Consider the following 57,671-nt stretch of genomic DNA (forward strand, 5'->3'; position numbering starts at 1 on the left):
GATAGGCCGGAGGTGGAAGCGCGGTAACGTGTGGAGCTGACCGGTACTAATAGGCCGAGGACTTGACCACAAAGCAGACTTTTCTAGTCGTGTTGCTCGCGTCCATTATGTGATTCTGAGACAGCAAACAGTGCTGTTTCTCGGGGTTACGGCGGTTATGGCGGGAAGGAAACACCCGGTTACATTCCGAACCCGGAAGTTAAGCTTCTCTGCGCCGATGGTACTGCACTCGGGAGGGTGTGGGAGAGTAGGTCACCGCCGGACAATCTTTGGAGGGGGTTCGACGCCTTGCGCGTCGGACCCCCTTTTTTTGTGTTGTGCGGGTGCGCGCGTCCCCGGGACGGCCCCGCCCCCTAAGCGCCGGCGGCAGTCCGTGCGCGGCTTCCCACGCCTCGAGGATCCACGATGAGGCGTGCCCCTCTCTTCCGGTTCGAGGCGTGCCCAATTCGAGCTGTCGCGTCGAATAGCGGACGTGCGCCGAGCCGCCGAGACGAACCCCGCGTTGGTTACCCTCTGTATCCGTCCACCGGGTAGGCGGAGAGTCCAGCGGGGCCTGGCACCGCGGGTTTACCCTTGAAAACCGTGCGGTGAAGGGGCCGACAGGGAAGAGGCGCGGGTGGTCAGGGGCGTACGGGGGTCGGATATCCAGATGCAAGCGGGCTGCAAGCCGTACAAAATGGAATTAGGGCTGGGCGTGTCGCGTGGCGAATGCGGAATCGTCGGTTACCGTCCAATGTGTAGGGACGTGCCGATTACGGTGAGTTCCTGAGGAAAGGACAAGCCGATGGGGGCAGTGCGCAAGGTGGTGAGCTACCTTGGCCTGAGCGGGGTCGATCACTACGACGAAGGCTACGAAGACGACGAGCACTACGAGGACGAGTACGTCCCCGCGACCGAACGGGCCGCCAGGCGGTGGCGCGCGAACGTCGACTCGTCGCGCATCGTGATGATCCAGCCGCTCAAGTACAACGACGCGCCGTTGATCGGCCAGCACTTCCGTGACGGTCAGACGGTGATCATGGATGTGTCTGGCATGCCGATGCCCGAGGCGACGAGAATGGTCGACTTCGCCGCCGGGCTGGCCTATGGGTGCGAGGGGCGGATCGAGCGCATCGCCGACCGCGTCTTCCTGCTCGCGCCCGCTCACGTGGAAATCGAGACCACCTGACCGAAGGTGTCCGGGCCACCAGGACGGTCCGGACACGGAGAGTGCCGGCCGGTGTGCTGGGTGCCGGGCGGCTGTGGCTCGCCGAGCGCGGGCCGTTTCCAGCGAGCCCTGAACCGCGATGGAGACGGTTCAGATGATGGGCGGAGGGGTGACAGCGGTCACCCTCGGCGTCACGGTGCGTTATGTGTGGGCGTGGAGCCGCAGCGGGTTGTGGGGCCTGTGAAGCTGCGCGGTGGTCATACCAGTGCCACGGGGGCCGCGCCCGGCCAAGCCTCAAGGGGCCGTGTCTGCTGGGCCGCAGGAGCTGTGTCAGCTAGGTCGCAGAGGGTCGCGCGTTGCTAGGCCGCGCGGGGGCCGCGGCGGATCAGGCGGGTGAGCTCGGTGGCGTCCTCGGCGGCCTGCTTGGCGCGGGTCTCCGCCTCCCGTGCGTACGAGTGCAGCGCCCACACCGCGCCCTCGGCCAGCTCCCTCAATTCGTTGACCTGCGCCGCCGCGTACAGGGCGTCGGCCTCGACGAGTTTGCGGCGCTGCCAGAGCTGCCAGCCGCCCAGCCCGAGCATGGCCACACCGGCGGCCGCCAGGAGGATGCTGCCGGCGAACGGCGTGGCGATGAAACAGGCGACTCCGGCCACGAGCAGCACCATGGCGGCCCACGGGCGGGGGCGGGGCACGATGCCGTCCGCGAGGACGGCGTGCTCGGCGGCGGCGAGCGACGACGGCTCGGGGCCCTCGGGCCGCAGCTGGATGCGGTGGCCGAGCAGTGGCACCGTGATCGTGGCGGGCGGCTCCAGGCTGCTGTCGGCCTCCAGCTCCTCGGCCACGCCGCGCAGGATCGGCGCCGCCACGTGCAGGGCGATGGCCGCGAGCCGCGGGTCGGCGCCGGGGCGCAGGTCGTCGAGCAGGTACGAGTGGAGCGAGGCCATCGGCCCGGCCGGGCCGCCCGATCCGATGAGGGAGCGCAGCACGGCCAGCGGCTCGTCGCCGGCCCAGGTCGTGCCCTGGCTGCCGGAGGTCCTGTCGAGAGCCCCGGTGAGGTCGCGCTCGGTCTGCCGTGCCGAGGTGATCTCCGCGCACCGTCCGCGCAGCCTCGCCAGCCGGGCGGCGGCCACCGCCGGCCTGGCCAGCTCGGGGATCTCGGCCATCTCCGGGAAGTCGACCAGCGAGGGCGGGACGACGACCGACGGCTCGCCAGGAACCAGCGCCTGTACCCACTCCTCGGGGTCGGCGTGCTCCTGCACGGCCAGGGCGTCGAGCTTGCGCAGCACGAAGATCTTGCCGGCCGGGCCGTAGGCGCCCCTGGCGGCGGCCAGCCAGAGCGAGCGCTGGCCGTGCGAGACCGGACGGTCGAGCGACAGTTCGCCGAAAGCGGTGCCGAGCCAGGACGCGTGGATGCGGCTGCCCTGCCCGGACACCGCGAGGGCCAGGCAGAGGAAGAGCGCGGTCTGCTGCTGGTCGCGCCCGGCGGCCCGGCTCAGCGGGTCGAGCGGATCATCGCCCGAAAGGAGGGCGACCAGTGCCTCGACGGCCGGGGGCAGCCAATAGCCGGGTATGTCGCTGAAACTCGGTGCGGCGGGAGGCGCGGCGCCCTTGGCGGCGAGGTGCGCCAGCAGCGCCTCGGCGTAGCGGTGCAACTCCGGAGCTGCTGGGGGGCTCGCAGTCAGGTCCGTGCTCAAGGCAGAGAACTCCCCCATTTCGGCCTCTGTTCATGACCGCGTAAAGCCTAGCCGCTCGGGCGCGCCAACCAGGTGGAGGCGCGCCCACCGCGGATCTGGGGACTTTGGGTCAACTGCCTGTTACATGCGCTCGGGAACGGGGACGCCCAGAAGGTCGAGCCCGGTCTCCAGCACGCGCAGGACGAGCGAGCAGAGGGCCAGGCGGTGCTTCCTCGTCTCCGGGTCGACGCCCTCCTTGGTCACCGGGCACTCGTCGTAGAACGTGCTGAACAGGCTGGCCGTCTGGTAGAGGAAGGCACACAGCCGGTGCGGCTCGGACTCGGCGGTGACCTGGGAGACCAGCTCGCCGAAGCCCAGCACGTAGAGGCCCAAAGCGCGCTCGGCGGGTGCGCCCAGCGCGATCGGGCCCGCCGCCTCGGCCGGGTCCACGCCCGCCTTGCGGAAGATGGAGCGGATCCGGGCGGTCGCGTACTGCATGTAGGGGCCGGTGTTGCCGGTGAAGGCGATCATCCGGTCGAAGTCGAGGACGTACTCGCTGTCGTGGCTGACCGACAAATCGGCATATTTCACTGCGCCCATGCCGACGGCGTGCGCGATCTCCCGGGTGGTGGCCTCGTCGTAGCCCCGGTCGGCGATGGCGCCCCTGGCCCGCTCGACGGCCTCCTGGAGCAGGTCCATCAGCTTGACGGACTCGCCGGAGCGGGTCTTGAACCTGCGCCCGTCCTTGCCCAGCATCATGCCGATCTGGACGTGCTCGGCCGACACCGTCTCGGGCAGCCAGCCCGCCAGCCGCGCCGCCGCGAACACCATCCGGAAGTGCAGCGCCTGCTCGTTGCCCACGACGTAGAGGATGCGGTCGGCCTTCAGGTCGTGGACGCGGTAGCGGATGGCCGCCATGTCGGTGGTGGCGTAGCCGTAGCCGCCGTCGCTCTTCCTGATGATGAGCGGCAGCGGCTTGTCGTCGGAGCCGGTGAAGCCGGGCGGGAACACGCAGAGCGCGCCCTCGCTGAGCGTCGCCGCCCCGGACGCCTCCAGGTCGTCGCAGGTCTGCTGCAGCATGGGGTTGTACATGCTCTCGCCGGCGAGGTCGGCGTCGGTCAGCGTCACGCCGAGCAGCTCGTAGACCTTGTTGAAGTAGCGGATGGTGGCGTCCATGAACACGTGCCACAGCCGCAGCGTCTCGGGGTCGCCCGACTGCAGCGTGGTCACCCGCACCCGGGCCCGCTGCCTGAACGCGTCGTCGCTGTCGAACTTGGCCCGCGCCGCCTGGTAGAACTCCGTGCCCTGGCCGGCCTCCAGCTGCGCGACCGAGGTCTCCTCGCCGATGTCGAGCAGGTGCTCGATGAGCATGCCGAACGGCGTGCCCCAGTCGCCCAGGTGGTTCTGCCTGACCACGGTGTTGCCGAGGTGCTCGTGCAGGCGGGCCAGCGAGTCGCCCACGATCGTGGTGCGCAGGTGGCCGACGTGCATCTCCTTGGCCGCGTTGGGCGCGGAGTAGTCGATCACGACGGTCTGCGACGGCGTGATCGTGCCGACGCCGAGCCGCCGGTCGGCCAGCATCCGCGTGGCCTCGGACTCGACCCACGAGTCGGAGAGCGTGATGTTGAGGAAGCCGGGGCCGCTGACCTCGACCGTGCCGGGGAAGTCGGACAGCTCCGCCCTGATCGCCTCGGCGACCTCCCGCGGCGCCCGTCGCAGTCGCTTGGCCAGGCTCATCGCGACGTTCGCCTGGAAGTCGGCGAACTGGGACGGCCGGATCAGCGGATCTGCGTCGGCGTGCTCGGCGCCGAACGCGCGCGCCAGCGCCTGCTGGACGCGCTCGGCGAGCATTATCTGCGGGTCGGTCATGTTCTAAGGGTACCGGCGAGCTTGACCGCGGCGCTGATCGCCGCGGCCGCCACGACCGAGATGCCGACCGCGGTCAGGTTGTCGGTGAGGTCGTTCGGTCGCAGCGCGAAGAAATCCCGCACGAAGGGGATCGTCAGGCCGACCGCGAAGGCCGCCGCCATCGACCCGAGCAGGGCGAGCCGCCACCAGTTGAGCGGCCTGGCGATCAGCACGAGCACCCACCAGGTGGTGAGGAAGAGCGTGATCACCGCCGACGTCTGGTTCTCGACGAAGGTGGACGAGCCGCCCCGGGCGAGCCAGAACGACAGCAGCACTGCCGCCGCGCACAACACCCCCGCCGGCACGGCGAAGCGCAGCACCCTGGGGACGAAGCCGGGTTTCGAGCGTTCGAGGGTGGGAGCGAGTGCCAGGAAGAGCGCGGGGACGCCGATCGTCAGGGCGTTCGTCAGGGTGGAGTGGCGGGGCGCGAACGGGAACATCATCCCGCACACCCCGACGAGCAGCGACAACACGATCGCGTAGAAGGTCTTGGTGAGGAACAGGTTGGAGACCCGTTCGATGTTGGCCAGTACGCGCCGGCCCTCGCCCACGACGTGCGGCAGCGTGGCGAACGTGTTGTCCAGCAGCACCACCTGCGCGACCGCCTTGGTGGCCGGGCTGCCGGCGCCCATCGCGATGCCCAGGTCGGCGTCCTTGAGCGCGAGCACGTCGTTGACGCCGTCGCCGGTCATGGCCACGGTGTGGCCGCGCGCCTGCAGCGCGGTGACGAACCGGCGCTTCTGCTGAGGGCTGACGCGGCCGAAGACGGTGTGCGCGTCGAGCACCTCGCCGAGCCGGTCCTGGTCGTCCTGGGGGAGGGTGCGCGCGTCGACGGCGTGGTGGGCGTCCGGGATCTCCAGCGCGGTGGCGATGGCGGAGACGGTGACCGGGTTGTCGCCCGAGATGACCTTGACCGTGACGCCCTGCCTGGCGAAGTAGCGGAGCGTCTCGTGCGCGTCGGGCCTGATGCGCTGCCTGAGCGTGACCAGCGCCACCGGCTCCAGGCCGTGCGTCGGCTCCGGGCTGTGCGTCGGCTCCGGGCTGTGCGTCGGCTCCGCCTCCTGGCCGTGGAACGCCGCCCGCTCCGGACCGATGGCGGCGGAGGTGAAGGCGTCCGGGTCCGGGAGCCGTCGCGCGCGGCACAGTACGAGGACGCGCGCCCCGGTGGCGGCCAGCTCGGCGGCCCGGTGGTAGCCGTCGCCGCCGTCGAGCAGGACGTCAGGAGCTCCCAGCAGCCATGTGCCGCGATCCCCGAAGTCCGCGCCGCTCCACTTGCGCGCCGACGAGAACGGCACCGTCTGCACGGCCGTCCACCCCTCGCCGGGAGGCGGGAAGCGGTCCCGTACGGCCTGGGCGGTGGCGTTCGGGTGTCCGTCGGAGTGCGCCAGGGCCGCCAGCGCGCTCTCGGCCAGAGCGTCCCTGGCCGCCGCACCGTCGACCGGCGCCCCCTCGACCGGCACGTCCATGGCCGGCGCGTCCTCGACCGGCGCGCCCTCCACCTGAGGGTTCTCGCGCAGGGGCAGCACCTGGTCGAGCTCCATGCCGTCGGCGGTGAGCGTGCCCGTCTTGTCCAGGCACAGCACGTCCACCCGGGCCAGCCCCTCGATCGCGGGCAGCTCCTGAACGAGGCACCTGCGCCGCCCCAGCCGGATGACGCCCACGGCGAACGCGATCGACGTCATCAGCACCAGCCCCTCGGGGATCATGGTGACGATGCCGGCGACCGCGCCGGTGAGGGCGGTGCCGAAGTCGGCGGTGTGCTGGAGCTGGCTGTAGATCAGCAGCGCGCCGATCGGGATGACCAGCCAGGTGATGTACTTGATGAAGTTGGCCACGCCTTCGCGCAGCTCCGAGTGGGCGAGGTGGAACTTGCTGGCCTCTTCCGCCAGCTTCACCGCGTACGCGTCGGTGCCGACCCGCGTGGCCACGAACGCGCCCGTGCCCGCCACCGCGAAGCTGCCCGACAGCACCCGGTCGCCCGGCTCCTTGTGCACGGGGTCGGCCTCGCCGGTGAGCAGCGACTCGTCCACCTCCAGGCCGTCGGACTCGACCACCTCGCCGTCCACCAGCAGGCGGTCGCCGGGACCCAGCAGGATGAGGTCGCCTAACACGACCTGGCGCGGCTGGACCTGCCGCTCGCGGCCGTCACGGCGTACCCGCACCGGGGCCTCATTGATCACGGCGAGCTTGTCGAGCGTGCGCTTGGCCCGTAACTCCTGGACGATCCCGATCAGTACGTTGGCCACGATGACCAGCCCGAACAGGCTGTCCTGCCACTCACCGAAGATCAGCACCAGCGCCCAGAGCACGCCGATGACCAGATTGAACAGGGTGAGGACGTTCGCCCTGACGATCGCGCTCAGTGACCGGCTCGACCGCCGCGGGACATGGTTCGGCTGGGCCTTCGCCGCCTCCGCCGACGTCAGCCCAGGTGCAACCGTGATGAGCCCGTCCACATAACCCCCTGTTTCTGTGGATCGGTGACACACTACGGGGTTACCACAGTCTGTGTGAGCGATGCGGCGCGGCGACCCTCTCGCCGATGCGGGAGACGATCCCGCCCGCGGACAGCTCGGCCGCGAGCTTGCAGGCCGCGCTGATGCCCCCCGCCCTGGACGAGCCGTGGGCGATGACGACGGTGCCGTTCAGCCCGAGCAGGACGGCTCCGCCGTACGCCTCCGGGTCGAGGCGGCGGCGCAGCTCGCGGATGCGCGAGCGCTGCATGGCGGCGCCCAGCCTGGCCAGCCTGCTCTCGCTGACGACGTCCCTGAGCTCGGCGAACGCGTAGCGGACCGCGCCCTCCATGGTCTTCAGCGCCACGTTCCCGGTGAACCCGTCGGTGGTGATCACGTCCGCCCTGCCGGACAGCAGGTCGTGGCCCTCGACGTTGCCCGTGAAGCGCAGGCCGGGTGAGGTCAGGAGCAGTTCGTGGGCGCGCTTGACGAGCTTGTTGCCCTTCTCGGCCTCGCTGCCGATCGTGAGCAGCGCGACGCGGGGCTCGTCGATGCCGTACAACAGCTCGGCGTAGGCCGTGCCCAGATGCGCGAACTGGACCAGCATCTCCGACTTGACCTCGGCGTTCGCGCCCGCGTCGATGAGCAGGGTGGGCCTCGGGAGGGTGGGGATGGCCACCGCTATGGCCGGTCTGAGCACGCCCTGCTGGCCCTTGAGCCGGAGCTTGCCGGTGGCCACGATCCCGGCCGTGGACCCGGCCGACACGACGGCGGCGGCGTCGCCCCGCCGTACGAGGTGGCAGGCGATGGCGATGCTGGAGCGGGGCCGGCGCAGGCTGGCCAGCGCGCCCTCGTCCATCGACAGGGCCTCCTCGGCCCGTACGATCGGGACCTCCTTGGTGGCGTCGTGGTCGGCGAGCGCCTCGTAGAGGACGCGGGGCGAGCCGACGAGCACGACGGACAGGCCGCGCTCCCGCACGGCGTGCACCGCCCCCGCCACGATCTCGTGCGGTGCGTGATCGCCGCCCATGGCGTCGAGCGCGATGGGCCTGCTGTCGGACAATGGTCACCTCGTACGGCATCGAGCCCGCCGCCACGGCTTGGCCGGAACGCGGGCTCGGGTATGTCCGCATCGTAGGCAAGGCAGCTGCCAGGTTAACCGGCGGGTAGGCCCTGTTGGTTCCCTCGTACGCGCCTTCCAGTCCCATCACGCGCCCGCGCCTTCGGCCCCGCCCGTCCGCGCGCGTCCACCCGGCGCCTCCGGTCACGCCCGTCGGCGCGCCGGTCGTCCCGAGGCCCGGTGGGTCAGCGGAGGTTCCAGTCGTCCATCCCGCGCGACACGATCACCTTGGAGAACTTCGACGCACCCGTGACCCGGATCATCGGCCCGTCCGCCTGGGAGCCGCCCGTCACGTTCCGCTTGCCGAACATCGAGCTGCCCTCGTCGATCACGTGCGCGTTGTCCGGAACGCGCACGATCACCTTGCTGAACCAGGCGTTCGTCTCGATGGTGATCTCGCGCCCCGGCAGCACCGCGTCGGAGAGGTCGATGATGAGGGCGCCGAACCGGGCGGACAGGCGGGTGTTGCGCGAGGCCACCCACCGCCCCTTGCGGGCGATCTTGCTGAACTTCGAGTCGATGACCTGCTGCTCGATGGTGGTGGGCACGCTGGACGCGGACACCTCGGGCAGGTCGCGGGTGAGGGGCACGAGTTCGCCGACGGTCTTCGCGGCGTAGGTGACGTCCAGGCGGTCGGCGTGCTCGACGCTGGTGAGTCTTCCTGTGGCGAGTGCCTCGGCCAGCACCGCGGCCACGTGGTCGCGATCGGCGTCTGAGGCGCGCATGTCCGGATCGTGGGTCACGACAAATCAGTGTATGACGAATCGCGATATGTCGCGAGTGCCCGCAAACCTCAAGGAAAACTTGGAGTCCAGCGGAACCGGTGACGCCACTGCCACCGTCCCGGTATTAAGAACCGTAGACGCGCGACGGGGTCGTGAGGTTTACATCAGATCGAACAAAAAAGATGGGAAAGGCCTAGTGATCTTGAACCAAGCTGGCACGCGACGCTTCAAGGCGTACACGTCCAAGCACCTTGACGAGCTCCTGAAGCGTGCGGGGCTCGGCGACGAGGAGCGGCTGAAGGTCCGCGCCGTGGCCACGGTGCTGCCGTTCCGGACCAACGCCTATGTCGTCGATGAACTCATAGATTGGTCGGCCGCGCCCGACGACCCCATCTACCGGCTCGTCTTCCCGCAGGAGGACATGCTCCCCGCCGCCGACGTCGCCGCGCTGGCGGACCTGCTCAAGGCCGAGGCGCCGAACGCCGAGATCCAGGCCGAGGCGAACCGGGTACGCGCACAGCTCAACCCGCATCCCGCGGGCCAGAAGGAACTCAACGTCCCGAAGATGGACGACGAGCCCGTGCCGGGTATGCAGCACAAATACCCCGAGACCGTGCTGTTCTTCCCGAAGCAGGGGCAGACCTGCCACGCGTACTGCACCTACTGCTTCCGGTGGGCGCAGTTCGTCGGTGACGCGGACCTGAAGTTCGCCTCCGACGACATCGACCAGATGGTGGCCTACATTCGCCGCCATCCCGAGGTCACCAGCGTGCTGATCACCGGTGGCGACGCGATGATCATGGGCGAACCGGTCATCAGGCGATATATCGATCCATTGATGGATCTGGAGCAGATCGAGTCGATCAGGATCGGCACCAAGTCGCTGGCCTACTGGCCCCAGCGCTTCACCACCGACCCCGACGCCGACTCCACGCTCAAGATGTTCGAGGAAGTGACGAACGCGGGCAAGAACCTCGCGTTCATGGCCCACTTCACGCACCCGCGGGAGCTGGAGTCGCCCCTGGTCGAGTCGGCGGTCAAGCGCCTGCTCGACAGCGGCGCCACGATCAGGACCCAGGCCCCGCTGATCAGGTCCATCAACGACGATCCCGCCGTCTGGTCGCACATGTGGCGCCGGCAGCTCAGGATGGGGATGATCCCCTACTACATGTTCGTCGAACGCGACACGGGCCCCCAGGACTACTTCGCGGTGCCGCTGGCGCGCGCCTACGAGATCTTCCGGGACGCGTACTCCAGCGTCTCCGGCCTCTGCCGCACGGTCCGCGGCCCGTCGATGTCGGCGACGCCGGGCAAGGTGTGCGTCGACGGCGTGACCGAGATCGCGGGGGAGCAGGTGTTCATGCTCCACTTCATCCAGGCCCGCGACCCCTCCCTGGTGGGACGGCCGTTCTTCGCCCGCTACGACCCGTCGGCGGTGTGGCTCACGGACCTGCGGCCGGCCTTCGCCGACCGTTTCCCGTTCGAGGCGGAGGACGCCCTTCTGCCCGCCTGACCGGCCCCGCGCGGGCCGGGGGCGCGGCGGAGAATATCCGCGCCCCCGGCCCGCGACATTTGTTTCGCGAGCCTTTGTGCGCGGGCCGCCGGGGGCTTATCCAAGATTTCGTGTACGCGGTCCAAAGCTTCCCGCACCCGATCTTCCGCCGCGCGCCATCCGCGCCGATCAGTACGCGCGCACTATCGGAAACAAGGCCCGTCTATTTCCCGTTTTGTCTCCTCGCTCAACGCTCTCCCTCACTCGGTAAGCGGCCTGCAAACCCCTGCTACTTGGGCATTCATGCGCCTGCGGCCGATCACAACCAGTGATAGAACTGCTTCCGTAGCTCAGCCGTGACGGCACGCTTCATGTGGTGCCCATAGCGCGCCCGCCACGGCATTCGGGGGTTATCGATTCGCATTTCCACCGCATTCGCGAGCGATCGATCACGAGCCGGGAAGGCAATCATGAATCGAGTAGTCAGGACGGCTGTCGCCGTCACAGCATTCGGCTTGGCGGCGGCATTGGCCGCGCCTGCCCAAGCGGAAGTTCAATACAACACCGCCAGGTACGACGGCCCGGGCGGGGGCACCACTTCGGTCGGCAGCCCGATCACCGGCCTGCTGGGCGGCCTGGTCGGCGGCGGCCTGCTGAACGGCCTGCTGGCCGGCGGCACCCAGGCCAAGTCCGCCGCCCGCCCCATGACGGAGGCCGAGCTGGACGCCGCGGCCAAGAGCCGGCGGGGGCCGAGGAACAAGCGCGGATACGCCACCACGCCCAACGCGGCGGAGGACGCCACCCACCACGGCGGGGCGCTGCCCGAGCTGTCGCCGATCGTCGGCGGCTTCTCGCTCGGCGGAGGGGGCCTGACCGAGTCCCTGCCCGTGCCCGTCCTGGCGGGCGCGGCGCGCCTCGCGGAGCCGGTGGCGCCCTCGGTGAAGGGCGCGCCGCAGGACAAGAAGCAGGTCGTGACCGAGGGCTCGACCCTGCGCGGCACCTACGACGCGGCGACGGGCCTGCTGAAGAAGTCCGTCGGCGAAGCGATGAACGCCGGCGGCGCGACGAGCGTCGCCGGCACGGTGAACAAGGTCAACAGCGGCGGGCTGCTGCCCGACCCCGCGACCGGCCTGCTGGGCGGCAGCACCGCCACGGTCAAGACGCTGACCGGCGCCACCGGCGGCGTCGGGTCCCTGTCGGCCGAGAACGTCGTGGCCGGCCTCGGCCAGGCCGCCAAGCGCGCGCTGCCGATGGCCGCCGGCGGCCGGCTGTCGCCGACGATCGGGCAGGTCGCGCCCGCCGAGATGGCGCCGGTCATCGAGGCCCTGCCGGGCACCACGCGGGCCGCCTCCGTCGACGAGCTCACTCCGCTCGTCGAGGACGCCTCCGGCCTCGTCGCCGCCAACGGCACCAAGGCCACCAGCAGCTACGGTGACGTGCTGACCGCGCTTGGATGGACCACCGACGCGCTGACGAGCTCGGTGCGGGACTCCTGGGTTCGCGACTAGACGCGACCGAGGCGCCGTAGATGCGGTGGCTCGCCGGGAACCGGCGTGGCGGTTCGCGGGCGTCCTAGGTGCCGACGCCCGGGAACCGGCCGTGCCGGCGACGACGACCCCGTTCGGCGCCCCAGCTGTTCCCTGACGACGTGTTTCCCGATCCCGCGGCGCGGCGATCCGCGCGTCCAAGGCGGCGTGGCGGCTCCCCGTGCCTGGTCGGCACGGTGGGATCCATCGCGTCCGGGTGGACGCGGCGGTGATCCGCCGAGGTCCGACCGGCGCGGCGGTGATCCGCCGAGGCCCGGGTGGGCGCCGTGGTGATCCGTCGAGGCCCAGATGGGCGCGATGGTGATCCGTTGAGGTCCGCTTGGGCGCGCGGTGCTTCGTGCGCGTTTGGTGGGGTGTGCGGTTGTTTGTGCGTGTTCGGTTGAGTGTGTGGTGGTTCGTACGTGTTCGATCGGGCGTGGCGGTGGCTCGCTTTCGTCCGGCGAGGCGGCGTGGTGGTCCGTGGGTGTCTCGGTTGGCGCACGGCGGTGTGTGCGTCTTCGGGCGCGCCGGTCCGCGTGCGTCCGCCCGGCACGACGGCTGCCCGCGCCCGCCCGGCACGGCGACTGACCGCTCCCGCCTGGCGCGGCGGTCCGCGCGTCCGCCGGTGCACGGTGTCCGCTTGTGGACGGTGTCCGCATGTGCACGGTGTCCGCAGCCACCGGTGTACGGCCTGGCTAGCGGCCGGCGCACGGCCTGTTCGCGCCCGCTCTGGCGCGGCAGGCTCGGGGCGGCAGGCCGTTGTGCCGTCGCACTGGCGCGGTGGTCCGCGTACCGCCGTTCCAGCGTGACACGCCGCAAGCCGCTGCCGGGACGCCATGCCGTCGCCGGGACTCGGCGGCCCGCATGCCGTTCGTCCCGGCGCTGGAGGCCGGCGCCGCCGTTCTGGTGCGGCAGGTCGGCGGGGGCCGAACGGGAAACGTCGTCGCACTGACGCGGCAGGCCGACGGAGCGCTCACAGGTGCCGAGCGCCCGAGGCACTGACGCGCGTCGGTTGCGAGGCCCCGCGCGAGCGGGCGGCCTCATGGCGGGCCCGGGCGGACGCGCCCGCGCCCTGGCTCGCGAACGGCGCCGCCACTGCAGGGCGGCGGCGCCCCACGAGCCCGCCGCCGGCCCCCAGGGCCGGCGGCCCCATTTCTCCATCCATCTGCGGCACGGCCATCATCCTCGTATCCATCTGTTACGGCACGGCCGCGGCTACCGCCACCCTCAGTGCGTGGCTGAGGGCCTCCAGGGTGACGCCTACTGACCCGCACATGGCCGGCCTCCGTTACGCCGCATCCTTAACCGGCCGATTCCGCCCCCTACCCAAGCGCCCTTGGTCGGTCATTCACCTGGCGCAGTGCTCGCCGCTCGGCATCCCCACATGGCTTTGCACGACATCCCCGCCCGGTTTTGCACGACGCCCCCACCCGTGTTCCTTCGGTCCCTACGGTGCGCGCCGCTCGTCACCCTGCCCCGGGCCCGCCATCGCGCATCACGCCCGGGTGTCGCGCACCGCGCCCAGCCGTCGTGCGCGCCGCTGGCCACCTAGCCGGTCACCCGCCCCGAGCCGCCACTGTGCACCCCTCCGTCAACCCGCTCCGGGCGCGGCCGACGGGCGCCGGGCGCGTCCATCGCGCGCTCTGGCCGGTTGTCGCCTCATGCCCGGTCCGCCGGTGTCCCCGCCCCTGGACGGCGCCCGGCTCTGGTGTGAGGGGGCTGTTCGGGCTTGGGGTGGCCGCTCGGGCGGTGTAGGGGTTGCTCGTGGGGCCGGAAGCCGGGGAGGTGTCTCCTAGGCCCTTGTGCGGCCCCTGGGGCGTTCTGTGGGCGACGTGGGGAGGCGATGTCGGCCTAGGGGAGGCGGACGCCGGTGCGGCGGGCTATCTGGGCCTGGAGCCTGGCCATCTGCCAGTGCAGCTCCAGCAGCTGCTCGGCGAGCTGCGTCCGGGGAATCTCGGACACGTCCTCGGTGGCCAGGTGGTCGATCGCGGCCGAAAGCTCCACCATCGCGCGCTCCCACTCCATCAGCGACCCTCGGATCGAATTGACGTTCGAATCCTATCGGAACGCAAGGCTCCCTGTCAGTCATTCGTCACAGCGGTCGCGCGTGTTTCGCACGCGCGATCGAATGGAGAGGGAAGGAGAGAGGGGGCAGGGGAGAGGGAAGGGGTCAGCCCTTGTTGTAGGCGGCGATGACTTCCTTCGGGTCGCCGTCCATCTTGATCTTGCCCTTGTGCAGCCAGATGACGCGGTTGCAGGTCTCCTCGATGACCCTCAGGTCGTGGGCGACGAGGAAGACGGTGCCGGCGGACTCGCGGATCTGGCGGATGCGCTCCTCGCTCTTCTTGCGGAACTCGCGGTCGCCCGTGGCCAGGGCCTCGTCGATGAGCAGGACGTCGTGGGTCTTGGCCGAGGAGATGGCGAAGCGGAGGCGGGCGCCCATGCCGGAGGAGTAGGTGGACATGGGCAGCTGGACGAACTCGTCGATGCCGGAGAAGTCGACGATCTCCTGGTACTTCTCGCGGACCTCGGCGGGCGTCATGCCCATGGCGTAGCAGCCGAGGACGATGTTGCGCTCGCCGGTCAGCTCGCGCATGAGGGCCGCGTTGACGCCGAGCAGCGAGGGCTGGCCGTCGGTGTAGACGGCGCCCTTGTGCGGCGGGAGGAGGCCCGCGATGGCCCGCAGCAGCGTGGACTTGCCCGAGCCGTTGCGCCCCACGATGCCGATGGCGTCGCCGTGGTAGGCCACGAAGGTCACGCCCTTGACCGCGTGGACCTCTTTCATCTGCGGCCGGCCCTGGCGCTTGAGGATGCGCGTGAGGGCGTTGACGGCGTTGCCCTTCTCGGCTTCCGAGGCGGCGCCGTAGACGCGGTAGACGATGTGGAGGTCGTCGACGATGACGGTCGGAGTGCCCGTGGGGACGTCGAGCGGCCGCTTGCCCTGGGGCTCCGGCTTGGGATGCACGCGCACATCCTTGCCCGGGACGGCGGGCTTCTCGCCCTTCACCTGTGACAGCTCCTTGGTCAGTTCAGCCACGCCCGTACCTCTCCTCGGACCGCCAGAAGTACCAGAAGCCGAAGCCGAGTGCGAACACCGCCCAGAATACGCAAGACACCACCACCATCGTCGGGGGGTGGTGGCCGAACTCCGGATTGTGGGACGTGATGAGGATCTCCCGCATCCATTCGATGAAGGAGGCGGCGGGGTTGAGATACATCACGTCGGCCACCCATTGGGGCAGCTTGGCCGCCCCCACCACCTTGTCCTGGATGGAGAAGAAGACGCCGGAGGCGTAGAGCCAGAAGCGGGTGATGAACGGCAGCAGCTGGTTGAGGTCGCGCATGGAGGCGCCGAGCCGGGCGACGATCAGGCCGGCGCCGATGTTGAACATCGTCTGGAGCACCAGCACGACGGGGATCATGAGCCAGAACCAGGTGGGCCATTCACCGGTGGCCACCGTGATGGCGAGGAGCACGGCCATGGAGATGCCGAGCTGCTGGAGCTCCTGGATCGTGTAGGCGAGCGGCAGGGACGCTCTGGGGAAGTGCAGCGCCCGGATCATCGACAGGTTGCCCGAGATCGACTTGGCGCCCGCGGTGACGGTCCGCTGCGTGTAGGTGAAGACGAACATGCCGGTGAGCAGGAACGCCGGGTAGTTCTGGATGCCGTTCTTGCCGCCGAGGATGATGCCGAACATCACCCAGTAGATGCCGGCGTTCAGCAGCGGGGTCAGCACCTGCCACAGCTGGCCGAGAGCCGACCTGGAGTATTTCGAGACGGTGCGCGAGGTCGCGTACGTCAGGATGAAGTGTCGCCGCTCCCAGAGCTGGCGCAGATAGACAGGGAACCTCGGCCGCGCGATGGCACGGCGAAGCCCGTATCTCTTGGCGAGCTTGGCCAGCGGCTCCTGCCCGCTTCGGCCGCCCGCCTGGGCGTCCGCGACAGCGGATTCCGGCTGGCTCATGGCAAGGACTCTATTGGATCCAGGTCGGTGAAGTGCCTGTCACACGGGGTTGGCGACAGTCTGTTGGACGGAGGTCCGGGGACGCCGGGTTCCCCAAGGCGTCACCAAGACCTGCTCAACCGTAGCCCAGGGAGCCGGGGCGTGGTGGGAAGGGCACGACCGCTCTCGTGTAGGGGGTAATTTTCATCGACTGTTCAGGTCCCTGCAATACCCGTTACGGGGTGTCTGTACCATTTGATGCTTGTTGAGCTGAATGTCTGTGACGCTGGATTGGCACACGTGTGACCGAACTGCAACGCGCCAGAGACTCCCTGGTGGCAAGTAGTAAGGGATAGTCGCGATCGACTGGCAGGGCGTCGGCTGGTTTGACCATGTCAGCCAAACCCGGGGGAACACCAGGAACCCCCGTCAGGCTGCTCACGATCACCGCAGCTCAGCGCTTACGCCCACCTGTAGAGGGAGGAATTCTTTCACCATGCGTGTTACTAAGGGCGCACGGATCGTCGCCGGTACCGCGCTGCTCGCCCTCGCGGTCGCCGCGTGCGGCAGCGGTGCCTCTGACGGTGGCGGCACTGCCGCGGGCGGCGACGAGACGCCGGTCCGCATGGAGATCGGTGAGCCCCAGGAGCTCCTGAACCCCCAGAACACGACGGAGACCGAAGGCGCCGAAGTCCTCGCCGCGGTCTTCGAGCCGCTCGTGAACTACGACGAGAACAAGGAGCCAGTCGAGGCCGCCGCCGAGTCCATCACCACGACGGACAGCAAGGTCTGGACGATCAAGCTGAAGTCCGGCTACACCTGGCACGACGGCAAGCCCGTGACCGCCGCGGACTACGCCCGCGCGTGGAACTACGCCGCCAACCAGGACAACGCCATGAGCTCGTCCTACTTCTTCGGCCGCATCGACGGCTACGAGGACGTGCACCCGGGTGAGGGCAAGACGCCGACGACCAAGGAGATGAAGGGTCTCAAGGTCGTCGACGACCTCACTCTCGAGGTCACGCTGTCGGCACCGTTCTCGCAGTTCAAGACCATGCTGGGCTACACCGCCTTCTACCCGATGCCCGAGGTCGCCCTCGGCGCCGACGGCAAGATCACCCAGGCCTACGGCGAGCAGCCGATCGGCCAGGGCCTCTTCAAGGTGGACAAGCCCTACAAGAAGGGCACCGACCAGTCCATCGACCTGACGGTCTACGACAAGTTCCCGGGCACCAAGCCGACGAACTGGAAGAAGCTCCAGTTCAAGATCTACACGAGCTCGGAGACCGCGTACAACGACCTCCAGGCCGACAACCTGGACATCCACGACTCCCTGCCGGCCTCGACGATCAACAGCGCCAAGGCGGCGCTCGGGGACCGTTACTTCGACGAGCCCGACGCCGCTGTCGGTTACATCGGCGTGCCGCTGAAGTACAACCCCGACTTCAAGAACGTCGACGTCCGCAAGGCCATCTCGATGGCCATCGACCGGGAGACCATCACCGAGACGGTCTTCTCGGGCACCCGCTCGCCCGCCGACGACTTCATCAACCCCGCCATCCCGGGCTACCGCAAGGGCGCCTGCACCGCGTGCACGTACAACCCGGCCGAGGCCAAGAAGCTGTACGACTCCGCGGGCGGCCCGAAGAGCATCGAGCTCGGCTACAACAACGACGGTGGCCACAAGGAGTGGATCGAGGCCGTCGCCAACAACCTCCGCGCCAACCTGGGCATCGAGGTCACGCCGAAGCCGTTCGAGAAGTTCCAGGGCATCCTGGACGCCCTGGACTCCAAGGAGTACAAGGGCCTGTTCCGTATGGGCTGGGCCATCGACTACCCGTCGGCCGAGAACTACCTGACCCCGATCTTCGGCACCGGCGCCATCGAGACCGGCTCCAACTACGGCGGCTACTCCAACAAGGAGTTCGACGAGCTGGTGGCCAAGGGCGACCAGGCGTCGACCCCCGAGGAGGGGCTGCAGTTCTACCAGCAGGCCGATGACATCCTGCTCAAGGACCTTCCGTACATCCCGATTTACTTCTACCGGAGCAACTTCGGGCACTCCACCAAGGTCAAGAACGTCAAGCTCAACCTGCTGAACCAGGTTAACTGGGCAGAGGTGGAGAAGGCCTGACCGTCATTCGCGAGGTGGGCGGCTCTTGCCGTCCACCTGTCGGACGACTGAGCTTGGAGGCAGTTACCCGAGCCGGGTGAACCACGGGCTCCGGGTGCTGCCTCCAAGTCATGTACCGGAGGGCTTGTATGGGCCGTTATGTCATCAGGCGTTTGATCCAGGCGATACCCGTCCTGATCGGCGCCACCCTACTCATTTTCGTCATCGTCTTCGCGCTGCCAGGTGACCCCATCGCGGCGCTCTTCGGAGACAAGCGCCCGGACCCAGCGGTGGCCGAGGTCCTGCGCGAGCAATATCACCTCAATGATCCGCTGCTGCTGCAGTACTGGTACTACATCAGCGGCGTGTTCCTGCGTCTCGACTTCGGCGTGACCTTCGCCGACGTCCCCGTCTCGGAGCTCCTGCTCGGCAAGTTCCAGGTCACCCTGAACCTGGCGCTGATGGCCCTCGTCATGGAGGCGATCATCGGCGTCGGCCTGGGACTGTGGGCGGCGCTGCGCCGCGGCAAGGCCACCGACACCGCCATCCTCGCCTCCACGCTGCTGCTGATCTCCGTGCCCACCCTGGTGAGCGGCTTCGTGCTGCAGCTCATCCTGGGCGTGAAGCTCAAGCAGTGGACCGGGGCGGACATCTTCCCCGTCGCCGGCACGTCGGCGGGCTGGCGGGCCTACCTGCTGCCGGGGTTCGTGCTCGCGGGAACGTCGATCGCGTACCTGACCAGGCTCACCAGGACCAGCCTGGCGGAGACGCTGAGAGCGGACTACATCCGCACGGCCACGGCCAAGGGCCTGTCCAGACGCCGGGTCATCGGCAGGCACGGGTTGCGCAACGCGTTGATCCCGCTGGTCACCTATCTGGGCGCCGACCTCGGCAACCTCATGGGCGGCGCGGTGATCACAGAGTCGATCTTCAACCTGCCGGGAATCGGGAACCAGCTGTTCAACAGTGTCTACCTGCGAGAACAGCCGGTCGTCGTCGGTATCGTGACGGTCCTGGTGTTGATTTACATCCTGGCCAACCTGGTCGTCGACTTGTTGTACGCCGTGCTCGACCCGAGGATCCGCTATGAGTAACCCAACCCCGTCGGTGGGGCCCGGACTCCCGGAGACGCAGAGCCTCGCCACCGACACGGTCACCGCCCCGGCGCCCCCGCAACCGGGCAAGAAGGCCAAGGACGCCAAGCCGGCCAGCCTGTGGTCCGACGCCTGGTACGACCTCAGGCGCAGGCCGATGTTCATCATGTCGGTGATCATCATCCTGATCCTGCTGGTCATGTCCGCTTTTCCGTGGCTTTTCACCTCGATCGACCCGTTCGACGCGAGGAGCTGCGACCTGTCCACGGCCAGGCAGGCGCCCAGCGCCGGCCACATCTTCGGCAAGGACAACCTGGGCTGCGACGTCTACGCCAAGGTCATCTACGGCGCTCGCAACTCGATCATCATCGGCGTGTTCACCACGCTCGTCACCACGTTCATCGGCAGCCTGCTCGGCATGATCGCCGGCTTCCGCAGCGGCGTGGTCGACGCGGTGTCCTCGCGGTTCACCGAGATCTTCTTCGCCATCCCCCCGATCCTCGGCGCGCTGCTGATCGGTGCCACGTTCCGCGGCCGGATCAACAGCATCATCCTCGTCATCGCCGCGCTGGGCGTGCTCGGCTGGCCGATGACGTTCCGCATCATGCGGGCGGCCGTGATCACCGCGAAGAACCAGGACTTCGTGCTCGCGGCCAGGGCGCTGGGTGCCGGAGCGGGGCGGATCATGCTCCGCCACCTGCTGCCCAACTCCCTTGCGCCGGTCATCGTGGTGGCCACGATCAACCTGGGCGGCTACATCGCCGCCGAGGCCGCGCTGTCGTTCCTGAGCGTGGGCGTGCAGTCGCCGGACATCTCCTGGGGCCTCATGATCGCCGACGCGCGAACACGGTTCCTGGAGGCGCCTCTGCCGCTGTTCTTCCCCGCCGCGTTCCTCAGCGTCACGGTGCTCGCGTTCATCATGATGGGCGACGCCGTACGCGACGCGCTCGATCCGAAGCTCAGGTAGAAGGGGGGCTTACGTGAAGAAGACGTCAGCGGACGTGTTGCCGGTCGAGGGAGGATTCGGCAACGAACCGCTGCTCGCGGTCGACAACCTGCACGTGGAGTTCCACACCCGTCAGGGGACCGTGCGCGCGGTCAACGGCGTGAGCTACACGGTCAGCGCCGGCGAGACCCTCGCCGTGCTGGGCGAGTCGGGTTCGGGCAAGTCCGTGACCGCACAGGCGATCATGGGCATTCTCGACGTGCCGCCGGCGGTCATCCCCAAGGGGGAGATCCGCTTCAAGGGCACCGACCTGCTCAAGCTGACGGAGGAGGCGCGCACGCAGGTGCGTGGCCAGCGCGTCGCGATGATCTTCCAGGACGCGCTCTCCGCGCTCAACCCGGTGTTCACCGTGGGCTGGCAGATCAGCGAGATGTTCCGGGTGCACCGGGGCATGTCCAAGGCCGACGCCATGAAGAAGGCCGTCGAGCTGATGGACCGGGTGCGCATCCCGGCCGCAAGGCAGCGCGTGAACGACTACCCGCACCAGTTCTCCGGGGGCATGCGGCAGCGCATCATGATCGCGATGTCGATCGCGCTGGACCCCGAGGTGCTGATCGCGGACGAGCCGACCACCGCGCTCGACGTGACCGTGCAGGCCCAGATCATGGAGCTGCTGGCCGAGCTGCAGCGCGAGAGCCAGATGGGCCTGATCCTGATCACGCACGACCTCGGCGTCGTGGCCGACGTGGCCGACAAGATCGCCGTCATGTACGCGGGGCGCATCGTGGAGAACGCCCCCGTGCACGACATCTACAAGGGCCCCGCCCACCCCTACACCAAGGGCCTGCTGGACTCGATCCCCCGGGTCGACCTCAAGGGCCAGGACCTCTATGCGATCAAGGGCCTGCCGCCCAACCTGCTCGACCTGCCGACCGGCTGCGCGTTCCACCCGCGGTGCCCGTACCGCCAGGACAACTGCGTGACCGACCACCCCCCGCTCCACGAGATCAGCGGCACCAGAGGCAGCGCGTGCCACTACTGGAGGGAGGTACTCGATGACTGACAAAGAGCGCATCCTCGAGGTGCGCGACCTGGTCAAGCACTTCCCGCTCACCCAGGGCATCGTCGTCAAGCGGCAGATCGGGGCCATCAAGGCCGTCGACGGCGTGTCGTTCGACCTGCACAAGGGCGAGACGCTGGGCATCGTGGGCGAGTCGGGCTGCGGCAAGTCCACCCTCGCCAAGGTGCTGATGGCGCTGGAGCGGCCCACCTCGGGCTCGGTGCGCATCAGCGGCCGCGACATCGCCAAGGCCAAGGGCGCCGAGCTCAAGCACATGCGCCGCAACATCCAGATGGTGATGCAGGACCCGTACACCTCGCTGAACCCCCGGATGACCGTGGGCGACATCGTCGGCGAGCCGTACGAGATCCACACCGAGGTCGCCCCACGCGGCGACCGTCGGCGGCGGGTGCAGGAGCTGCTGGAGGTGGTCGGGCTCAACCCCGACCACATCAACCGCTACCCGCACCAGTTCTCCGGAGGGCAGCGGCAGCGCATCGGCATCGCCCGCGGCCTGGCGCTCCAGCCGGAGATCATCGTCTGTGACGAGCCGGTGTCCGCGCTGGACGTGTCCATCCAGGCGCAGGTGATCAACCTGCTGGAGCGGCTGCAGGACGAGTTCAACCTGGCGTACATCTTCATCGCCCATGACCTGTCGGTGGTGCGCCACATCTCCGACCGGGTGGGCGTGATGTACCTCGGCAAGTTCGTGGAGCTCGGCAAGGACGTCGAGATCTACGACCGGCCGGCGCACCCGTACACGCAGGCGCTGCTGTCGGCGGTGCCGGTGCCGGACCCGGAGGGGCGGGAGCAGCGGGAGCGGATCATCCTGCAGGGTGACCCGCCGTCGCCGGCCAACCCGCCGTCCGGGTGCCGCTTCCGTACCCGGTGCTGGAAGGCGCAGGAGATCTGCGCCCAGGAGGAGCCGCTGCTGCAGATCCGGACGGGGACCGGGCACGAGAGTGCCTGTCACTTCGCGGAGACGCACGACGTGGTGCACGTGGGCTGACCCGCCCGCGCTCGTTTGCCGGGCCCTCCGAGGACGCCTCCTCGGAGGGCCCGCTCCTTTTCGAGGGTCGCTCGTGTTCTGAGGTCACTCTCGGCGTCCGCGGCGGCCCGTGATCACGCGTGCCGACATCGCCACCACGAGCAGCAGCAGGCCCGCCACCACCGGCCCCCTGGACGAGGGCGGCGGCCCCTCGCCGAAGTACGGTCCCGGGCCGGCGAACCCCGGTGTCGGGAGGTCCAGGCGGGCGGCGGCCCGCAGGGCGAGCAGCGCGTCGGCCACCCCGTGCCCGTACGCGGGGCTGTAGCCGTCCGCGGGCCGCTTCCTGGTGCCGCGCTCGATGGCCATCCGCACGTTGTAGGGCGACATGTCTGGATGTACGGATTTGATCAGGGCCGCGATGCCCGCCACCATGGCCGCCGCCGAGCTGGTGCCGTCGCTCACCACGTACGAGTCGCGCGCGTCGGCCGTGACGATCTGCGTGCCGGGGGCCACCACCGAGAGGTAGTCGTGCCTGTTGGAGAAGCGCGCCACCTCGAACCGGCGGTCCACCGCCCCGACGGCGATCACTCCCGGGTAGGCGGCCGGGAAGTTCTTCCTGTTGGTCGAGGCGCCGTCGTTGCCGGACGACGCCACCAGCACGGCGCCGTTGGCGATCGCGTACTGCACGGCCTCCTCCTCCGAGGCCGAACCCTCCCAGGAGCCGCTGCCGCCGCCCAGCGACATGCTGATCACGTCGGCGCCGTGGTCGACCGCGTACCGGATGCCCTTGGCGAGCGCGTCCCGCCCGGCCACGCGCTGCCGGGCGCGCAGCGGGTCGCCGTTCTCGAGCGTGACCCTGATGGACAGCACCTTGGCCGCCGGGGCCACGCCGATGACGCCGCCCTTGCGCTTGGCGCCGTGGCCGCGCCCGGCGATCAGGCTGGCCATGGCCGTCCCGTGCCGGCCCCAGAGGCCCTTGGCGGCGCCGGTCAGGTCGGGGCCCTGGATCACGGCGCCGCGCAGGTCGGGGTGGCGGCCGTTCACGCCGGTGTCGAGCACGGCCACCAGCACGCCCTCGCCCTTGCCGTACCGCCACGCCTGCGGCAGCCGCATCGCGGCGAGCTGCCACTGCCCGGCCCGCGCCACCTCCCCGACGTCGTCGTCATCAAGGTCCGCACGGTCGAGCGCGGCACCGTTGAGTGCGGCGAGGCCGAGCGTGGTGGGGTCGAGTGCGGTGGAGCCGGGTGCGGCGAGGTCGGGTGCGGTGGGGTCGAGTGCGGTGGGGTGGGGGGTCGCGCCATCCAGGACGGCGGCGGGGGAGGCCGGGGCGGTCGCCAGGGTCAGGGCGGCGAGCAGCGCGAGGGCGGCGAGACCGCTCATCGCGTCAGTGCCCGGTGCAGCGCCGCCGCGAGCTGGCGTGCGGTGGCGCGCAACCGCGGCATGGCGCGGTCACCCCGCCGGTACGGCCGCCCGTCGGCGTATCCCGCGGCCGTCGCCACCAGGTAGTGGTCCTGGCCCTCGATCACCACCCCGGTGACGTACTGCCGCCGGCCGAACCGCTCGGCGGGCCCTCCGGGAAAGGCCACCGGCCGCACGGTCGGGGGGCGCCCCGTTCGGTAGGAAGCGCGCGCGGACCTCCGGGACCCGGACGTACCGGACCTGGACGTGCCGGATCCGGGCACGCCGGACCCGGGCGTGTCGATCACGGGCGTTTCACGTTCGGGTGCCTCCGGTTCGGGCGGGTCGAGGACGGCGACGCCGACGGTCGCGACGAACGTCTGCGTGCTGTCGGCGTACGTGGCGCGTAAGGCCACGCGGCACCCCCGACGTACGGCGGCGGGCTGGAAGGCCGTCCGGCAGGGCGCCTCGGGCGCGACCCCGGCCAGCACGTACGTGATCCGCGCCCCCGACGGGCTGGCGCCGTGCACGAACTGCGGAAAGACCCGCGACACCGGCCACGCGTGCCAGCGCTCCGACACGGGCGGGTCCGGCGGGGGCCAGAGCATGGACAGGATGGACAGCAACACAACGGACAACTGGTACACGACGACCTCGAGCGGGAGACCTCGAAGCGGGAGGGGAGGGGTGCCCGCGCGTGCATTCTGGCATGCGTCCGGAGTCCATTTGGTGAACAGACCGATACGTGGAGTAATTCCGATGTGCGAAGTCTTCCCCATAAGTCGGGTTCGGTGTGATCGAAGAGAGCCCGTGACGCGCGTCTCCCCAATCCGCCGTGAACGGCCGCACTCGGCACATTACGATGAGGACGGGCCGCCTGCGCGCACCGGCCCACGCCCCATCGAGGAGGACACCATGGGAGCACCGCTCAGCGGTGACAATGCTGCCCAGGAAACGTCCCGCCCACCACTTTCAGAGCGTGATATCGAGCTCCTCGCCTTCGAGCGCCAGTGGTGGCGCCACGCGGGCGCGAAGGAGCAGGCCATCAAGGAGAGTTTCGGGTTCTCCGCCACGCGCTACTACCAGTTGCTCGGCGAGTTGATCGACCGGCCGGAGGCGTTGGAGCACGATCCCATGCTGGTCAAGAGGCTGCGCAGGTTACGCTCCACGCGCCAGCGCGACCGCGCGGCCAGGAAGCTGGGCATGCGTCGCTGACCCGCTGGGTACGGCAGCCGCGTGAGGAACATCCCTGGAATAGAAGCGATCTTGAAGGATCCGGCGGGTGCCGTGATCGGGCTCGACTTCGACGGGACCCTGTCGCCGATCGTCCCCGACCCCGCCGCGGCCGTCATCCACCCCAAGGCCCCCGAGGTGCTCGCCGAGCTGGGCGCCCACGTGCGCTCCGTGGCCATCGTGACCGGCCGGCCGCCGGCCACCGCGCTGGAGCTCGGGCCGGGCCTGGCCGCCGTGCCCGGGCTCGTCGTGCTCGGGCACTACGGTTTCGAGCGCTGGGAGGGCGGCCGGATCTCGGCGCCGCCGCCTCCCGCCGGCGTGCCGAGGGCCGAGGCGGAGCTGCCGCTGCTGCTCGACTCGCTCGGCCTGGAGGGCGTGACCACCGAGGACAAGCGCCGCGCCGTGGCGGTGCACACCAGGCGCAGCCCCGATCCCGAGGGCGCGCTGGCCAAGCTGCGCGAGCCGCTTGCCAAGCTGGCCGAGAAGCACGGCCTGGTCGTGGAGCCCGGGCGCTTCGTGCTGGAGTTGCGGCCGCCCGGAATGGACAAGGGGCAGGCGCTCAGCCTGTTCCTGGCGGAGCGGGCCGCGAGGTCCGTCATGTTCGTGGGCGACGACCTGGGCGATCTGGCGGCGTTCGAGGCCGTACGCGCGTCCGGGCTGCCCGGTGTGACCGTGTGCAGCGGCTCCGCCGAGGTGACCGCCCTGGCCGAGCAGGCCGACATCGTGGTGGACGGGCCCGACGGGGTGGTGGCACTGCTGGCGGAGCTGGCGTCGGCGTTCAGCCGTTCGTGACTGATCTGCAAGTCGCGCTCCCTAGGGTCGTCGCATGGCCACGCGATACCTCGCCGCCGCGGCCGTCGCCGCGGCCACCCTCCTCGCCGCCGTCCCCTCGCCCGCGAGCGCCGCGCCCGCGCAGCCGCTCAAGCTGCGCAGCGGGCTGACCCTGTACATCCCCATCACCTGGCGGGTCCACGGTGCCGGCACCGACGCGGTGCAGGTCGTGACCGGCAGGTGCGGCAGGCCGAAGGGGTGGGGCACGCCCGAGTGCGACGCCTTCTACGTCTTCGGGCCGTCGTACATCAAGCGCGGCGCCGAGGGTTTCGGCCCGTACACCGGCAAGCGGCCGTTCTACACGGCGAGCGACGTGCAGCCCTGCCCGTCCAACCGGAAGTGGGGCGAGATCGTCGGCCCGAAGGTCCAGCGGGGGCTGCGCCAGGTCGGCAAGGGGCACAAGGCCGCCTACAACGCCTGGCGCTCCACGTGCGTCTCCTTCTCCGAGTCGGGCAGGGTGCGCGCCCGCTTCACGCAGCGCGAGTGGTATCTGCCGCAGAGCAGGATCCTCGTCGTCGACCAGTGGAACACGCCAGGGCTGGCGGGGGTGCTGAAGCACGCCGACTGGCGCTGAGCGGGTCTCTCAACGCTCGTCCGGGGTCTCGCCCGCGGTTTCGCCGGGGCGCTCGTCGAGGGCGTCGAGCTGGGCCGCCAGCCACTTGTGCGGCGGCAGCGCGGTGGCGGCCGCGTGCAGCTTGTCGCGGCGCATCCGGCGCTCGTCCTCCGGCATCACGAGCGCCCGGTGCAGCGCGGCGGCGGTGCCGCTGATGTCGTACGGGTTCACGACGAGCGCGTGCGGACCCAGCTCGGCCGCCGCCCCCGCCTCGCGCGAGAGCACCAGCGCGCAGCGCGGCGACAGGACGGGCCCCTCCTTGGCGACCAGGTTCATCCCGTCGCGGATGGGGTTGACCAGCAGCACGTCGGCCATCCGGTACGCGGCCAGCGAGCGCGGGTAGTCGTCGTTGACGTTGAGGATGAGCGGGTCCCAGTCCTCGGTGGCGTACTCGTTCTCGATCTCCTGGGCGCAGCGCTGCACGGACGCGGTGTATTCGCGGTATTCGGGCAGGTCGTGCCGGCTCGGGTAGGCGAAGGCGAGGTGCACCACGCGCCCGTGCCACTCGGGATGAGCGTCCAGGAACTCGCGGTAGGCCACCAGGCCGCGCACGATGTTCTTCGACAGCTCGGTGCGGTCGATGCGCACGATCAGCTTCCGGTCGCCGACCTGCTCCCTGAGCGCGGCCATGTGCGACTCCACGTCGGGCTCGCAGGCCCGCTCCCACAGCGCGTCGCCGTCCACCCCCAGGCTGTGGACGCCGATGCGGGTGGTGCGCCCCTCGTGGGTGACGGTACGGCCCACGCGGTCGCACTCCGCGCCCAGCAGCGCCTCGCAGCAGTCCATGAACGCCTGCGCCCACCGGTCGGCGAGGAAGCCGGCGTGGTCGGCGCCCAGGATGCCCTCCAGGACCTCACCGACCACCTCGTCGGGCAGCAGCGAGAAGTACTCGGGCGGCGCCCACGGGGTGTGGCTGAAGTGGGCGATGCGCAGGTCGGGCCGCTCGGCGCGGAGCATCGCCGGGGTCAGCGTCAGGTGGTAGTCCTGCACCATCACGCGGGCGCCGTGGCCGGCCTCCTCGGCCAGCGCCAGCGCGAAGGCGCCGTTGTAGTCGCGGTACGACTCCCATTCGCGCTCGAACATCGTGCCGAACGAGGGGGCGTTGGGGATGTCGTAGAGGAGGTGGTTGACGAACCACAGGGTGGAGTTGGCCACCGCGTTGTAGGCCCGGTGGAAGGTGGCGGGCGGGATGTCGAGCATGCGCAGCGGCCCGGTGTCGTAGCCGGCCTGGTCGATCCGGCCGCCGGGGGCCAGGCGTACGGCGCTGCGGTCGCCGTCGGACAGCGCGGCGCACACCCACAGGACGCCGTCCCCCTTCGCCACCCCGGACAATCCGGACACCAGACCACCGCCGCCCCGCCTCATGGTCAGCTCGCCGCCGTCGGAGACGGTGAAGGAGACGGGTCCTCTGTTGGAGGCCAGCAGAACGCTGTTCATCAAGGCTCCCTTCGCCCATAGGATCCCTGCTATGGCGCTTGATGAGCTAACCGAGGAACTCGCCCGGTCCGCCGCTTCAGGAGATCATCGCGCACTTGGCGAGCTGCTGGCGCGGATCGAGCCGGATGTGATGCGTCACTGCGCCCGGATCCTGCCCTACCACCAGGACGCCGAGGAGGCCTCGCAGGACACGTTGCTGGCCGTGGCACGCAACATCGGCCGGTTCGAGGGCCGGGCGCGGTTCAGCACCTGGCTCCACATCGTGACGGCCAACTGCGCGCGCACGACCTACAGGTCGCTCAAGCGCAGGGCGGCCGAGCAGAGCTCCGACGAGCTGCCCATGCAGAAGCCCGACGCGCGGCGGGTGAGCGTGATCGCGGGCTCGCGGCTCGACCTGCTCGACGCCATGGAGGCGCTGGAGGCCGACAAACCCGACCTGGCGCAGGCGCTGGTGCTGCGCGACATCGTCCAGCTCGACTACAGCGAGGTCGCCGAGCAGCTCGGCATCCCGCTCGGCACCGCGAAGTCGCGCATCCACCAGGCCCGCAAGTACGTGCAGGGGGTGCTGGGCGACGACTATCGCTGAGACGGCGTGTCTCACTTGTTGAGACGGGTGACCATTCCTGCCTCTTGGGCGGGTAGAGTCCATTTCGACAACTGAATATTGCTCATCCAGAGGGGTGGAGGGACCGGCCCTGCGAAGCCCCGGCAACCCTCCCGGCTTGAGGCTCGCGACCTGGCGAGGCCGACCGGGACAAGGTGCCAATTCCGGTCTGCGGTCAAGGTGGCCGCGGGCGAAGATGAGGGAAGGCCTCGCTTCATGTCGCTTGACTTTGGTCCTGCCACCGCTCTGTCCTGCCGCGAATGCGGCACGCGTTACCCGCTCGGCCCCAGCTTCGCGTGTCAGGAGTGTTTCGGGCCGCTGGAGGCGGCCTATTCCTTCGGCAAGGTGACCCGGGCCGACATCGAGTCGGGCCCCGCCAACATCTGGCGTTACCGCTCGTTGCTCCCCGTGCCCGCCGATGTCATCAGTAAGCCGAATATGAACCCCGGTTGGACCAAACTGGTCAAGGCCGGAAACCTCGGCCGGGCGCTTGGTCTCAAGTCCCTGTACGTGAAGGACGACTCCGGCAATCCCACCCATTCCTTCAAGGACCGGGTCGTCGCCATGGCCGTCGAGGCGGCCCGCAACTTCGGCTTCCACACGCTTTCCTGCTCCTCCACGGGCAACCTCGCGGGTGCGGTCACCGCCGCCGCCGCGCGGGCCGGGCTTGAGGCGTGCGTGTTCATCCCGGCCAACCTGGAGAAGGCCAAGATCGCCATGGCCCGCGTGTTCGGGGGCAGGCTGATCGGCATCGACGGCACCTACGACGAGGTCAACCGGTTCTGCTCCGAGCTGATCGGCGACCCCATGGGCGACAAGTGGGGCTTCGTCAACATCAACCTGCGGCCCTACTACGCCGAGGGGTCCAAGACGCTCGCGTACGAGATCGCCGAGCAGCTCGGGTGGCGCCTGCCGCAGCAGATCATCATCCCCATCGCCTCCGGCTCGCAGCTCACCAAGATCGACAAGGGCTTCAAGGAGCTGGTGCGGCTGGGGCTGGTCGAGGACACCCCCTACAAGATCTTCGGGGCGCAGGCGGCGGGCTGCTCGCCGGTCTCCACGGCGTACAAGGCGGGGCACGACGTCGTCCAGCCGGTCAAGCCCGACACCATCGCCAAGTCGCTGGCCATCGGAAACCCGGCGGACGGGCCGTACGTGCTGGACATCGCCCGGCGCACCGGCGGCGCGGTCGAGGACGTCACCGACCCCGAGATCGTGGCCGCGATCAAGCTGCTGGCCTCGACCGAGGGCGTCTTCGCCGAGACCGCCGGCGGAGTCACCGTGGGCGTGCTGAAGAAGCTCGCCGAGAGCGGGAGGCTCGATCCCGAGGCCGAGACCGTGGTGCTCAACACGGGCGACGGTCTCAAGACGCTCGACGCGATCAGCGACGACGCCCAGCCCACGGCCGTGATCCGGCCTTCACTCGACGCGTTCCGCGCGGCTGTCTGACAACCAGGAAAGGCGACTTTAGCATGAGCGTTACTGTGCGGATTCCCACCATTCTGCGCACATACACCGGGGGCAACGCTGAGGTCAGTGGCGAGGGGGCGACTCTTCGTGACGTCCTCGCCAAGCTCGACTCCGACTACCCGGGCATCGGCGCGAGAATTCTGGATGAATCGGGCAAGATTCGGCGTTTTGTCAACGTTTACGTCGGGGAAGAGGACGTCCGTTTTGCCAGCGGGCTCGACACTCCGGCACCTGAGGGCACTCAGATCTCCATCATCCCGGCGGTCGCCGGCGGCTGAGTGCCATAGATCACACCCGCGAAGGCGCCCCTCGGTGGGCGCCTTCTGCTTTTCCGGGGCAAATGAAGGTTGAACGACCTTCGCTGCGAAGAAATGCGTCGTTTGCGGATTGACTCTGTTGCTAAACCCCGTGCCACAGGTATGGTCGAGGGCGATCGTCTGGCTACTTTTCCCTTAAGTCAGACGATTACGGGTCTCGCGGAGGAATGGGCGAGATCTGGGAGCCCAGTAAGAGGAGTCGGAAGTGGCGCAGGGCACCGTCAAGTGGTTCAACGCGGACAAGGGCTACGGCTTCATCGCGGTAGACGGTGGTAAGGATGTATTCGTCCATTACTCCGCGATCCTGATGGACGGGTACAGATCTCTCGAACAAGGTCAGCGAGTGGAGTTCGAGATCACGCAGGGCCAGAAGGGTCCCCAAGCAGAGGCCGTCAGGACCGTCTGACACGCCCGGCTGGTACACGATGGCAGGCTTCGCGCGGTAGCGCAGTCCGTGCGAAGCTGCCCGCCATCGCCCGCGCCGCACCTGGACTCACCTGGGAAGGAATGCCCGGTAGGTGACCTCTCGCTTGCACTCGGCAGGGTAGAGTGCTAAACAGTTCGTTGGCACTCTGTGCAGCAGAGTGCCAACCTCGGATCGGGACGATGGGGTCTGCCGAAGGAGATGCTGACCCATGCCGTCGCGGGCGTCGGCTCGGTCCACGACAAGCCACCCTGCATCTGGGAGGTCTAGCCTTATGGCAGCCAAGATGATCGCGTTTGACGAGGACGCCCGGCGCGGTCTCGAGCGCGGTATGAACCAGCTCGCCGACGCCGTCAAGGTGACCTTGGGCCCCAAGGGCCGTAACGTCGTGCTGGAGAAGAAGTGGGGCGCTCCCACGATCACCAACGACGGCGTGTCCATCGCCAAGGAGATCGAGCTCGAGGACCCCTGGGAGAAGATCGGCGCCGAGCTGGTCAAGGAGGTCGCCAAGAAGACCGACGACGTCGCGGGCGACGGCACCACCACGGCCACCGTGCTCGCCCAGGCGCTGGTGCGTGAGGGCCTGCGCAACGTCGCCGCCGGCGCCAACCCGATGGCCCTGAAGAAGGGCATCGAGGCGGCCGTCGAGCGCGTCAGCGAGGAGCTCTCCAAGCTCGCCAAGGACGTGGAGACCAAGGAGCAGATCGCCTCCACCGCCTCCATCTCCGCCGCCGACCCCGAGATCGGCTCGCTCATCGCCGAGGCGATGGACAAGGTCGGCAAGGAAGGCGTCATCACCGTCGAGGAGAGCAACACCTTCGGCCTGGAGCTGGAGCTCACCGAGGGCATGCGCTTCGACAAGGGCATGACGTCGATGTACTTCGTGACCGACTCCGACCGCATGGAGGCCGTGCTCGAAGACCCGTACATCCTGATCGTCAACAGCAAGGTCTCCGCCAACAAGGACCTGCTGCCGCTGCTCGACAAGGTCGTGCAGTCCGGCAAGCCGCTGCTGATCATCGCCGAGGACGTCGAGGGCGAGGCCCTGGCGACCCTGGTCGTCAACAAGATCCGCGGCCTGTTCCGCTCCGTGGCCGTCAAGGCCCCGGGCTTCGGCGACCGCCGCAAGGCCATGCTGGCCGACATCGCGATCCTGACCGGTGGCCAGGTCATCGCCGAGGAAGTCGGTCTCAAGCTGGAGAACGCCACCCTCGACCTGCTCGGCCGCGCCCGCAAGGTCGTGGTGACCAAGGACGAGACCACGATCGTCGACGGCGCCGGTGACGCCGAGCAGATCGCGGGCCGGGTCAACGAGATCCGTGCCGAGATCGAGCGCACCGACTCCGACTACGACCGCGAGAAGCTGCAGGAGCGGCTGGCCAAGCTGGCCGGCGGCGTGGCCGTCATCAAGGCGGGCGCCGCGACCGAGGTCGAGCTCAAGGAGCGCAAGCACCGCATCGAGGACGCCGTGCGCAACGCGAAGGCGGCCGTCGAGGAGGGCATCGTCCCCGGCGGTGGCGTGGCGCTGCTGCAGGCCGGCGCCAAGGCGTTCGACAAGCTGGAGCTCAACGGCGACGAGGCCACCGGCGCGTCGATCGTGCGCAAGGCTCTTGAGGAGCCGCTGAAGCAGATCGCGGTCAACGCCGGCCTCGAGGGCGGCGTCGTGGTGGAGCGCGTGCGCAACCTCACCCCGGGTGAGGGCCTCAACGCCGCTTCCGGCGAGTACGTCAACATGTTCGAGGCGGGCATCCTCGACCCGGCCAAGGTGACGCGCTCGGCGCTGCAGAACGCCGCGTCCATCGCGGCGCTCTTCCTGACGACCGAGGCCGTCATCGCCGAGAAGCCCGAGAAGACCCCTGCCGCTCCCGCCGGTATGCCCGGCGGCGGCGACATGGACTTCTAGGTCTTTCTTCGCCGTTCACGCAAGAGCGGTCCGGGTTTTCCGGGCCGCTCTTGTTTTCGTTTCTCAGCCATTACGTTTCACAATTGATTCGCTACTTAGAGTGAGGAAAGGTGGAGGCCACACACGCCTCACCCAAGGAGCAGAGGATGTTTTCCCGCAGCAAGCGTATTTTCGGCATCGCCGTTCTCAGTCTCGCCGCCGCGACCGTTGTCGCCGTTCCCGCCCACGCGGACAGTGGGCCCACCTCCTCCACGTGGTCCCAGTTCCAGATCCTGAGGCAGCTGCGGTCGCCGCTCTGCCTGCCGACGGGCGGGCTCGGCCTCGGGCTGCCGCTCGTCGACAAGCTGCTGCCGGAGCTGACGTCCTGCCGTTGAATCGCCGGCGGCACTCTCCTCGGTCACCTGCCGCCGCCTTTTGACAGCGTCCGGGACGCCCCGCCCGTTTGCGGCGGGGCGTCCCCTTTTGATGGACCTTTTCGGGCGCCTTTTTCGGGCGAGAGTTTCGCGGACGTTGTCAGACGCCGTAGAGGGCGATGATGTGGCCCCTCGCCAGGGTGTTGGCGGTGATGGTGAAGCCCACCACCGCCGGGCTGGCGTCGCCGTCCAGGCCCAGCTTGTCGACTCCCAGCGCGTGGACCGTGAAGACGTAGCGGTGGGCGGGGCCGGGCGGCGGGGCGGCGCCGCCGTACTCCCTGGTGCCGTAGTCGTTGCGGGCGTGGATCGCCCCCGCGGGCAGGCCCTTGAAGTCGGGGCCGTTGCCCGCGCCCTGGGGCAGCTCCGTCACCGAGGCCGGCAGGTCGAACAGCACCCAGTGCCAGAAGCCGCTGCCCGTGGGCGCGTCGGGGTCGTAGCAGGTGACCGCGTAGCCGCGGGTCCCCTCGGGCGCGCCCGACCAGCGGAGCTGGGGCGAGCGGTTCTGGCCCGTCATGCCCCAGTCGTTGAAGACGTGCAGGTCGCTCAGCGTCTCGCCGCCCCGCAGGTCGTCGCTCTCGACCACGAGCTCGGGGACCGACGGCAGGTGTTCGTGTGGAAGCGGTGCTGGCACGGCATCCTCCTAGGTTGAGAGCTGCTTGCCCAGCCAATCCTAGAAGTGGCCGTGCCGGCTGCCGCGCACGTGGCGGTCAGGTCGTCAGCTGGGCCGGGAGCGGCTTGTCGTGCAGGACCGTCAGGGACGTCACCGCCCGGGTCAGCACGACGTACAGCCGGGCGAGGCCCCTGGGCTCGGCCGCGACGATGTCGGCCGGCTCCACGACGATGACGTGGTCGTACTCCAGACCCTTGGCGAGCGTCGCGGGGACGATCAGGAGGCGGTGCTCCTCGGCGGAGTCGGGGTCGAGCACGGCGTGGGGCAGATCGCCCAGCGCGGCGGAGACGCCGGCGACCAGGGCGTCGGGGACGATGACGCCGATGGAGCCCTCCCGAGTGAGGGCCTCGGCGGCGGCCTCCGCGACCGAGCCGCCGGGGCGCACGGAGAGCGAGCCGACACCGGGGCGCAGTGACCGGGGCGCGGCCAGGGCGGGGGCGATGGAGGGGAGCAGGCGGGCGGCATAGTCGAGCACCTCCCGCGGCACGCGGAAGCCGAGCGTCAGCTCCGTCACCTCGCCGTCGCGCTGGCCCAGGTGTTCGAGCACCGACTCCCACGAGCTGGTCGACCACGGGGTGGTGCCCTGGGCCAGGTCGCCCAGGACGGTGGCCGAGCCGTTGCGGCAGCGGCGGCCGAGCGCCCTCAGCTGCATCTCGGACAGGTCCTGCGCCTCGTCCACCACCAGGTGGCCCAGGGACGGGGTGCGTTCCATCAGGTCGCGGAGCTCGTCGAGGAGCGCGGCGTCCGCGGCCGTCCATTTGGCGGACTTCCAGCTCCGGTACGGCTTGCGCCAGACGAGCGTCTCCCGCTCCTCGGGCGACAAATCAGATTTAGCGGCCTTTTCAAGAAATGCCGGGTCGGAGAGGAGGCGATAAAGGACCTGTTCCGGCGTGAGTTTGGGCCAGACCGAATCAACGAGCTGCTTCACCGGCTTCGACCGGGCCACGGCGTCCTGGACCCGGTCGTCGGGCGACTCGCCGCGCTGCTCCATGCGTACGAGCACCATGTGGGCCAGCCGCTGCGCCAGCGCCGCCCGGCCCGGGTTGTAGCGCGTGGTGCCGCGCAGGGAGGCCACGATCTCGCGTACCTCGTAGTCGGCCACCCGGTAGCGGTAGGCGCCCTTGGTGAAGACCACGCCCTCCTCCGGCTTGACGATGTGCAGCCAGAGGGCGCGTTCGAGCACGGCGGCCATCCTGGCGTCGCCCTTCACCGCGGCCACCGCCGGGTCCTCGGGCGCCGCGTACTCGCCGAGCAGGCCGGCGACGGTGGTCTGATCGACCTTGATCTCGCCGAGCGCGGGGAGCACCGAGGAGATGTAGGAGAGGAACGCGCGGTTGGGGCCGACGATCATGACGCCGGACCTGGCCAGGCGCTCGCGGTGGGTGAAGAGGAGGAACGCCGCCCGGTGCAGGCCCACGGCGGTCTTCCCGGTGCCGGGCGCGCCCTGGACGCACACCGTCTGGGCCAGGGTGGAGCGGACGATCTCGTCCTGGTCCGGCTGGATCGTGGCGACGATGTCGCGCATGGGGCCGGTGCGGGGGCGTTCGATCTCCTCGGTGAGGATCCTGGACGGGCCGATCTCGTCGCCCTCGGCCAGCGGCTCGTCCTCGAACGCGGTCAGCGCGCCGCCGTGGTAGCCGAAGCGGCGCCGCCGTACGATGCCCATCGGGCTGGCGGGGCTGGCCTGGTAGAACGCGCGGGACACCGGCGCGCGCCAGTCGATCACCAGCGGCTTGCTGTGGCCGTCGTGCACGTGGCGGCGGCCGACGTAGATGGTGCCCGGCAGGTCATCGCTGGAATCGCGGTCGAGCCGGCCGAAGAACAACGGCGTGTCGGGGTGGTCGGCGAGCGCGGCCACGCGCTGGTCGAGGAGGGACTGGAGGATCTGCTGCGAGACCCAGTCACCGGCCGCGTCCGCGGACAGCGACTGGGCATGGACGCGCATGGCTTTGAGCGCGGCCCGGGACTCGGCGAGGTGCGCCTGCTCGGCGGCGAGCACGTCGGAGGGTATGTCAGGGGCCAATTGATGTGCGGGCATGCGAAAGCGCCTCCCAGAGGTGGTATCGGAGGTGGTCAAGGCAGCGAATCGACCAGTCTAGTAGCGGCTCTGAGTGGCTTCCACAGCATTTCTCGCCCGCCCCCGTGGCGCCGCGGCGGGCGGGAGTAGCGGTTGTCCGGCCGGGGTAGGGATGGTGGATGGCGCGGATTCAGCTGCGTTATTCGCCGATCATTCCCACGGTCGCGAGCTTCCTGCTCGCGGCTCTCTGGGTGCTGTCGGTGTTCGCGGACTGGGGGCTGGAGGCGTTCTGCGCGGGGGGCGAAACCGCTTCGGCATGCTCGCGGCGGCTCGCCGCGGTCTCCACGGTGTCGGCGCTGTTCGCCGCGCTCGCGGCCTGCGCCACGGCGGCCGCCTGGCTCTTCCCATGGTCGAGGAGCGACCCGCGCACGTTCGGGCGGGTCATGGGCGCGAGCGTGGCCTGCTGGGTCGTCGCGGAGGGGGTGCTCTTCCTCGGCGGCCTGATGGCCCGCTAGCAGTCCGGCGAACCCCCTCAAAAGTTGCTAACGGGAAATACCGAAAAATTCGGGCATATCAGGTGGATTTATCGGATCATGGGGGTATGTCGCAGGCGGCGTGATAGTACGCAGGTGAGGGGGGTGGTTCGATTGTCTTCGGCCCGCGGAGTCTCGTGGACGTGACACCACGCTGAATGCCTGGCCGCTCCAGGGTGAGCGGCCGGGCATCACACCCCGCCGTGCACGTCGTCGGCGTCGATGATCTGGTACGCGTACCCCTGCTCGGCCAGGAACCGCTGCCGGTGCGCCGCGAACTCCTGGTCGACCGTGTCCCTGCTGACCACGGTGTAGAACCGGGCGCCCCCACCGTCGGCCTTGGGCCGCAGCACCCGGCCGAGCCGCTGGGCCTCCTCCTGGCGCGAGCCGAACGTCCCCGACACCTGGATCGCGATGGCCGCCTCCGGCAGGTCGATCGAGAAGTTCGCCACCTTCGAGACCACCAGCACCTGGATCTCCTTGTCGCGGAACGCCTGGTAGAGCCGCTCGCGCTCCTTGACCCTGGTCTCGCCCTTGATGACCGGCGCGTTGAGGTGCTCGCCGAGCTCGTCGAGCTGGTCGATGTACTGGCCGATGACCAGCACCTGCTCGCCCAGGTGGCGGCGGACCAGCGCCTCGGTCACCTGTGTCTTGGACGGCGTGGTGGCGCAGAAGCGGTAGCGCTCCTCCGACTCGGCCATCGCGTACGCCAGCCGCTCCTCGTCCGTCAGCGTGACCCGCACCTCCACGCAGTCGGCCGGCGCGATCCAGCCCTGGTTCTCCATCTCCTTCCAGGGCGCGTCGTAGCGCTTGGGCCCGATCAGCGAGAACACGTCACCCTCGCGCCCGTCCTCGCGCACCAGCGTCGCCGTCAGCCCCACGCGCCGGCGGGCCTGCAGGTCGGCGGTCATCCGGAAGATCGGCGCGGGCAGCAGGTGCACCTCGTCGTAGACGATCAGGCCCCAGTCGCGGGCGTCGAACAGCTCCAGGTGCGAGTAGACGCCCTTCCGCCTGGTCGTCATCACCTGGTACGTGGCGATGGTGACGGGACGGATCTCCTTCTTCGAGCCGGAGTATTCGCCGATCTCGTCCTCGGTCAGCGACGTGCGCTTGATCAGCTCGGTCTTCCACTGGTGGGCCGAGACCGTGTTGGTGACGAGGATGAGCGTGGTGGCCTGCGCGTGCGCCATGGCCGCCGCGCCGACGATGGTCTTGCCCGCGCCGCAGGGCAGCACGACCACGCCGGAGCCGCCGTTCCAGAACGCGTCCGCCGCCTCCCGCTGGTACGGCCGCAGCCCCCAGCCCTCCTCCAGCAGCTTGATCGGGTGGTGCTCGCCGTCGACGTAGCCGGCCAGGTCTTCTGCCGGCCAGCCCAGCTTGAGCAGCGCCTGCTTGACGTTGCCGCGGTCGCTCGGGTGGACGACGACGGAGTCGGCGCCGAGCCGCTCGCCCAGCATCGGCTGGATCTTCTTGGAGCGCAGCACCTCCTCCAGCACCGCCCGGTCGGTGGAGGTCAGCACCAGGCCGTTGACCGGGTCCTTCTCCAGGCGCAGCCGGCCGTACCTGGCCATGGTCTCGGCGATGTCCACGAGCAGCGCGTGCGGGACCGGGTAGCGGCTGAAGCCGATCAGCGCGTCGATGACCTGCTCGGCGTCGTGGCCCGCGGCGCGCGCGTTCCACAGCGCCAGGGGAGTGACGCGGTAGGTGTGCACGTGTTCGGGAGCGCGCTCGAGCTCCGCGAACGGCGCGATCGCCTTACGGCATTCGTCCGCCCGTTCGTGGTCGACTTCGAGCAGCAGCGTCTTGTCCGACTGGACGATCAGCGGTCCATCGCTCACTGGGTCTCTCCGTGGGTCGTACGGGGGGGTGGAATACGGGGCCTGACGCAACAGGACCATCGTCTCCTGATCCCGGATCCCCCGCTCCGACTCTCCAACAACCCGCACCGCCGTATTAGTCCCTCAGCCCCGTGCGGCAGGGCTGGTCACCCGCAGGTCACTCGTCGAAGTAGCCGTTGAGACCGAGGTAGAAGAACGTGCCGATGGACAGCACGAAGCCGAGCCCGAACAGGACCCAGCTCCACACCAGCATCGAGCGGGCGGCACCGGGCTCCGTGCGGGCCCTGCCGAGCGCCAGGCCGGCCAGGATCGCGCCGGGCAGGCCGAGGACGTTGAAGCACGAGACGAGCGCGACGAGGTTGAGCACCAGGGCGACGATCGCGTTGGCGGTCGGCCCCTCGTCGCGGCGGGGCGGCGGATAGCCGTAGCCGTACTGCGGGGGCGGCCGCCGGCCGTAGGGGGCGCCATAGGGCTGGTACGGGTAGCCAGACGGGTCCTCCTGGCTCATTTTCACCTCCTGACAGGGTCAACTCTTATCACGGAACGGAGAGCCCTCGGCCCGGATCGGCGGGGGGTCGGGCGCGCACGAGGGAGTGGCCGGACGGCTGGGTCTTGACTAGTCCGTGTGGACGGGGCCCAGATCGGCCGTAAATAACCATATCTCTCCCGTTACAGCCATTCATGGTTTCTTAATGGGCTAGATCGTGTAATGGTTGGAGCCCTAGGGGCCAGTGGGTCCTGGCAGGAGCCTTGGAGGGCCTGATCGTCTTGTCCGCGTGGGCGGTCCTCGGTCGTGGACCGCGCGCTGAAAGGCTGGTCAGAGCGGCTACGTCACGCTGCGCTACTCCTTGGTGGGAAATGAAAGAAACTTGTTGGGCGGCAATGCTTTCCGTAGAAAATCTTCCAGATAAAACCTGAGGTGACTTTTGTGACCGAAACGCCTGAAGCAGGCGAGATCGATCTGGACGACTCCGCACTCAGCCGGCGCCTCAAGGCGATCTCCGACTGCGTGCGGGCGGTCGCCGCGCCGGTCACCAGAGACCTGGACAGGCGGGAGGCCGACGCGCTCCTGCGCTCCTATCTGGAGCCCGGCTGCTTCCCCGAGGCGGTGCGCCGGCTCGCCGCCGGCCACCTGCTCGTGCTCGTGGGAGAGCAGGAGACGGGCAAGCGGCTGGGGGCCATCGCCCTGCTGTCCCGCATGTCCCTGGCGGACGGGACGATCACCGTGCTGTCGCCCGCCGGCACCGCCGCCGAGCTGCTCGCCTGCACCGCGTACGAGCCGGGCAGGGCGTACCTGCTGCACGACTGGATCGCGGTGAGCACCGACAGGACCGAGCTGGTCGATCTGGCCCGCAAGCTGGCCGAGCTGGGCTCGTACCTGGTCATCACCAGGAACGGCGCGCCCTCGCACTCGGTCGAGGTGGAGCGGCCGTGGTCCGCGCCCGACCCTGGGGAGCTGTTCGACCTCTGCCTCCGCACGTACGGCGTGGGCCCGCAGGCGTCCGAGACGGTCGCCCGCGCCAGGGACACGGCGCTCATCCTGCCCACGCCGGCCGAGGTCGTCCGCCTGGCCGCGCGGCTGGTGCAGGACGAGCCGCCGCCGGGCTCGCCGGCGCAGGCGGAGCCGCCGGGCGAGGGGGTGGTGGCGGCCTGGTTCGACACCAAGCCGCCGCTGCACGAGGTGCGGACGGCGGCGGCGCTGGTGTTCCTGCAGGGAGTGGCCGCGCCGGTCTTCAGGCAGCAGTTCGTCCGGCTGGAGCGGATCTGGCAGGCACACGAGAGGCGCGGGACCCGGCCGGTCGACGGCCGCCATCCCCTGCTCGGCGCTCAGGAGGGGCGGATGGCCTTCCTGGTGCCCCACCACCGGGAGCAGGTGCTCGCCGAGCTGGTCGCCCGGTACGGGTACTGGCTGTGGCAGCCGCTGCGCGAATGGGTGCGGTCGCTGGCCCTCGAAGGCCCCGCCGTGTCGGGCCGGGCCTCGGCGGGGGTGGCGCTGCTGGCGGCGTACTCGCTGACCGAGGTGGAGCGGGAGTTCCTGGAGGCATGGGCCCAGGGGCTCGCGGTGGAGCAGCTGGCGGCGGGGGAGACGCTGTCGTACATGTGCGCCGACGACACGCTCGCCCCCGAGGCGCTGCGGCTCGCCCTCGACTGGTCGGCCGACCCCGGGGACCCGCGCGCCGTGGCGGCGGCGGTGGCGCTGGGCGGCGGCCTGGCCGTCCGGTATCCCGCCGACTCGCTGCGGCGGCTGCGCGAGCTCGCGTCCCACGGCGGCCCGGTGGCGGGGGTGGCGAGGGCCGGCCTGCCGGTGGCCGGTCGGCCCCGTGACGCGTAGACCGCCGCCGTCACACGCCGGCGACGCCGGTGATGCGGTGCAGGGCGAAGCGGTGGACGGCGGCGCGGGTCTCGTCATAGGCGGTCAGGTAGCCGCCCTCCATCCGCGCCGGCTCCAGGATGCGTGAGGTCGCGTTCCCCTGGGAGTCGAGGTAGCCGATCCACACGCGCACGCCCTGCTTGATCGCCTCCTGGAGGGCCGAGATGGTGGCCGTCGCGGGCCCGCGCGGCACCTGCCCGCTCGGGGTCTCGACGGGCTCGCGCCGCGCCAGGTGCGCCGCGTCGCCTGCCCGCAGCGCGCGTACGGCCGCCGCCGCCACCTCCGGGTCCAGGCCGTTGGGCGAGGACAGGGTGCGGACCGGCGCCGGGCCCTCGGCGCGGCGGCTGTCGAGCTGGGAGATGATCACGTCGCCGTCCAGAGACTCGGCCACGGGCGCGTACCCCATGGCGCGCAGCGAGTCGACCAGCGCCGCCCTGGACGAGCGGGAGGCGATGACGGTGGGGGCCAGCCGGCGCAGCCGCAGCGCGGTCGAGCGCCGGTCGGCGGTGATCTGGTCGAGCAGCGCGGGGTCGTCGCAGCGGATGTACGCGCTGGCGGTGCCCACCCGGATGCGGCCGTGCCGCCTGGCCACGTCGGTCACGAGGTACGACAGCGCCTGCGGCACCGGCGTGGCCGAGTGGCGGGTCAGCATGGACACGAGTTCCTCGCCCCCGTGCCCCGCGTCGAGCGCCCGCCGGATCGAGCCCTCGCTGAACCGGTAGACCGTGGCGCCGCCCTTCGACTCCACGTCGGCGGTGAGCGTCATCCAGCGGTTGAGCTCGCTCGTGAGCGGCCCGGGCGCGACCGCGGTGAGGTCGGCCTGGAGGAGGACGTGATCGACCGGCTCCGGCAGCAGGGGCGCGAGCACGCCCGCCGGGTCACCGCCCTCGATCAGCTCCCGCCCGTGCGCCGACAGCGCGCCCAGCCCCGTCACGCCCACCTGCTCGGCCTCCCGCAGCGCGAACTCCGTGAGCCGCTCCCGCAACGGGCCCCTCCGGCGGGGCTGCTCCCATGCCAGCCGCTCCAGGACGGAGTCGCGCTCGGGCGCGAGGCCCGGCGCGGCCGCCAGCACGCCCAGCGTGGCCGCCCGCACCCCGGGCGCGGAGGCGCGGCGCAGGTCGGTGTGGAGGGCGTTGAGCGCCTTGTCCCGCTCGTCGCTGCGTTTGATGGTCGCGCCCGCTTCGCCACTCGTCGGCATCGCTCCGCCCGCTCTCTCCTGGCGAGCTCCTGCGCTCCGGTCACCCACGAGGCCCGGCACCCGGTCCATGTGCAGCCACGTGGTCGCGAGGGCGACCCACCGGTCGGCGGTCGCCCTGACCCGCCACAGGTCGTAGCCGGAGGTCGGCAGCCACTCGCCGTCGACGCCGCCGCCCGCCGCGATCAGCCCGGCCGCGTGCGCGACCTCGATCACCAGCGCGGCCACCCACTCGGGCAGGTCGAGCTCGGCCGCCGTGCGTTTCAGATCGCGTACGCCGAGGCCGCCGGTACGCAGCACGCCCGGCGGCTCGACGCTCCACCGCTCGCACAGCTCCTCGACCGACCTGACGAACGAGAACGCCTGCCCGGCCGCCGTACGATCCGCCAGGTCCTTGTCACGGGTGGCCCCTTCGAGCGGCGGGGGGACGGCCAGCAGCCCGCGGTGCACCCGGCCGCCCCGCAGCCAGAGCCCCACCTCGCGGGGCAGCGTCACGCTCTCCTCGCCGACGGCCGCCAGCAGCCCCCTGGCCAGCAGCTCCTCGATGGGCGAGCGCGCGGACGCCACCCGCACCTCGCGCCTGGCGTTGGGCACGCGACCGGTCGGCGGGCCCCAGGCGAGCTGGTCGAGCGCGCCCCTGGCCTCGGCCGAGACGGACTCGACGAGCGCGGCGGGCCGGGCCAGCGCCGCCGCCAGCCGTTCCTTGCCGGAGCCCTGGGTGCCCGGGGCGATGTCGTCGGCCATCTCGTCGAGCTGCTCGGGCGGGTGGTGCCGGAACGCGTCGGCCGCCCACGGCCCGAGCCCGGCCGGGTCGTCGAGCACCTTGCGCACGCCGGGGCCGAGGTCGAGCGCGTCGTCGGTCCCGTAGACCAGCGCCAGCTCGCCCAGCCTGCCGAGCGCCGCGGAAAGCGCCGGCTCGGGGTCGGAGCCGGCGAGCGCGGCGGGATCGGCGCCGGCAGGGGCGGCGGCGTCGGCTTCGGTGGGGGCGGCTTGATCGGCCAGGGCGGCGCGTATGAGCTCGTGCAGCCGCCCCTTGGACACCGGCCCGTCCTGCACGGCCAGCGTCTCCACGACGGCGAGCGTGAACCGGTCGAGCCGGTCGAGCACTCTGGCGACCGCCGACGGGCTGCCCGCTCGCGACGCCAGCCCTTCCAGATGCGCGGGCACCGGAGTGATCAGCTCGGGCCGCGCGGAGACGAGCGCCCGCAGCTGTTCGTCGGTGCGCCCCCTGATCCACTCCGTGAACTCCATCGTTGCCATGGTATGTCCCACCTGATTAAGGCAGCATTGCTTGACGTGATAGGGCGCGCCGACCAGCTCGTGCTGAACTACGTCTCCAGAGCCGCGGACGTCGCCCACGGCGTGCTCAGGGCCGACCAGCGGCTCGACTTCACCAGGCGGTTGCGGGCCAGGATCGAGGAGGAGCGGGGCGGCAGCCAGAACGCCCGCGAGGTGTCGAAGGTGCTGGCCCGGTTCGGCGACCCGGCGGCGCTGGTGGAGCGGGAGGCCCGCAGGCTCGCCGCGGCGGGCGTCCCCACGAAGCGGGACTTCCCCGCGAAAGCGGACGCGGCAGGCGCCGCCCCGAGCCACGATCCCGCCGGTGCCGGTGCCGGTGCCGCGGCGGCAGGAGGCCATGAGGCGGCGGGCGCGACGTTGCGCTTCCCCACCATCGTGGACGACGGCGAGGTGCCACCGGGCGTACGCGCGTACCGGAGGATCGCCGAGGAGAGCCTGGACGGGCGCCGGTCGCGCGGGATGCCGTTCGCCGGGCTGCGCCGCATGGCGATGTCCAGCGCGAACCCGATGGCGACCGGCGGCCGGGACGCCAGGACCCTGCTCAAGGAGCACACCCGCGACGTCGCCGCGATGGCGATCCTGGTGGTGGCCGCGCTGCTGCTGCCGGTGGACCTGCCGCCCGTGGCGATCTTCGAGGTGCCGGTGCTGGTGTGGGCGCTCGGCGCGGTGGTCGTGCTGTTCAGCGAGAGCTGGCGGGCGCGCGACAAGCTGATCGGGATCGGCGCGCCGCTGCTCGGCTACTCGGTGGGCGGTGTGCTGCTCGGAGGGCTGCGGGTGGGGGGCGAGCCGGGGCTGCAGGCGTTCTTCACGCAGTTCTACGACGTCAGCGGCACGATGTTCATGATCGGGACCGGGCTGGGCGTGGTCTGGCTGGCCTACCGGCTGCTCGACGTCAGCTGACGGGCGCGGGGCTCGGCAGCAGGCCGACCGCCAGGCGCACCCAGGCGGCCACGAACTGGTCCTTGTCCGCGTGCCCCGGCAGCTCGCCCACGGTCTCCTGGAACAGCCGGTAGTGCACCACGGAACCGCCGAGGACGGCCGAGATGCCCGTCCAGTCGAGCTCGACGTCCTTGTACTCCGGCTGCGCCCGGAACCAGCTCACGATCGCGTCGAACATGGGCTGCAGCAGCCCCTCCCGTACCACGGCGACCAGTTCGGGGAACTGGCTCAGGTCGCGGAAGAACACCCGGGTCAGCTCCGACTCCTCCCGCACCTTGGCCAGCCCCGCCCGGCACACGTGGGACAGGCGCTCCTCCAGCGCCACCGACGTCTCCATGGCGCTCAGCTCGGCCAGGCTCCCCGCCACCTGGGTCCGGGTGCGGGCGGCGTGCTCGTTGATCGCCGCGGCGAGCACCTCGTACTTGGACCTGAAGTGCCGGTAGAGCCCTCCGGCGCCGGGCGACAGCCCTGAGGCGGCCTCGATCTCGGCCACGGAAGTGGCGGAGTAGCCCCGCTCGGCGAACAGTCGCAGGGACTCGTCGATGATCCGCTCACGGGTCGATCTGGTCATGTCTATCCTGTTACCTCCGCCTTGAGGGTAGCCGCGCCGGGAGAGCCTCCGGACGTGGACGGCGCCGTACGCACGAGGCGGCCCCCCAGGGTGGTGCGGGCGGGACAGGGGCGAGGAGCCGGTCGTCGGGATGCGGCGGGGTGCCGGTCGCCGCCGTGTCCCGATAAGCAATTCCTTCCTTCCATTCCTACGGTCCCACAACAAGCCCTGTTACGCGGACCAGGACAGCGTTTGACATCCTGCACATGTGACGACATCGGTGGGATTCGATCTTGACATGACATTGGCAGACACAAGAGCCGGGATAGCCGCTGTTTACGATGAGCTGTCCGTTCGATTGGGTGTGCCCATTGACTCCGCGGCGGTGGTGAGCAGGCTGGGGCCGCCGCTGGAGATGGAGCTGGCGAACTGGCTGCCGCCCGAGGAGGTCCTGGCGGCCGCCGATCTCTATCGGGAGATATATCCGGAATTGGGAGTGCCGGTGCACACGGCCATGGCGGGCGCGTACGAAGCGATCGAGGCCGTACGCGCACGCGGCGGCCGGGTGATCGTCGTGACCGGCAAGAACCTCCGGGACGCGCTCGGCACGGTGAAGGTTCTGGGCCTTGCGGTGGACGAAGTGGTCGGCTCGGTATTCGGGGCGGCGAAGGGATCAGCACTCGCGCGCTTCGGCGCGGCGGCTTATGTTGGTGACCATGTCGCGGACATCGAGGCGGCACGCGCGGGCGGTGCCGTGAGCGTAACGGTCGCCACAGGCCCTTACACGGCGGGAGAGCTGCGCGAACACGGAGCAGATGTGGCGCTGTCCGATCTGACCGAATTCGCCGCCTGGTTCGCCGGTTGGCGCAAGCATGATGAAGTCCGGTAATTGTTCGGGATTTACCCGGTCGCCCTGGCGCGCTCAGGGGCATAACCTACATCCATCCATCTTTTCGACTGTTTGAACGAGGTCCTCCTGTGCCGAGTGGCAAGGTCAAGTGGTACGACGCCGACAAGGGTTTCGGCTTCCTCACCCGTGACGACGGCGGTGAGGTCTTCGTGCATTCCTCCGCGCTACCCGCAGGCGCGGCCCCGCTCAAGCCCGGCCAGAAGGTCGAGTTCGGGGTGGCCGAGGGGCGTCGCGGCCAGCAGGCGCTGTCGGTGAGGATCTTGGAGCAGCCGCCGACCCTGGCCAAGGCCAAGCCCAAGGGCAAGCGGAAGAAGCCGGACGAGATGGTGGTCATCGTCGAAGACCTGATCAAGTTGCTCGACGGGGTCTCGACGGCCTATCAGCGTGGCAAGCACCCGGACGCGGCGCACGCCAAGAAGATCGCGCAGGTGCTCAGGGCCGTCGCCGACGACCTCGACGCCTGACCACGCGCCCGCCGGGCGCCCGTGCGGGTCAGCCGTGCGGGTTGGTCAGTGGCTTGGTGGTGTCGAGGCCGTCGCCGCGTTGCGGGTCGTGGCCCCCGGCCCCGGCCGGACGCGGGTCGTAGGCCCCGTCGTCGCCGCTCTGCGGGTCGTGCCCTCCGGGCTCGGCCCGCTCCCTTTCCCTCTCCAGCTTGGCGTCGGCGGCTCGCACCCGCTTCCTCCTGGCGACCAGCAGCCGGACGAGCGTGGCCGTCAGCACGACGGCCAGCGTGACGAGCCCGGCCACGGCGCTCTGGGTCAGCGACAGCACCAGCCCCACCAGGCCGCCGAACACCCACGCGAGCTGGAGCATCGCCTCCACCACGCCGAAGGTGGACGAGCGCACCTCCTCGCCGATCTCGCGCTGCACGATCGCGTCGAGCGCCAGCTTGCCGAGCTCCTGCGCGAACGCCGTCACCAGCGAGATGGCCAGCGCGGTCCACAGCCCGAAGAAGATCGCGGTCACGATGCCGGCCACGACGGTCACGGCCAGCGTGACGAGCACGATGAGCTGCGGCGCGTGGTTGCGCGTCCAGTTGGCGACGACGGCGCCGACCAGGCCGCCGAGCCCGGCTCCCGCCGCGAGCAGCGCGATCGTCTTGGGCACGTCGAAGAACGGGTCCTCCGCCCCGGCGGCCAGCCACGGCACCGCCCTGTCCTGCACCAGGAACAGCGCGAAGAACAGCAGGAAACCGGAGAAGAGCCGCAGCGCCACGTTGGCCCAGACGGCCTCGGCCACCGCCGGGCCCACCTTGAGAAGGGTGCGCCAGCGCGGCGCCGCGCCCTCCTCCTCCAGGTCGGGCGAGTCGACGTGGCGCGGCAGGCGTACCGCGGCGACCCCCAGCAGCAGGAAGGCCACCATCGCGACGCGCAGCGTCATCGCGCTGCCGAGCCACGCGGTCAGGCCCGCGCCGATCGGCACGGCGATCCCGGCGGTCACCAGGGTGAACAGCGCCACCCGCGCGTTCGCCGACACCAGGGTGATGTCGGCGGGCAGCACGCTCGGCATGATCGCGGCCCGCGACACGTTGTACGCCTTCGACAGCACCAGCACGCCCAGCGCCCCGATGAACAGCGTCGGCAGGTCGCCAGGCCCCACGGCGGCGGCCATCGCGAAGCAGAGCAGCCCCCGGCCGAACAGCGTGCCGGCCATCACGTAGCGCCGCCCCGACCTGAACCTGTCGAGGATCGGCCCCACGAACGGCGCGAGCAGCCCGAACGGCAGCATCGTGATGACCAGGTAGAGGGCCACGGAGCCGCGGGCCTCACCCACCGGCACGCCGAAGAACACCGTGCTCGCCAGCGCCACCGTGACCAGCGCGTCGCCCGCGCTGTTGCCCGCCGACAGCTCGATCAGGCGGCCGAGCCCGGTGCGGCCCGCGCCACCCGCGTACGTGAGGCGCCGGGTGGCCACGCCGACCTTGCGGGCGCCCCTGGCCGTGGCCCTGGTCGCCTTGGCCGTGCCGCCGGCGGTGGCCCTGGTCGCGCGCACGCTCGCGCGTCCCGCGCCGGCGGCGCCGCGCGCCACCCGCCGCGAGATCTCCCGAGCCCGCTCCCAGCCTCCCTCCACGCCTACCAGTCTTACCTGATTCGTCCGCGATCTCGGAGCGGGTTCCCCGTTGTGGGCGTCTCAGGTCCGCCCATGGGTGAGAATGAAGTGTGAGCGAACAGCACCTTTCGGCGGAGGCTGCCCGATGAGCCGCACCAGGGCCCGCGTCTCCGCTCCCGACCAGGCCTGTGTCGCCGCGGTCGATCTGGCGCGTGCAGCGGCCGAGGAGCTGGCGCGTCCGGGCGAGCCAGGCGAGCACCTCGGTTTCGAGAGCGAGGGCGACCGGATCGTCACCCACTACTTCGCCTGCCTCGACCGGGCCTACCGCGGCTGGCGCTGGGCCATCACGGTCACGCGTGCCTCGCGGGCCAAGAAGGTCACGGTCAGCGAGGCGGTCCTGCTGCCGGGCTCGGGAGCGCTGCTCGCGCCCGACTGGCTGCCGTGGAGCGAGCGGCTGCGGCCGGGCGACCTCGGCGTGGGCGACCTGCTGCCGACCCCGGAAGACGACGACAGGCTCGCGCCGGGTTTCACCGACACCGACGACGACGCCGACCATCAGGCGGTTTTCGAGTACGGCCTGGGCCGGGCCCGTGTGCTCTCGGCCATTGGCAAGGACCGGGCGGCCAGGCGCTGGCACTCGGGCGAGCACGGGCCGCACACGCCGATCGCACACGCCGCTCCCGCGCAGTGCTCCACCTGCGGCTTCTACTGGCAGCTCGCGGGTGGCCTGCGGCAGATGTTCGGGGTATGCACCAATGAGTACGCCCCTGACGACGGCAAGGTGGTGGCCGCCGACCACGGCTGCGGCGCCCACTCCGAGGCCGCCGTGCTGCCGCCGCCGGTCGAGCAGGCCATCCCGATCCTCGACGATCTGGGCTACGACCTGATGGAGGAGGAGGCCGGTTCGGTCGACGAGTCGGCGTCGGAGGAGCTCGGCCACTCCTGATCGCGAAGGCCGCTAACCTACGCTGGCCGCTACCTCTCAACCAGGATCGTGATCGATGACCGAAACCTACGGCACTGACCGGATGCGAGCCGCCGTCCTCTCCGCGTGGACGGCCTCGCCCGCCAGGTTCCGCGAAGACGCCAACGCCGAGGAGGACTTCGCGCTCGGCGGCTACCGCGACCGGCTGATCGTCGAGCTCGCCCAGAACGCCGCCGACGCGGCGCTGCGCGCGGGCGTGCCGGGAGTGCTGCGACTGACGCTCAGGGGCGACGTGCTGACGGCGGCCAACACCGGCGCGCCGCTCGACGCGACCGGCGTGGAGGGCCTGTCGACGCTGCGCGTGTCCGGCAAGCGCGACGAGATCGGCGCGGCGGGGCGGTTCGGCGTCGGGTTCGCGGCGGTGGTGTCGGTCTGCGACGAGCCGTCGATCGGCTCGCGGGGGAGCGGCGCGGTCCGCTGGTCGCGGGCCGGGACGACGGCCGCGGTGTCGGAGATCCCGGAGCTCGCGGGCGAGCTGGCCGGCCGTTCCGGGCACGTGCCGCTGCTCAGGCTGCCGTTCGACGCGCCCCCGCTCGACGTGCCCGAGGGTTTCGACACGCTCGTACGCCTCCCGCTGCGTGACCGGGCGAGCGCCGACGCGGTGCGGCAGATGCTCGCCGAGACCAGCCCGGCGCTGCTGCTCGGCATGCCGGCGCTGGAGGCCATCGAGATCGACGTCGACGGGTCCGTACGCACCGTGTCCGCCGACGGCTGGCACGTCGTGTCGGAGTCGGGCGAGTTCACCCCCGAGGAGGTCGGCGCGCTCTTCGCCGACCGGCCCACGGAGGAGCGCGCCCGTCCCTACTGGTCGCTGCGCTGGGCCGTCCCGGTCACGGGCACGGGCGAGCCGGGGCCGCTGCCGGCCGCGGTGCCGCCCGTCGTGCACGCGCCCACGCCCAGCGACGAGCCGCTCGACCTGCCCGCGCTGCTGATCGCGTCGTTCCCGATGGCGACCGACCGGCGCCACGTCGCCAAGGGCCCGCTGGCCGACTTCCTGGTCGAGCGGGTGGCCGACGCCTACGTGCGGATGCTGCGGGAGCTCCCGCGCACGCCCAGGCTGCTCGATCTGGTGCCCTCCCTCATGGGCAAGGGCGAGCTGGACGCCAGGATCCGCCGGGCCGTGCTGGCCAGGCTGCCCGCCACGCCGCTGCTGCCCGCGCTGTCCGCGCCCGCGCCGGCCGTACAGACGCCGTCCTTCGCCGACGCCGAGGTCTACGAGCCCGACGCCGAGTGGCAGGTCGAGCATCCGGCGCGCGAGCCCGAGGACGACGGATGGGTCGTCGCGGGCCGCGAGGCGGCCGTGGTGCCGTCCGGCACGGGCGAGCTGCTGGCGGCGGTCGCCGACTTCGTGCCGGGGCTGCTCCCCGCGGGGTGGCCGGCCCGGCACCCTGCCATGGCGGCGCTGGGGGTGCGCAGGGTCGAGCTGGCCGACGTGGTCGATCTGCTGTCGGGCGAGGCCGTGGAGGCGCGCGAGCCGTCGTGGTGGCGTTCGCTCTACGAGGTGCTGCCCGCCGACGACCCCGAGTCGCTGGGCGCCCTGCCGGTGCCGCTGACCGACGGCCGCGTGGTGCGCGGGCCGCGCGGCACGCTGATGCTCGCCGACGGCGGGGCCGAGCTCGACCTCAGCCCGCTGGGGCTGCGCATCGTGCACCCCGAGGCGGCCCATCCGGCGCTGCTCAGGCTGGGCGCCGCCGAGGCCACGCCGCGCACGATCCTCGAAGACCCGCTGACCAAGGCCGCGGTCGCCCAGTCGCTCGACAGCCCCGACCCCGAGCCGGTGGCGCGGGCCGTGCTGTCGCTGGTGGAGGCGTCGGGGCTGGCGCCGGGCGAGGCGCCCTGGCTGGCCGAGCTGGCGCTGCGCGGCACCGACGGCGATCTCTATCCGGCGGGCGAGCTGATGCTGGCCGACGGGGCGCTGGCGGGGCTGCTGGAGCCCGACACGCATCTCGGGGTGGCCGCCGCCGAGCTGGAGGAGGCGTACGGCGCGCGGGTGCTGGCGGCGGCCGGCGTGCTCGACGGGTTCGCGACGGTCCACGAGGACGACGTGCTGCTCGACCACGACGACTGCGACCACGACCTCGACGGCAAGGACGACTGGCTCGACCACGTGCTCGACCTGCTGCCGGAGCTCGGGGTGCCGCCGCTGGTGGCCGAGTTCACGGCGGTGCGCGACCTGGAGCTGGTGGCCGACTGGCCGGCGGCGCTCGCCCTGCTGACCCGCCCGCCGCTGCGGGCCGCGCTCCACCCGCTGCGGGTGGCCGGGGTGGAGGTGCCGTCCTACACGGCGTGGTGGCTGGCCGAGCACGCGGTGCTGGGCGGGCGCAAGCCGCGCGAGCTGCGGCTGCCCGGGGCCGACCCGCTGCTGCAGGGCCTCTATGAGGACGCGCCGGCCGGGCTCGACGAGGCGGCGCTGTCCATGCTCGGGGTCCGCACGACGCTGCCCGAGCTGCTCGCCTCCCACGGCGGGCCGGAGGAGCTGCTCGACCTGATGGCCGACCCCGAGATCGAGGTGGACCGGGCGCAGCTGCGCGCGCTGTGGATCGCGCTGGCCGCCGTCGACCCGGCCCGGGTGGCGCCGCCGTCGCGGGTGCGGGCGGTGCTGGGCGGCTCGATCGTGGTGGCCCCGGCCGACGAGGCGGTGGTGGTGGAGGCTCCCGACCTGCTGCAGCTGGTGACGGACCGGCCGCTGGTGCTGGCGCCGTACGACCTGGCGGAGTCGCTGTCGGAGCTGCTGGACCTGCCGCTCGCGGGGGAGCTGACGTCGGGGGAGGTCACCTCGCAGGGGCAGGAGCGGCCCGTGCCGCCGGAGGTGACGGCGCTGCTGCCGACGGCGCCCGCCACGTACGTGGAGCACGAGAAACTCCTGGTGGACGGGGTGGGGTGCAGCTGGCGCTTCTACGAGGGCACGGTGCACTGCACCGGGCTCGACGGGCTCGCCCGCGGCCTCGCCTGGGCCACCGGCCAGTGGCCCGACCGCCTCGCCGTGGCCGCCCTGCTCCGCGACCCGTCGTCCGTTCCGCTGCTCCTCGCCGAGTCCGATCTTTCCTAGATTTACGGCTTCGCGCGGTGGGCACCGACCGCCGTCGTGGGTGACCGGCCCTCCAGGGGGACGGTCACCTGCCTCACCGCTGACCCGCCGTCACGGCGCTCGGCCGGCCGTGTTCTCCGGGCACCGGAGTTTCGGGGGTTTCCGGGTCAGTTGCGGGGGCGGCGGACGAACCACATGCCGAAGAAGCCGAAGGCCACTCCGGTCACGCAGGTCCAGATCCACCAGGTGTGCTCGGGAGCCGGGCGGAAGATCAGGAGGACGACGAGCGCGAGCGCCCAGAGCGCGGTGCCGACGGCGACGGCGGCGGTGTCGTTGGTCTTGATCGGCTCCGGCGCCGGATGCCACTCCTGCTTCACGTGGTCCAGCCTAGCTTCCAATCGGGTCTCGAATTCATCACTGACCTTTTTCGCAGGTCACCGCGACTGTCACTCTTCGCGTCGTGAGTGACACTTCTGGCGTTATAGATCGTTTCTTCGCAATCTCCGCACGCGGTTCGACGGTCTCCCGCGAGATCCGGGGCGGACTGGCCACGTTCTTCACCATGGCGTACATCGTGGTGCTGAACCCGATCATCATTGCCTACGGCAAGGACATCGACGGGCAGGTCATCGGCGACGGCACGACGCCCAACGTGGCGCTGGTCGCCGCCGGGACCGCGTTCGTGGCGGGCGTGCTGACGATCCTCATGGGCGTCGTCGGCAAGGTGCCCTTCGCGATGGCGGCCGGGCTCGGGCTGAACGCCTTCGTGACCTTCAACATCGCCACGCTGATGTCGTGGGAGGAGGCCATGGGCCTGGTCTTCCTCGAAGGCGTCATCATCGCCATCCTGGTGCTGACCGGCCTGCGGACGGCGGTCTTCCACGCCATCCCGGCCCAGCTCAAGACCGCCATCAGCGTGGGCATCGGCCTGTTCATCGCGCTGATCGGCTTCGTGGACTCCGGGTTCGTGCGCAAGGCGGCCGGCACGCCCCTGGAGATGGGCATCGCGGGCAACCTGACGTCGTGGCCGGTCTTCGTGTTCATCGTCGGGCTCCTGGCCACCGCCGCGATGGTCGCGCGCAAGGTCAAGGGCGCCATCCTCATCGGCATCGTCGGCACCACGGTCCTGGCGATCATCGTCGAGGCCATCGTCAAGGTGGGCAACTCGCCCGACAACCCCGCCGCCTGGCGGCTGAACCGGCCGGTCGTGCCGGAGGAGATCTTCGGCTTCCACAACCCGCTCGTGCTGTTCACGGAGTTCGACCCGTTCGGCGCCTTCAGCCGGATCTCCGTGATCCTGGCCGTGCTGTTCGTCTTCACGCTGCTCATCACGGACTTCTTCGACACGATGGGCACGATCGTGGGCGTCGGCCGCCAGGCGAACCTGGTGGGCGAGGACGGGACGCTCCCCCGTACCAGGGAGATCCTGCTCGTCGACTCGATCGGCGCGGCGGCCGGCGGCGCGGGCTCCGTCTCCTCCAACACCACCTACATCGAGTCGGCCGCCGGGGTCGGCGAGGGCGCGCGCACCGGGCTGGCCAGCGTGGTCACCGGGTTGCTGTTCCTCGTGGCGATCTTCTTCGCGCCGCTCGTCAGGGTGGTCCCGTACGAGGCCGCGGCGCCCGCGCTGGTCGTCGTGGGCTTCATGATGATGACCGCGATCCGCGACATCGAGTGGAACGACTACGAGATCTCCATCCCGGCGTTCCTGACCGTCGTCGTCATGCCGTTCACGTACTCGATCTCCAACGGCATCGGCGCCGGCTTCATCAGCTACGTGCTGATCAAGGTGGTCCGGGGCAAGGCGCGCGAGGTGCACCCGCTGCTGTGGGGCGTCACGGCGCTGTTCGTGGTGTACTTCGCGATCGGGCCGATCCGGGTGCTGTTCGGCGTCTGAGGCACGTGAGACGTGCTGAGGCGCCTGAGCACGCGGACGGAAGCCGCCCTGCGCGTGCGGGGCGGCTTCGAGGTACCAAGGAGACAGCCGGATATTTGATTGGGGAAATATCTTGCGATGCCGTATAGTTAGCGAAGGTAATGACTCATGCTAACCAACACCCAGCCCAAGACAGACCTGCGCAGCGACGCAGGCCTGGCTTCAGCCCTGCGCGTGTCAATGGCAAGGCTGACCAGGCGACTCCGACGACAGGCGGCGGCCCACTCGCTGACTCCCACGCAGTTCGCGACCCTCGCCGCAGTGGAACGGCATTCCGGGATAACCCCCGGCGAATTGGCCGATCTCGAGAAGGTTCAACCGCCCTCGATGACACGCGTGATAGGCGTGCTCGAGGAGCGCGGCCTGGTGTCACGCAGCCCGCACCCGACCGACCGGCGGCAGGTGACCGTGAGCGTGACCGAGGCCGCCCAGAAGTTGCTGAAGGAGGAGCGACGCCGCAAGGAGGCGTGGCTGACACAGCGACTGAAGGAGCTGACGCCGGAGGAGCGGTCAGTGCTCCGCCAGGCGGCTCCGATTCTGGAGAAGCTCAGCAGGATATAGAGCCTGAAGAACCCAAGACCGGGATGTTCCGGTCGCTCAAGGTTCGCAACTACCGCATGTTCGCAGCCGGGGGCTCCGTCTCCAACGTCGGCACCTGGCTGCAGCGCACCGCCCAGGACTGGCTGGTGCTCGATCTGACCCACGGCAGCGCGTCGGCGCTCGGCACGGCGACCGCGCTGCAGTTCCTGCCGATGCTGCTGTTCGGCATGTTCGGCGGGGTCATCGCCGACCGCTACCCGAAGCGCCCGATCCTCGTCACCGCGCAGTCGATGATGGCCGCGCTGGCGCTCACCATCGGCGTGCTGACCATGACGGGGGCAGCCCAGGTCTGGCACGTGTACGTGATGGCGTTCCTGCTGGGCATGATCTCCTGCGTCGAGGTGCCCACGCGTCAGGCGTTCGTGGTCGAGATGGTCGGCCGCGACGACCTGCCCAACGCGATCGCCCTCAACAGCTCCAGCTTCAACCTCGCCCGCGTGGTCGGCCCGGCCCTGGCCGGTGTGCTGATCTACGTGCTGGGCGGCACGGGGCCGCTCTTCCTGATCAACGCGCTGACCTTCGGCGGCGTGATCTCGAGCCTGGTCTTCATGCGCAAGTCCGAGCTCAACCCGTCCGCGCCCGTGCCCCGTGCCAAGGGCCAGTTGCGCGAGGGGCTCCGGTACGTGCTCCAGCGTGAAGAGCTGCTCATGCCGGTGCTGCTGATCGGGTTCGTGTCGATCTTCTCGCAGTCGTTCTCGATGTCGATCGCCCTGATGGCCCGCGAGGAGTTCGGGGCCGGAGCGTCCTCGTTCGGTCTGGCCTCCAGCATGTTCGCGGTGGGCGCGCTCGGGGGCGCGCTGCTCGCGGCCCGCCGGGCACGGCTGTCACGCAAGCTGCTGCTGACCGGGGCGCTCGGGTTCGGGCTGTTCCAGGTCGCCAGCGGTCTGGCTCCCGTCTACCCCGCCTACCTGCTGCTGCTGGTCCCGACCGGCATCGCGCTGATCACCATCAACACGGCCGCCAACTCCAGCGTCCAGATCGCCACCTCGCCCGACATGCGGGGCCGGGTCATGGGCATCTACATGCTGGTGTTCACCGGCGGGGCGCCCCTGGGCGCGCCGCTGATCGGGTGGCTGTCCGACCTGGGCGGGCCGCGCATGGGCGTGATCCTGTCCGGCGCGCTGGTCCTGGTCGGCACCGGGATGGCGCTGCTCATGACCCGGTTGATCAGCTCCCGGGTCGCGAGGGCGGAGCCCGATCCCGAGCCCGCGCTCGCCGTCGCCTGAACCCCTGTCCTGCTCGCCGCCGCCCTGCCGGGCGGGGCGCGGCCTGGGCAGGGGACAATCACGTGGTATGAGGCTGTTCGCGGCGCTGGTGCCGCCCGACGAGGTGCTGGACGAGATCTCGCGCGCCATCGCGCCGTACGTCGGGCAGGTGCCGGGGCTGCGCTGGCCCGACCGGGCCACCTGGCACATCACGCTGGGATTCTTCGGCGAGGTGCCCGAGCACGTGCTGCCCGAGCTGGAGACGCGCCTGGCCCGTGCCGTGCGCCGGCACGGCGTGCTCGACCTGGCCTTCGAGGGCTTCGGCGGCTTCTCCTCCGCGCGCCGCGCGCGGGTCTTCTGGATCGGCGTCACCGGCGACTCCATGACCAGGCTGGCCGACTCCGTCAAGGCGGGGGCGCGGCGGGCGGGAGCCGTACAGACGGACGAGAAGCGCTTCCACCCGCATCTCACGCTCGCCCGCGCCAAGGCGGAGACGGACCTCCGCCCGCTGGTCGAGTCGCTGTCCGGGTTCAGCGGCTCGCCGTGGCGGGCGGAGCGGGTCCGTCTCGTCCGCAGTCACACCGGTCCGCAGGTGAGGTACGAGTCACTCGCCGAATGGGCGCTGGCACCCGCCGGGCAGAGCTAGGCTCCAGGTCGTGGACCGTCCTCGCCACTGGCTGCTGCCCATCGTGCTCGGCCTGCTCCTGCTCATCGTCGTCCTCGGCGCCCTGCTGACCTGACCTACCAGGCGTAGTCCTCCGGGGCCGTACGGTGGCCGGGGAAGATCTCGTCGAGCCTGGCCAGGGTGGCGTCGTCCAGGTCGATCTCCAGGGTGCGCATGGAGCCTTCGAGCTGTTCCAGGGTGCGCGGGCCGACGATCGGCGCGGTGACCGCCCGCTGCCGCAGCAGCCAGGCCAGCGCCACGTACGCCGGCTCCTCGCCCAGCTCATCGCAGAGCTTCTCGTACTGCTCGATCTTGTCGCGGTGCTTCTCGAGCTCCTTGATCATGCGATCGGCGGCCGAGCGGCCCTTGTCGATCTTGCGGAGCACGCCGCCGAGCAGCCCGCCGGCCAGCGGGCTCCACGGGATCACGCCGAGCCCGTAGTCCTCGCAGGCGGGCAGCACCTCCAGCTCGACCGTGCGGGTGAGCAGGTTGTAGTGGGACTGCTCGCTGACCAGGCCGTTGAAGTTGCGCCTGGCGGCCGTCTCCTGGGCCTTGGCGATGTGCCAGCCCGCGAAGTTCGACGAGCCGACATAGATGATCTTGCCCTGCTGGCGCAGGATCTCCATCGCCTCCCAGAACTCGTCGAACGGCGTGTCCCGGTCGACGTGGTGCGCCTGGTAGATGTCGATGTAGTCGGTCTGGAGGCGCTTCAGCGAGGCGTCGCAGGCCTTGCGGATGTTGAGGGCGGACAGCTTCTGGTCGTTGGGCCAGTCGCTCATCTTGCCGTTGAGCTTGGTCGCGATGACCGTCTTCTCCCGGCGCCCGCCGCCCTGCGCGAACCACCGGCCGATGATCTGCTCCGTGATGCCCTCGCCCAGCTTCCAGCCGTAGACGTTGGCGGTGTCGAAAAAGTTGATCCCCAGATCGAGGGCCCGATCCATGATCGCGAAGGAGTCCTCCTCCGTGGTGTGCGGGCCGAAGTTCATGGTGCCGAGGCAGAGTGGACTCACCTGGAGGCCACTGCGTCCGAGATTGACATATTCCATGCCTCAACACTAAAGACCTGGAGTGCACTCCAGGCCATACACCAGGTCCGTGATCTCGCACGGGGCGGTGCGTGCCGACCGTGTCGGGGCGGGGGCGCGTGGGGCATGATGTCCGGGTGGGGGATGTCATGATCCGGGCGCTGGGGGCGGTCGCGCTGGCGGGATGCGCGGTGCTGGCCGTTCCCGGTCAGGCGGCGGCGGACGACGGGGCGCGGCGGCTGTTCACGTTCAAGGACCCGAGGATCACCGAGTCGAGCGGCCTGGCCGTCTCGCCGACGCACGACGGCATCTACTACACCCACAACGACAGCTCCGCCACCCCCACCTTCTACGCCGTCGACGGCAAGGGCCGCACGAAGGCCACCTTCCAGGTGCGCGGCGCCGAGGCCAGGGACTGGGAGGCGATGGCCGCGAGCAAGGACCCGGAGACGGGGCAGGGCGTGCTGTGGTTCGCCGACATCGGCGACAACCTCGACGGTGCGTGGCCCGACGTGTCCGTCTACCGGGTGGTGGAGCCGCGGACCCTCGCGGACGCCACGCTGCCCGCGACGCGCTACCGCTTCCGCTACGCCGACGGCGCCCGCAACGCCGAGGGAATCATGGTCAACCCCCGGACGGGCCGCCTCTACGTGGTCTCGAAGGAGTTCGCGGGCTCCGTCTACGCCGCTCCGAAGAAGCTGCGCACCGGCAAGACGAACGTCCTGCGCCGGGTGGCCTCCGCGCCTCTCATGGCCACGGACGCCGCCTACGCCCCCGACGGCTCCTCGTACGTCGTCCGCACCTACTTCTCGGCCACCCTCTACCACCCGTCGGGCAAGTCGATCGCCAAGGTGTCGATGCCGGACCTGCGGCAGGCCGAGTCGATCACGTACACGGCGGACGGCAAGGCGCTGCTCACCGGCACGGAGGGCCCCAACAGCCCGGTCTACCGCGTCCCCATCCCCAGCAAGGCCGTCTCCACCCCCCGCCCCACCCCCACGAAGGCCCCCGCCTCCCAGGCCGCGGCG

At 70.3% G+C, this 57,671-nt stretch carries 49 protein-coding genes, 1 rRNA gene and 1 riboswitch (1 of these 51 running past the window's edge); of the genes, 30 read left to right on the forward strand and 20 right to left on the reverse strand.

Annotated features, from left to right (window positions below):
• Positions 1 to 147: 147 nt before the first annotated feature.
• Together rrf and FH608_RS29405 are read left to right on the forward strand one after the other, a co-directional pair.
• Positions 148 to 264, forward strand: a 5S ribosomal RNA gene (rrf, locus tag FH608_RS29400).
• Between the two features lie 520 nt (positions 265 to 784).
• Complete coding sequence (locus FH608_RS29405) at positions 785 to 1,168, forward strand: cell division protein SepF (protein ID WP_139633890.1); 384 nt, start codon at positions 785 to 787, stop codon at positions 1,166 to 1,168.
• 338 nt (positions 1,169 to 1,506) lie between these two features.
• On the opposite strand, the gene FH608_RS29410 is transcribed toward FH608_RS29405, so the two are convergent.
• From FH608_RS29410 to FH608_RS29430, 5 genes are all read right to left on the reverse strand, one after another.
• Positions 1,507 to 2,841 carry a hypothetical protein gene (locus FH608_RS29410; protein WP_226900021.1) on the reverse strand — a complete coding sequence of 445 codons (1,335 nt, stop codon included), beginning with the start codon at positions 2,839 to 2,841 and terminating at the stop codon, positions 1,507 to 1,509.
• A gap of 120 nt (positions 2,842 to 2,961) precedes the next feature.
• Positions 2,962 to 4,689, reverse strand: coding sequence for an arginine--tRNA ligase (gene argS / locus FH608_RS29415; RefSeq protein ID WP_139633891.1), 1,728 nt, complete (start codon positions 4,687 to 4,689; stop codon positions 2,962 to 2,964).
• Complete coding sequence (locus FH608_RS29420; RefSeq protein WP_139633892.1) at positions 4,686 to 7,184, reverse strand: HAD-IC family P-type ATPase; 2,499 nt, start codon at positions 7,182 to 7,184, stop codon at positions 4,686 to 4,688. The genes argS and FH608_RS29420 overlap by 4 nt, the downstream gene beginning before the upstream one ends.
• 40 nt (positions 7,185 to 7,224) lie before the next feature.
• Complete coding sequence (plsX, locus tag FH608_RS29425; protein ID WP_226900022.1) at positions 7,225 to 8,244, reverse strand: phosphate acyltransferase PlsX; 1,020 nt, start codon at positions 8,242 to 8,244, stop codon at positions 7,225 to 7,227.
• Between the two features lie 242 nt (positions 8,245 to 8,486).
• Positions 8,487 to 9,026 (reverse strand): DUF1707 SHOCT-like domain-containing protein, encoded by a 540-nt coding sequence (locus FH608_RS29430; protein ID WP_139633893.1) that lies wholly within the window; start codon positions 9,024 to 9,026, stop codon positions 8,487 to 8,489.
• A 196-nt stretch (positions 9,027 to 9,222) separates the two neighbouring features.
• Between FH608_RS29430 and FH608_RS29435 the strand changes: the two genes are divergently transcribed.
• Complete coding sequence (locus tag FH608_RS29435) at positions 9,223 to 10,539, forward strand: KamA family radical SAM protein (RefSeq protein WP_139633894.1); 1,317 nt, start codon at positions 9,223 to 9,225, stop codon at positions 10,537 to 10,539.
• A 494-nt stretch (positions 10,540 to 11,033) separates the two neighbouring features.
• Positions 11,034 to 12,026: a hypothetical protein gene (locus FH608_RS29440; RefSeq protein ID WP_139633895.1), complete on the forward strand. Its 993-nt coding sequence runs from the start codon at positions 11,034 to 11,036 to the stop codon at positions 12,024 to 12,026.
• A 1,869-nt stretch (positions 12,027 to 13,895) separates the two neighbouring features.
• Here the strand turns inward: FH608_RS29440 and FH608_RS51710 are convergent.
• From FH608_RS51710 to FH608_RS29450, 3 genes are all read right to left on the reverse strand, one after another.
• Positions 13,896 to 14,051 carry a hypothetical protein gene (locus tag FH608_RS51710; RefSeq protein WP_193318723.1) on the reverse strand — a complete coding sequence of 52 codons (156 nt, stop codon included), beginning with the start codon at positions 14,049 to 14,051 and terminating at the stop codon, positions 13,896 to 13,898.
• Positions 14,052 to 14,214: 163 nt separating this feature from the next.
• On the reverse strand, positions 14,215 to 15,081 hold the full coding sequence (locus FH608_RS29445; protein WP_193318697.1) for an ABC transporter ATP-binding protein: 867 nt from the start codon (positions 15,079 to 15,081) through the stop codon (positions 14,215 to 14,217).
• Complete coding sequence (locus tag FH608_RS29450) at positions 15,074 to 16,009, reverse strand: ABC transporter permease (RefSeq protein WP_139633896.1); 936 nt, start codon at positions 16,007 to 16,009, stop codon at positions 15,074 to 15,076. The genes FH608_RS29445 and FH608_RS29450 overlap by 8 nt, the downstream gene beginning before the upstream one ends.
• A gap of 475 nt (positions 16,010 to 16,484) precedes the next feature.
• Here FH608_RS29450 and FH608_RS29455 point away from each other — a divergent pair, with 475 nt between their 5' ends.
• The 5 genes from FH608_RS29455 to FH608_RS29475 all read left to right on the forward strand — a co-directional run bounded on the left by FH608_RS29455 (position 16,485) and on the right by FH608_RS29475 (position 22,210).
• A complete protein-coding gene (locus tag FH608_RS29455; protein WP_139633897.1) occupies positions 16,485 to 18,122 on the forward strand; it encodes a peptide ABC transporter substrate-binding protein in 1,638 nt (545 codons plus the stop codon).
• Between the two features lie 128 nt (positions 18,123 to 18,250).
• A complete protein-coding gene (locus FH608_RS29460) occupies positions 18,251 to 19,195 on the forward strand; it encodes an ABC transporter permease (protein ID WP_139633898.1) in 945 nt (314 codons plus the stop codon).
• Positions 19,188 to 20,162: an ABC transporter permease gene (locus FH608_RS29465; RefSeq protein WP_139633899.1), complete on the forward strand. Its 975-nt coding sequence runs from the start codon at positions 19,188 to 19,190 to the stop codon at positions 20,160 to 20,162. Before FH608_RS29460 ends, FH608_RS29465 begins: the two co-directional genes overlap by 8 nt.
• Positions 20,163 to 20,175: 13 nt before the next feature.
• Positions 20,176 to 21,204, forward strand: a complete 1,029-nt coding sequence (locus FH608_RS29470; protein ID WP_139633900.1) for an ABC transporter ATP-binding protein — start codon at positions 20,176 to 20,178, stop codon at positions 21,202 to 21,204.
• A complete protein-coding gene (locus FH608_RS29475) occupies positions 21,197 to 22,210 on the forward strand; it encodes an ABC transporter ATP-binding protein (protein WP_139633901.1) in 1,014 nt (337 codons plus the stop codon). The genes FH608_RS29470 and FH608_RS29475 overlap by 8 nt, the downstream gene beginning before the upstream one ends.
• Before the next feature lie 84 nt (positions 22,211 to 22,294).
• Here FH608_RS29475 and FH608_RS29480 read toward each other — a convergent pair whose 3' ends face one another.
• Positions 22,295 to 23,569, reverse strand: coding sequence for a S8 family serine peptidase (locus FH608_RS29480; protein WP_226900023.1), 1,275 nt, complete (start codon positions 23,567 to 23,569; stop codon positions 22,295 to 22,297).
• A complete protein-coding gene (locus FH608_RS29490; protein WP_139633902.1) occupies positions 23,566 to 24,225 on the reverse strand; it encodes a hypothetical protein in 660 nt (219 codons plus the stop codon). Before FH608_RS29490 ends, FH608_RS29480 begins: the two co-directional genes overlap by 4 nt.
• 277 nt (positions 24,226 to 24,502) lie before the next feature.
• On the opposite strand from FH608_RS29490, the gene FH608_RS29495 reads away from it, so the two are divergent.
• From FH608_RS29495 to FH608_RS29505, 3 genes are read left to right on the forward strand one after another with little or no spacing between them, the layout of a single operon-like run.
• Complete coding sequence (locus FH608_RS29495; RefSeq protein WP_139633903.1) at positions 24,503 to 24,802, forward strand: DUF3263 domain-containing protein; 300 nt, start codon at positions 24,503 to 24,505, stop codon at positions 24,800 to 24,802.
• Between the two features lie 51 nt (positions 24,803 to 24,853).
• Complete coding sequence (otsB, locus tag FH608_RS29500; protein ID WP_226900024.1) at positions 24,854 to 25,612, forward strand: trehalose-phosphatase; 759 nt, start codon at positions 24,854 to 24,856, stop codon at positions 25,610 to 25,612.
• Positions 25,613 to 25,646: 34 nt separating this feature from the next.
• Positions 25,647 to 26,225, forward strand: coding sequence for a hypothetical protein (locus FH608_RS29505; protein ID WP_139633904.1), 579 nt, complete (start codon positions 25,647 to 25,649; stop codon positions 26,223 to 26,225).
• A gap of 9 nt (positions 26,226 to 26,234) precedes the next feature.
• On the opposite strand, the gene FH608_RS29510 is transcribed toward FH608_RS29505, so the two are convergent.
• Positions 26,235 to 27,701, reverse strand: a complete 1,467-nt coding sequence (locus FH608_RS29510; protein ID WP_139633905.1) for an alpha,alpha-trehalose-phosphate synthase (UDP-forming) — start codon at positions 27,699 to 27,701, stop codon at positions 26,235 to 26,237.
• Between the two features lie 31 nt (positions 27,702 to 27,732).
• Between FH608_RS29510 and FH608_RS29515 the strand changes: the two genes are divergently transcribed.
• From FH608_RS29515 to FH608_RS29540, 6 genes are all read left to right on the forward strand, one after another.
• Positions 27,733 to 28,287 (forward strand): RNA polymerase sigma factor, encoded by a 555-nt coding sequence (locus FH608_RS29515; RefSeq protein WP_139633906.1) that lies wholly within the window; start codon positions 27,733 to 27,735, stop codon positions 28,285 to 28,287.
• Positions 28,288 to 28,366: 79 nt separating this feature from the next.
• Positions 28,367 to 28,508: riboswitch (SAM riboswitch) on the forward strand.
• A gap of 13 nt (positions 28,509 to 28,521) precedes the next feature.
• Positions 28,522 to 29,754, forward strand: a complete 1,233-nt coding sequence (gene thrC / locus FH608_RS29520; protein ID WP_139633907.1) for a threonine synthase — start codon at positions 28,522 to 28,524, stop codon at positions 29,752 to 29,754.
• A gap of 23 nt (positions 29,755 to 29,777) precedes the next feature.
• The gene (locus tag FH608_RS29525; RefSeq protein ID WP_139633908.1) at positions 29,778 to 30,053 is read left to right on the forward strand and encodes a MoaD/ThiS family protein; all 276 of its coding nucleotides are present in this window, start codon (positions 29,778 to 29,780) and stop codon (positions 30,051 to 30,053) included.
• A gap of 244 nt (positions 30,054 to 30,297) precedes the next feature.
• Positions 30,298 to 30,498, forward strand: a complete 201-nt coding sequence (locus FH608_RS29530; protein ID WP_139633909.1) for a cold-shock protein — start codon at positions 30,298 to 30,300, stop codon at positions 30,496 to 30,498.
• A 292-nt stretch (positions 30,499 to 30,790) separates the two neighbouring features.
• The gene (gene groL / locus FH608_RS29535) at positions 30,791 to 32,419 is read left to right on the forward strand and encodes a chaperonin GroEL (protein WP_139633910.1); all 1,629 of its coding nucleotides are present in this window, start codon (positions 30,791 to 30,793) and stop codon (positions 32,417 to 32,419) included.
• A gap of 146 nt (positions 32,420 to 32,565) precedes the next feature.
• Positions 32,566 to 32,793, forward strand: a complete 228-nt coding sequence (locus tag FH608_RS29540; RefSeq protein ID WP_139633911.1) for a hypothetical protein — start codon at positions 32,566 to 32,568, stop codon at positions 32,791 to 32,793.
• Between the two features lie 139 nt (positions 32,794 to 32,932).
• On the opposite strand, the gene FH608_RS29545 is transcribed toward FH608_RS29540, so the two are convergent.
• The gene (locus FH608_RS29545) at positions 32,933 to 33,463 is read right to left on the reverse strand and encodes a YbhB/YbcL family Raf kinase inhibitor-like protein (protein ID WP_139633912.1); all 531 of its coding nucleotides are present in this window, start codon (positions 33,461 to 33,463) and stop codon (positions 32,933 to 32,935) included.
• Positions 33,464 to 33,539: 76 nt separating this feature from the next.
• Positions 33,540 to 35,540 (reverse strand): HelD family protein, encoded by a 2,001-nt coding sequence (locus FH608_RS29550; protein WP_139633913.1) that lies wholly within the window; start codon positions 35,538 to 35,540, stop codon positions 33,540 to 33,542.
• A 158-nt stretch (positions 35,541 to 35,698) separates the two neighbouring features.
• On the opposite strand from FH608_RS29550, the gene FH608_RS29555 reads away from it, so the two are divergent.
• Entirely contained in the window at positions 35,699 to 36,034 is a 336-nt protein-coding gene (locus FH608_RS29555) for a hypothetical protein (protein WP_139633914.1), read from the forward strand.
• A gap of 209 nt (positions 36,035 to 36,243) precedes the next feature.
• Here FH608_RS29555 and FH608_RS29560 read toward each other — a convergent pair whose 3' ends face one another.
• Together FH608_RS29560 and FH608_RS29565 are read right to left on the reverse strand one after the other, a co-directional pair.
• Positions 36,244 to 37,890, reverse strand: coding sequence for a DNA repair helicase XPB (locus tag FH608_RS29560; RefSeq protein ID WP_139633915.1), 1,647 nt, complete (start codon positions 37,888 to 37,890; stop codon positions 36,244 to 36,246).
• Between the two features lie 157 nt (positions 37,891 to 38,047).
• Positions 38,048 to 38,398: a hypothetical protein gene (locus tag FH608_RS29565; protein ID WP_139633916.1), complete on the reverse strand. Its 351-nt coding sequence runs from the start codon at positions 38,396 to 38,398 to the stop codon at positions 38,048 to 38,050.
• A 420-nt stretch (positions 38,399 to 38,818) separates the two neighbouring features.
• Between FH608_RS29565 and FH608_RS29570 the strand changes: the two genes are divergently transcribed.
• A complete protein-coding gene (locus tag FH608_RS29570) occupies positions 38,819 to 40,222 on the forward strand; it encodes a hypothetical protein (RefSeq protein WP_139633917.1) in 1,404 nt (467 codons plus the stop codon).
• A gap of 10 nt (positions 40,223 to 40,232) precedes the next feature.
• On the opposite strand, the gene FH608_RS29575 is transcribed toward FH608_RS29570, so the two are convergent.
• Complete coding sequence (locus tag FH608_RS29575) at positions 40,233 to 42,707, reverse strand: helicase C-terminal domain-containing protein (protein WP_139633918.1); 2,475 nt, start codon at positions 42,705 to 42,707, stop codon at positions 40,233 to 40,235.
• A gap of 45 nt (positions 42,708 to 42,752) precedes the next feature.
• On the opposite strand from FH608_RS29575, the gene FH608_RS29580 reads away from it, so the two are divergent.
• Complete coding sequence (locus FH608_RS29580; RefSeq protein WP_139633919.1) at positions 42,753 to 43,652, forward strand: hypothetical protein; 900 nt, start codon at positions 42,753 to 42,755, stop codon at positions 43,650 to 43,652.
• Here FH608_RS29580 and FH608_RS29585 read toward each other — a convergent pair.
• The gene (locus FH608_RS29585; protein WP_139633920.1) at positions 43,645 to 44,262 is read right to left on the reverse strand and encodes a TetR/AcrR family transcriptional regulator; all 618 of its coding nucleotides are present in this window, start codon (positions 44,260 to 44,262) and stop codon (positions 43,645 to 43,647) included. The two genes, FH608_RS29580 and FH608_RS29585, sit on opposite strands and share 8 nt — an antisense overlap.
• Before the next feature lie 247 nt (positions 44,263 to 44,509).
• Here FH608_RS29585 and FH608_RS29590 point away from each other — a divergent pair, with 247 nt between their 5' ends.
• Together FH608_RS29590 and FH608_RS29595 are read left to right on the forward strand one after the other, a co-directional pair.
• Positions 44,510 to 45,130 (forward strand): HAD family hydrolase, encoded by a 621-nt coding sequence (locus FH608_RS29590; RefSeq protein WP_226900025.1) that lies wholly within the window; start codon positions 44,510 to 44,512, stop codon positions 45,128 to 45,130.
• A gap of 89 nt (positions 45,131 to 45,219) precedes the next feature.
• Entirely contained in the window at positions 45,220 to 45,615 is a 396-nt protein-coding gene (locus tag FH608_RS29595) for a cold-shock protein (protein WP_139633921.1), read from the forward strand.
• A gap of 28 nt (positions 45,616 to 45,643) precedes the next feature.
• Here FH608_RS29595 and FH608_RS29600 read toward each other — a convergent pair whose 3' ends face one another.
• A complete protein-coding gene (locus tag FH608_RS29600; RefSeq protein ID WP_139633922.1) occupies positions 45,644 to 47,221 on the reverse strand; it encodes an MFS transporter in 1,578 nt (525 codons plus the stop codon).
• Between the two features lie 124 nt (positions 47,222 to 47,345).
• Between FH608_RS29600 and FH608_RS29605 the strand changes: the two genes are divergently transcribed.
• Complete coding sequence (locus FH608_RS29605; RefSeq protein WP_139633923.1) at positions 47,346 to 48,146, forward strand: DUF3027 domain-containing protein; 801 nt, start codon at positions 47,346 to 47,348, stop codon at positions 48,144 to 48,146.
• A gap of 55 nt (positions 48,147 to 48,201) precedes the next feature.
• Positions 48,202 to 51,234: a sacsin N-terminal ATP-binding-like domain-containing protein gene (locus tag FH608_RS29610; protein WP_139633924.1), complete on the forward strand. Its 3,033-nt coding sequence runs from the start codon at positions 48,202 to 48,204 to the stop codon at positions 51,232 to 51,234.
• 146 nt (positions 51,235 to 51,380) lie between these two features.
• On the opposite strand, the gene FH608_RS29615 is transcribed toward FH608_RS29610, so the two are convergent.
• Entirely contained in the window at positions 51,381 to 51,590 is a 210-nt protein-coding gene (locus FH608_RS29615; protein WP_226900026.1) for a DUF2530 domain-containing protein, read from the reverse strand.
• Positions 51,591 to 51,673: 83 nt separating this feature from the next.
• Here FH608_RS29615 and FH608_RS29620 point away from each other — a divergent pair, with 83 nt between their 5' ends.
• The 4 genes from FH608_RS29620 to thpR all read left to right on the forward strand — a co-directional run bounded on the left by FH608_RS29620 (position 51,674) and on the right by thpR (position 55,600).
• A complete protein-coding gene (locus FH608_RS29620) occupies positions 51,674 to 53,110 on the forward strand; it encodes an NCS2 family permease (RefSeq protein WP_139633925.1) in 1,437 nt (478 codons plus the stop codon).
• Between the two features lie 147 nt (positions 53,111 to 53,257).
• Entirely contained in the window at positions 53,258 to 53,710 is a 453-nt protein-coding gene (locus FH608_RS29625) for a MarR family winged helix-turn-helix transcriptional regulator (protein ID WP_139633926.1), read from the forward strand.
• A gap of 23 nt (positions 53,711 to 53,733) precedes the next feature.
• Positions 53,734 to 54,975, forward strand: coding sequence for an MFS transporter (locus tag FH608_RS29630; protein ID WP_139633927.1), 1,242 nt, complete (start codon positions 53,734 to 53,736; stop codon positions 54,973 to 54,975).
• A gap of 67 nt (positions 54,976 to 55,042) precedes the next feature.
• On the forward strand, positions 55,043 to 55,600 hold the full coding sequence (gene thpR, locus FH608_RS29635) for an RNA 2',3'-cyclic phosphodiesterase (protein WP_139633928.1): 558 nt from the start codon (positions 55,043 to 55,045) through the stop codon (positions 55,598 to 55,600).
• Positions 55,601 to 55,695: 95 nt separating this feature from the next.
• Here the strand turns inward: thpR and FH608_RS29640 are convergent, their stop codons facing one another.
• The gene (locus FH608_RS29640) at positions 55,696 to 56,664 is read right to left on the reverse strand and encodes an aldo/keto reductase (RefSeq protein ID WP_139633929.1); all 969 of its coding nucleotides are present in this window, start codon (positions 56,662 to 56,664) and stop codon (positions 55,696 to 55,698) included.
• Positions 56,665 to 56,780: 116 nt separating this feature from the next.
• Here FH608_RS29640 and FH608_RS29645 point away from each other — a divergent pair, with 116 nt between their 5' ends.
• Positions 56,781 to 57,671, forward strand: the 5' portion of a protein-coding gene (locus tag FH608_RS29645; protein ID WP_139633930.1) for a hypothetical protein. Its footprint extends 123 nt past the window's final position; 891 of the gene's 1,014 nt are visible here — the first part of the coding sequence; its start codon is at positions 56,781 to 56,783; its stop codon lies beyond the right edge, outside the window.

Source organism: Nonomuraea phyllanthi (assembly GCF_006334985.2).
GTDB lineage: Bacteria > Actinomycetota > Actinomycetes > Streptosporangiales > Streptosporangiaceae > Nonomuraea > Nonomuraea phyllanthi.

Coding starts and splice junctions, on each gene's coding strand:
- FH608_RS29405 (WP_139633890.1), top strand. CDS start 785: ATGGGGGCAGTGCGCAAGGTGGTGAGCTACCTTGGCCTGAGCGGGGTC.
- argS (WP_139633891.1), bottom strand. CDS start 4,689: ATGACCGACCCGCAGATAATGCTCGCCGAGCGCGTCCAGCAGGCGCTG.
- FH608_RS29430 (WP_139633893.1), bottom strand. CDS start 9,026: ATGCGCGCCTCAGACGCCGATCGCGACCACGTGGCCGCGGTGCTGGCC.
- FH608_RS51710 (WP_193318723.1), bottom strand. CDS start 14,051: ATGGTGGAGCTTTCGGCCGCGATCGACCACCTGGCCACCGAGGACGTG.
- FH608_RS29450 (WP_139633896.1), bottom strand. CDS start 16,009: ATGAGCCAGCCGGAATCCGCTGTCGCGGACGCCCAGGCGGGCGGCCGA.
- FH608_RS29455 (WP_139633897.1), top strand. CDS start 16,485: ATGCGTGTTACTAAGGGCGCACGGATCGTCGCCGGTACCGCGCTGCTC.
- FH608_RS29460 (WP_139633898.1), top strand. CDS start 18,251: ATGGGCCGTTATGTCATCAGGCGTTTGATCCAGGCGATACCCGTCCTG.
- FH608_RS29465 (WP_139633899.1), top strand. CDS start 19,188: ATGAGTAACCCAACCCCGTCGGTGGGGCCCGGACTCCCGGAGACGCAG.
- FH608_RS29475 (WP_139633901.1), top strand. CDS start 21,197: ATGACTGACAAAGAGCGCATCCTCGAGGTGCGCGACCTGGTCAAGCAC.
- FH608_RS29480 (WP_226900023.1), bottom strand. CDS start 23,569: ATGAGCGGTCTCGCCGCCCTCGCGCTGCTCGCCGCCCTGACCCTGGCG.
- FH608_RS29495 (WP_139633903.1), top strand. CDS start 24,503: ATGGGAGCACCGCTCAGCGGTGACAATGCTGCCCAGGAAACGTCCCGC.
- FH608_RS29505 (WP_139633904.1), top strand. CDS start 25,647: ATGGCCACGCGATACCTCGCCGCCGCGGCCGTCGCCGCGGCCACCCTC.
- FH608_RS29510 (WP_139633905.1), bottom strand. CDS start 27,701: ATGAACAGCGTTCTGCTGGCCTCCAACAGAGGACCCGTCTCCTTCACC.
- FH608_RS29515 (WP_139633906.1), top strand. CDS start 27,733: ATGGCGCTTGATGAGCTAACCGAGGAACTCGCCCGGTCCGCCGCTTCA.
- thrC (WP_139633907.1), top strand. CDS start 28,522: ATGTCGCTTGACTTTGGTCCTGCCACCGCTCTGTCCTGCCGCGAATGC.
- FH608_RS29525 (WP_139633908.1), top strand. CDS start 29,778: ATGAGCGTTACTGTGCGGATTCCCACCATTCTGCGCACATACACCGGG.
- groL (WP_139633910.1), top strand. CDS start 30,791: ATGGCAGCCAAGATGATCGCGTTTGACGAGGACGCCCGGCGCGGTCTC.
- FH608_RS29540 (WP_139633911.1), top strand. CDS start 32,566: ATGTTTTCCCGCAGCAAGCGTATTTTCGGCATCGCCGTTCTCAGTCTC.
- FH608_RS29550 (WP_139633913.1), bottom strand. CDS start 35,540: ATGCCCGCACATCAATTGGCCCCTGACATACCCTCCGACGTGCTCGCC.
- FH608_RS29555 (WP_139633914.1), top strand. CDS start 35,699: ATGGCGCGGATTCAGCTGCGTTATTCGCCGATCATTCCCACGGTCGCG.
- FH608_RS29565 (WP_139633916.1), bottom strand. CDS start 38,398: ATGAGCCAGGAGGACCCGTCTGGCTACCCGTACCAGCCCTATGGCGCC.
- FH608_RS29575 (WP_139633918.1), bottom strand. CDS start 42,707: ATGGAGTTCACGGAGTGGATCAGGGGGCGCACCGACGAACAGCTGCGG.
- FH608_RS29585 (WP_139633920.1), bottom strand. CDS start 44,262: ATGACCAGATCGACCCGTGAGCGGATCATCGACGAGTCCCTGCGACTG.
- FH608_RS29605 (WP_139633923.1), top strand. CDS start 47,346: ATGAGCCGCACCAGGGCCCGCGTCTCCGCTCCCGACCAGGCCTGTGTC.
- FH608_RS29610 (WP_139633924.1), top strand. CDS start 48,202: ATGACCGAAACCTACGGCACTGACCGGATGCGAGCCGCCGTCCTCTCC.
- FH608_RS29625 (WP_139633926.1), top strand. CDS start 53,258: ATGCTAACCAACACCCAGCCCAAGACAGACCTGCGCAGCGACGCAGGC.
- FH608_RS29630 (WP_139633927.1), top strand. CDS start 53,734: ATGTTCCGGTCGCTCAAGGTTCGCAACTACCGCATGTTCGCAGCCGGG.
- thpR (WP_139633928.1), top strand. CDS start 55,043: ATGAGGCTGTTCGCGGCGCTGGTGCCGCCCGACGAGGTGCTGGACGAG.
- FH608_RS29640 (WP_139633929.1), bottom strand. CDS start 56,664: ATGGAATATGTCAATCTCGGACGCAGTGGCCTCCAGGTGAGTCCACTC.